The sequence below is a fragment of the Parasphingorhabdus sp. genome (assembly GCF_048269915.1).
Lineage (GTDB): Bacteria > Pseudomonadota > Alphaproteobacteria > Sphingomonadales > Sphingomonadaceae > Parasphingorhabdus.
In genome coordinates, this window is sequence record NZ_JBLWTY010000009.1 from 1 (window position 1) to 56,215 (window position 56,215).

A 56,215-nucleotide genomic window follows, 5' to 3' on the forward strand; every position below is an offset into this window, starting at 1 on the left:
TGACCAAGTTACAAGTTTAATAAGTAAGCTAAAGGGCATATTGTTGCTACAAAATATGACTCGCATTATGCACTCCAATCTAAATTAAAAATGTATTCATCTATCGCTGAGGGTGTTGATAACGTTTCTACGGTGTCTTTAAATTCTCTCGCTTTATAAACCAATAGTTTCTTTCTTTCAGCTATCGCATTACCAAGTTGCTGCATTTCACTCGCGGTCATCTGAACTGTAACATTATCCGTTGTTAACCAAGTCGAGTCTGTTCCTGTGATTATTGCTCCCATGATGTCACTGATTGATTGTTCATCCGTCTGATATGTATAGCCGTTATACTCAATGCCTTCATAGTGAATTCTGTCACGCTCAGCATTAATGAACTTACGTGCTTTTGCCTTTATATCCTCTAAAAAATTAATTTCGCATTGGTCTTTTAAACCTGGCACTTTCCAATCTAAGTCTAATATTGACGGTTTTGTGTCAGTCGTTATCCAATATGATTTGGGAACCACCTCATGTGCACAAAAACTTTCATCAACAATTATTTTTGTAAAGCAACCTTCAACAGCGTGCATCTCCAAATATGAATGCCCGTCATCGTCAGTTAATGTATTGCCTGTGGGTATGCGGATATCATCTCGGCAAAGCAGCTCGTAATTGTACGTTTTACCTTCAAACACGAGCGAGCCTTTGGTCGCAAGTTCACCCTCAAAGTTTGGAAAAAACGTTTTTAACTCGTCTTTAGTCGCAGTTCTAATAGTGAGTGTTAGCTTCATTTTGGTGCCCCCCATGAACGTACTTCTTCAGCCGATGCCGCATAGTGAAGTATTTTTAAGCTCTTTATTTGGTTATTATATCGACCGTCAAATGATAGGGTCTTTTCCGGATCAAACCAGCAATAGTCAGGATAAACTTTCTGAGATAAGAGAACGCCATCACAATAAAGGGTGAACGTGTCGGTAGTTCCGTCAAATGTAAGTGTATAAAAGTGTCTACCAATAGCATATTCGGGTGTCGCATCTGTTAGCCTCTGATCTGTCCCATCACTTTTATCAAAATAGAACTGAAGTTGGTCGCCTACTTTTCTAAATAGAATAGCTGCATTGTCGGTATCAGACCCGAAGGAGAGAATATGAGCTGTTGTTGCGCTTGATATATCGCGGAACTCGGCATTTATACTTATCGTAAACGAGTGGCCCTTTACGGGCAAATTTCCTTTTATTGGGATCGAATGCGAGGTTGCCGCAACGGTTTCTGCTGTATCGCCGGTAACAATGAGTGGTAACAGGGCATCCTTTTGCGTCACCTGTGCGCCCGAAATAATGAAGGATGACACCCCATTTCCGGTATAACTTAAATTCCCTGCATTATCTGTAATTTGCAGACGCATTCCGGTCGGTGGAGTCTCTAATGTAGACGTGAGCTGAATGGAACAGCGATACCAACCATCACCAATGTTTTCAACAACCCCCTGAGAAGACGCTATAACGCCATTACTATCAACCGTGAATTGGGTTTGACTGATATTTCCCGAATGTGTTCTGAGAGTAAAGTATCGTGAACCTTTATTAGCATTTGCTTTGATATAAATAGAAAAGTTGTATTCTTGGCCAACGGGTACAGACACGTTTTCAAGGTTTACAAAATGCTCACCCGCAGTAAGGTCTTCTACAAACTCAGCACAATTTGAACCAAATAAAATACCGCCCGATTTTTGAGTTAAAGAAGCTCGGGTGCCTGGCTTGGTGTAAAGTGCCGTAGAGTTTTTTATATAATTGGTATAACTTTCATGCACCCAGACACCGTTACTACCGATTGCGGGTTCGTTTAATTCTAATTCTTCTAATATGCCGCTTTTATTAATGTTCCACGCCGCCGAAGAGCGGCTGAACTCAACGGATTTTGTTGGCATATCTATTAGTAAGCTACCATCTTGTGCCGCACTTATATCAAGCTTATCGTGCATGCCATATCCATGCTCAATCCTTATCCCATCATTGAAAGTGACAGAGAGCGCGGGAGTGTGATGCGGCAAAATATCAGAAGCTAAACCTAAGGCTGTTTCGATTGCTGTATTAGTCTCCACAGCAGCGTTAAGTGCTGTATTAGCAGCGTTTTCACAAGTATTTTGTATTTCTTTTATTGTCTTTATTTGATGTGATATACCATGACTATCAGTAATTTTGCTTAACTCTTCATCTGAATTAAGCCACTGTCTCAATTCATCTAAAAATAATTGCTTTTGGTTAAACTGAACTGATATTTGACCAGCTATGCGGGTAAGGATAGTACCGGACGTATTGCGGATAATCGCATAATTTTCACCGCTAAAAGTACTTCCCTCAAAAGCACGGTCCAATGTAATGCTTGTATCACTATTTACTGCCGTTACTTCATACCACGTTTTAGTGTCAAGTGTAAAAATGTCTCCAATTGCAATAGAGATAACATCATTTTGCCAGTTTGTGCCAACACCAGTTACTGATTGACTACCGGCTGTTACATTTACCGTTCCAACGCGATACCACGCGCCTGCGCTTGCTGTCATATTACTGCCCCTTCTGCTGACCCATCATTGCACTATCAGCTTGATTCTTCTGCCCCAGCTGGTTCTCAAAAGCTTGTAAGTGCATAGTGCTCTTGTTTGGATCTGCCGCATATTCTGCGTCTTTCATGTAAGAGCGATATAAAATCCATTCGATGATCGCGTTAACATAAATATCATCGAGCGCTATAACTTCACTTGCGTTATGTGCTGTCATCCCAATAGAAGCCGGCGCTTTTGAATAGGCCAATGTCAACAGAACGCCAGCTGCAACACCTGGATAAACGTAAAACGTCTTTGGCACTCGCTCGTCATAGATATAAAGCTGCACTTCGGTCGCGTCTGTACCTGCATACCAATTTTCGTGATTATCATCGAGCACTTGACGGTTATATGGGCCGCGAATAGCCTTGCCTGTCGCATTTCGAGTAATGTCGATTAATCGCAACGCATCTGCTGGTAGCGCTTGTTTTGTGCCTTCAACACACGCGAAATCATCAATATCAATGCTGTATGAATCTGGACGACGCAACACGATTGCTCGCTGCGCATCATTCAAGTAATTCAACAGCTCTTCTTCAGGCCAGCGAACAAAGCCCGGATCGTTAAGTAATTTGTTTACTCGCGTAGTAATTTCTTTTGATGTAACAATAGCCATTAGTAAAACTCTCTAGGTTTAGTTGGTCGTTGCTCGTCCAGTGCATTGATTGCTTCGCGGTAGGCAAGGCGATAACCGTCCACGAAATTGCGCTTGTAGTATTCGGACAAGCTGATATCAGTCCATTGTGTATTAGGCATTTTCATAAGTGTTGATGCGGCACCATCGGCAAGGCAATCAGCATACTTGCTGATAAGCGTGTCATTTGCGTTAAAATCATCAGGCAGTGAAAATAGCGGTGTAATGTAATAAAACACACGAAAAGCAGGCGTATTTGTTGTTAAATGAACTTTACCACCAACTGATACGTTGTAATCAATACCGCGCTCTAGCTCATGGCCCTGTGCATCTAAAACAAAATTAACGCCGCCAAACGAATGATCACCATCAATGGCTAGTGTTGCAGCGTCACCTTGATTGAATTGTTGTGAACGGGCCAAATACAAAGACTCTGCACAAAACTTTTGATATGCACGCTTAAGGTGATCAAGCGCAAACTTTTCAAGAACGCCACCGCAACGCTCTCTTACAAGTGGGATCAAGGTAAACAGCTGAGCCATGATTATTCCTCGTTACCTTCTTCGCTTGTTAAAGCACGGAAAGCATCACGAACATTTTTGCGATAGTCATTTACTGGCTTTTTAGGGCCTTCTACTTCTAACTCATGCGCAACAACAAATGTATCAAGTTGTTTAGAGCTGTACTTGCCTAGATCAACTTCTTCACCATCAACAATAACAACCATATTTGCGTCAGCTTCTGCGCGCTTAGCCGCTTCTTCTGCTGCTTTGCGAGCTTCTTCTTCTGCTTCTGCTTTTGCTTCAAGCTTTTTCTTTATCTCGTCAACTTCACTCTCTTTTACCCACACTTCGGGAAAATCAAGAAATCGACTTGCAATATCCGACTCTACAGATACAGGCTCGAAACGTTTGAACTTTAATCGCGTACCGCAAACCGTGTCTTTTTTTTCGGCTTTTGGACCGATATAAACAATGCTAATTTTTTCAGCCATGATAATAACCTTAATAAAAAGCCCTGATATTTCAGGGCTTTAATTGTCTTTAGTGATTGTATTTAATGTGAGTTGTGTATTAGTAACCTTTAAATCGGTACTCTAACTGCACAATCACTTCACCTGTTGCGGCACCTGTGCCTGTGTTTTCGATTACTAAATCGCTTGGCCCAGTATCACCAATATAAACAGGCTTAACAGGTGTCATATCAGTACCTGCAGCAACTGTATCTACAACTGACAATTCAGTTTCCGTGCCTTTCGCATCAACAAGCTTTGTGGTTAGCTCTGTGTTTGCGCCAAGCGCGCCATTGATAACGCGAACGCCTGTTACTTGCGTGCCAATTGGCAGCTGATCTGCTGCGATGACTGTTGAACCAGCTGCTAACGCTGCAAGTGATAGCGTCATTACATGCAAAGACAAATTGCCTTGCGCACCTTTATAAAATGTTTCTTTCATGATCTTGTTCACTTATTCAAGTTAAAAATAAAGCGGACCATAGTCCGCTAAAGTTGATTAAGATAACGATACAGCTGTATCAAGTACCATTGTGCCGTAGTCATTGACTCGACCGTTACGGTCAGCAAAGCGCACCTTCTTACAACCATTCATCCACACAATTGCCGTTTCATTAGCGTTGTCGTGGTCTGTTTTCTTCGTGCTCATGTGGAAGTGAGTACCAGACTCAGCTTTACCGTAAGCATTAGCAAGCGCTTGACCACCAAGTAAAATAGCGCGATCAATGTCAGTGCCCGCTGTTACTTGTTTGGTTGTCGCTAACTTGTCATTGTTTGAAACAGTGACAGTATCACCTGCATAGAAACGCACCGGTTTACGATATTGGCGAACTAGAACGTTACGCCACATGATCACATCGCCTTTAAACACCGGGTGATTGAAGCCGCGACCGCGAGCCATAGCGCGAGCCATAAGCTCTTGCATTTTCTTCTCTGTCGCACTCGCCCATAAGTCACGCCATTGGCGCGGGGTTACGAACAAGAGGAAGAAAGGAGACTCGTTTGCCATTTCATCTTTTTCAAACTCAATGTGCTTCATTGGGTTTTGCTGTTCTTCTAAGATCAGCGCAATATCATCCAGCTTTTCAATTGTCATAATGTCGGCTGAATCGATACCTTCAAACGTTGACGCATCACCACCAAAGATATGGCGGTCATACGTTGGCGCTTGAATGTCGTTAACCATGATTTCGTTAAATTCTTCGTGATCTTCCAGCGGAACAATAATATCGCTAGGATTGAAAGAGCCACGCGCACCTGCCAGGTGATACATTGCCACTTCGTCTTTTAGGTCATTGTAGTAATTACCTAAAAGTGTTTTAGCTGTGCTTAGCAAGTCGTGCTTGGTACGCTTCTGGCTCATTTTGCCGCCAGAATCAACCATCTTACGGCCTTGATCAATGCGCAACTCAAACACTGTCTTGCTTAAGCTTTCGCCTCGGCCTTCCAGTTTCTTGTCGCCCATTGTCGGTAGGCCGTTAAGGTTGTGGAATAAATCCATTTCAACCGTATCGCCGGCTTGTGACTCTAAATCACGGATCATGACAATTGGCGCGCCTTTTTCGGTTTGCTTCTTGCCGTGATTGGCATCTTTCTTGGCTGATTGTGGAGCGGCACCGGTCAACATATTTACAAATGTATTTTGACGGCGGGTGTGCGTGAATAGAGCTGCGCCAAACGCTTTTGCAGCTTGTGCTCTAGTGATCGTACTCATTGTTTAATTTCCTAATATAGAAATTCCGACGCTTCGGATAGCAAGTCCGCGATCTGCGCTTCTGTCATATTTGACATTTCATCAGTCATCGTTGCAGCGTCCTTATCGAGCAAACCTGCGTTTGCGCTTAAGTCGCTTGCTTGTGATCCTAAGTCAGTCGGAGAATTGGGGATTGCAGCAGTTGGCACATCGCTTGGCTTCGGCTTATATTGTTCGCCAAACGCTGATTGCACGCGCTTTTCTACTTCTGCAAAGCGCTCTGCTACTGATTTGTTTTTAAACGATGGGTCATTTGCCAGTTTTTCGTCGATAACCTGGGCCATTTCCCACTTATCGGCATCGCTATCGCGCCAAGACTTTAAATGCTGTGAGCTTTCAAACGCTGTTGTTAACTCATTGCCTGCATTTGCTGGCGCTTGTGCTTGTTGCTGGCTGGCGTTGTGGCTTCGTACTTGCTCAGCAAGCGCGCTTACCATTTCGCCTAGTTCTGGATATTCCTCTTTGATACGCTCCATGAGCTCAGGATCTTCAAGCATTTGCTTAGGTAATTTGCGTGCGTCAATACCCGCATCTTTTAACTGACTACTGTGTAATTCAGCTAATTGCTTGGTTTCTTCGTACTTGCTTTCAAGCTCTGCTTTTTCGTCGGCTAATCGCTGGCGTTCCGCTTCCGCATCTGCCGCACGTTTACGCGCCTGCGCTAAAACATCATAAGGCAAGCTGTGTTGCCCGTTCTTGCTTTTAACATCAGTCGCTTCAACGTAATACTTGCCGTCGATTTCAACATAGCCCTCTGGCGTATCACCTTTTTGCTCGCTCGCTTCGGTTGACGATTCCGGTTTTACGTCTGTTTCAGCTTGCGCTTTGCTTTCGTCCTGCTCGGCTGCTTTAGTGTCTACTACAGGCTCGCTTTTTTCGCTGCCATCTTCACCACCAAAAAGCGTATCACCATCAATATCTACTTCGGCCAATGCCGCTTCGATTTCTTCTGGTGTGCCGTTTTCTAAAATATCGTCGAGATTATCCACTTATGACTCCATCACTATTTGACACATAGCTGCGAAAATTAAAGTTGTAGGCTGTACGCTGCCTTTGCGAGTTGTTGTGCATCGCACAAAAAAGCCGCCTTGGGTTTCCCTAAAGCGGCTTGATTTCTGCGTAGTACATACTTAATTGGATTTATTACCGGTAAGGTTTGCGTAACCTCACATCAACACTTCCCCAGCTGATTGCATGCACTGGTTTGCGTTGCTTAACACTTTGAATTAACGGTTCTGGCTTAAACAGTTCTTTGCTGTGACCGTCTGCTGGTTTAAATGCTGATAACGCATACTTAAGAAACAAGTTCTTGATGAATTTCAATGTCATCGTCCACTTCCTTCATCTCTGCGTGAATGGCTTGGCTTACAACGCTGTGAAATAGCGCATCTTTAACCTGCTGCTTTTCTGGTAAATGGTGAAAAGGCTTCAAGCATTCATGGGTTTTATTTTTAATTGATCGCTTAGGCCCGTACTTCCATCCAGCAACAATCATTTTTGCCGTCCAAGCGTCATGCCATGCTGATACGCTAGCCCCCTCATTGAGAATATAAAAAGCCACTTGCTCTATTGTGCTGTCTTTATCTTGCTGATCTAGCTGCTCCCAAGGCTTTGCGCTTTCTCGGATAACTAACAAATATGCGCGGTTCGTTTCATGGCACATTTTCGCAATAGCGGTGATCTGCTCTAAATGCTCTGCCGGTATATGTTCGATGCTTTCTAATTGTGCTGTTTCTGACATTGTTAAACCTGTATTGCGTCTAGTTGCTGTTGTAAGTTTGTTTGAATAGATGACTTGAGCGCTGCGACTTCTGCACGTTTCTTTTGTACCTCAGCAATAATATTTTGCGTTTCGGCTTGGATCTTCTCGTCTTTCACGCTCTCAGTTTCAGCTTTCTTCTGAATTTCATTGATGCGCGCTTCAAGCTGTTTGTTTTCAAGTACGATTTTTTGTACTTTCTGCTGAATTTCTTGCTGCTGTAGCTGCTCCACTGCCTGTTGCTTTTCTGCTTGTGCTTGCGCCTGTGCTAATTCTTCCTCGCTCATATCTTCTTTGGCTTTTGGAATGTTTAACGATTGGCGTAGGCTTGAAAGAAATTCCTCTTTGTTTGGCAGATCCATTAGCTCTACAAGCATTGGTAAAGTTGCCGCTTGCGCTTCTGGTGGTAACTGGCTAATGGTGTTAGTTAGCAATGTAGCCTGCTGCTGTCTGTATGTAGGCGTAGCTTTCACTGGTGCCAGTGCCATGTGACCGCGCCAGCGTGCTACATCATTGTTGCGCTTGCCGTCCATGTTTGGCTCATTGATCACAATTGCTCGGCGCTTTGCTTTATCTTCACGATTGACAGTAACTTCAACATTATTCTGTGGCTTAAGATCTTCAATGATATAAGCAAGTAATAACTCGCCTACTTTGTTTCGTGAGTAATGGAAATTATCGTTTATTTCAGCAAGTGTTGTTGTACCTTGCTCTACCAAGTTGGCAATAGCTACACCACTTGTTGCGTTACTGTCTTGGCCCAACATAGAGTTATACACGCCAGCACAATCTTGTATCAGCTTCATATCATGCTGCATCAAGTTAAACTGTTGCGCTGCTATGCCTACGTCGTTTTGAATACTTAGCGCATCACTGGCCTTGCCTTTGTTTTTACGATCAGGGTTCAGCGGTATATGGCCGTCTGGCTTTTCGATTTCTTCTTTTAATCGGCTATTTGATAACTGTGTTGCATCGTCATCAGCAATCACGCGCCTTGCTTGTAACAAGTAATTCAAGCGTATTACTCGCGCATTAATACCGTCTTGCGCAGGTATCATGCGACTAACTAAACCGTAAGGTTCGCCGCTTGCATCTTTTTGGTAGCCGATGAATGGAACAAGGTTAAACATGCCGCCTGGTGCTTCGCTTGGTCTGTCAATAATACGATGTGGACCAATAAACCATGCCTCGCGTACATTAGGGAACGCCGCATATTCAAGCTGTACTTTGCCACTTTGTACTGCTGCTACATGCGCTGTGTTGTTTTTATCAAACTCAATAACGCGACCATCAGGCAATCTAATGATGTGAGCACGTTTCCATACTTTGTAGTAAATAACTTGCAGCAATACACGCTTGCGGGTTGTATCTAACCATTCGCTTGTCGCTCTGTTCCACCCTTGCGCATCACTCCATGCTGATTGTAAGTCGTGGCTTTCAGTGTGTTCTTCGTCTAGCGTGCGTAAAAAATCTTCCCAATGATTAACAGAGTGCTTTAATATCTCTTTGTGCTCAGGGAATGTTGCAATCGCTTCGTCTAAATCAAGCCATTTGCGACGCATGATCCAGCGTGCATCGCTCCTATCTGCTTCAACTGAATGAAAGTCCCACCAAACCTCACGACGATGAATAAACTTAATACGATATGGCGCAGCAAAAGGAATAGGGTTCTTTGTTACTTCTACCCAACCAATGCCCGCTTTTAATTGGCTTGCATACGCATCAGAACAAGCACGATCGCCATTCGCCAAACGCCAATAGTCTTTAAACTTCTCATTAAGCGCTTTTGCTAGTTCTTCGCCTTGCTCGTCATCAGCTGAAACCATCAAGTCAGAACGTGATCGCGCTTCAAGCCCAAGTACACCGTCAATAGTTGGACCAATCATGTTGTGAACAATGTCTGGCTGGTTTCGCTTGCGCAATACATCTTTTACTGCCGAGCTTAGTTGATCACCGTCATAGTACGCGCACGCTTTAGTAGCAGGTGTTCGCCAGTCCGGTTGTGAGTCAATATCGCCAAGGATCGACAAAAGCTTATCAAGCGTAAAGCCGTCTTTTGTTTTCGCGTAATCAGCCATTAATTATACTGCCATCCAATGATTAGGGTTGTGTGGTGCGGGCTTGTTATCTTTAACAAGTTTCTTAGGCATGCGTACCAGCATTTCTTGCGCAATCATGTAACTCATAACTTGGTCATCAAATCCGCCTGGTTGCGCGCCCATTCGTCCTTTTTTATCGTAAACAAAGGTGTTTAGTTCGTTGGCTGTTCCTCGCCAAACAATGCCGTCTTTGTCGTGAGTAAGTAGTTCATCTAGGCCACTTGTGAGTATTGGCTTTGATTGTGCGCTGGTATGCCAGCCTACTTTTTTAGTTTCTTCGTCCGTATCTTCACGATCTATATGTTCTTCCGTGTAAATCCGGCTAGTCGGGTAAATTTCAACTAACTCTTGAAGTGTTGCGTGACCGTGGTTGTTTCGCTCAATACCAATGAATGCCTTGTTATACATCAGGCCAATATGTTTGTTGATATGAGCAAAGCGCTTAGGATCTATATGACCAAACCAGTGCGCCACTTGTCGGCCGTCTGATTTTGCGCATACATCTAATGAGCTGCGATCGCCATGTTCAAGTCCTTCTGCAACATCGCTTCCGATCGCATATTCTTCGTCATCGTCTGGCAGTTCCCAAACGAGCAAGTAACCTAATGTTGATTGTGCTAGCTTGTCAGCTGCTTTAGATGATAGGTCCACTTTGCCATTCATCTTTTTGAGCTTGCCTGTATAGGGCTCAATCTCATAAACAATAAGAGGCTTTTTGCAACGACCTTCAACACGCATTAAGTCATCACTAGCAAATACTTTGCGGCCTGAAGTCAAAAACGCTTCCATTGGCGTAGATGGGAACTCTTGCTTCATTTTGTCTTTCATCGTGCGCTCCTTGCCGATATACCAGCTTTTTTGCTCGTCGCTTAGCGTAATACCGTTAGCGAGCTCGACGGATGCAAAATACTTATCTTGTGATTTTGTTAGCTTTAAGCCGCCGGTTGGTACAGGTGCGATATATTTTGGATCTTCAAACCATGGGAAAAAATGAAACTTAAAATTTTGCCTGGTTAACGCAATGCCCGACTCAAGCAACTCCATTGCCTCGCATGACATATCGAAAAAGTTACCTGCTGCACCCTCTGCTGTAGACTCAACGAATATCAATGAGCCATCGTGCACAGCGTTAAATGAGCCGCTTTTAACTTCCTCTGCCCGTAATGGGTATTGAGCACATATCTTGCCGTATTCTGATACGTGTAACACCTGAAGCGTACCGGAGCGAAACGATACCGCGACACGTACCCAGCTATCATTGTTAAACCAGATGCCAGTGCCCGTTTTACTTTTAATCGAGCGCTTACCTGTTTTTAGCCAACTTGGTAGCCGTTCGTATGGGTAAAGTATCTTGGATGAAAATATCGCGCTTGCTTCGTCTTTACCTTGAGCAATAACGCCACACTGCCTGTTATCGTTAAACATAGCGTGATCAAGAATAAAAACTTGAATAGCTGTACTAAAGCCAAGCTGGCGTGCTTTTAAGATGATGTTTAAAAACCACATCGTCATAAACAACATGGTTTGTGCAAGCCGACAACGAAATAAAACCTCTTGGCCCTTTTCGTTAGCGATAATGTAGAGATTGTTTAGTCGCCACCACCAACAGTCTAAATAAGGCTCACAACGCTCTAAGAGTTCTACATCATCTAAGGTGAAGCGTTCTTCTTCAGTTAACCAGGTGCTTTTAGGGTATTTAGCAAGCTTTGGTTGCATTATTCACTTACCACCTGATCTAAGCCGTCAGTACGACTATCAATGAAGTTATCAAGCTTACTTGTTCCGCCCGCTTCTTTACGTGCTTTGGTCGCTTCGTGCTCTGCAATTTCTGCTTGATGCTTGCCACGCTTGGTAGCATTAACAAGCGCTTTTGTTTGCTGTGATATTCTCGCAGTTTCAACAACTAGCTTGCCGCGCGTTAGTGAATCAGTTTCCAGCGCTGATAGCGTTCTAACAATCGACTCAACACGGCCTACATTTTTATCTAGCGCTTGTTCTGCTTTAAAAAGAGACTCATACATGCGGACTTTTAAGTCAGGATCGTCTAAATCAGGATCGTCGAGCGTCTTATTTATGCCATCAACTGCTTGCATAACCATGTGTATGCGAGCACGACACAAGTCAAGCTCATGATCCAGCGTTGTCGCTTCGACTAGATTGTTTATCTCGTCCTTGTAATATTTTGTGTAACCGCCATGCCTGTAGTTTGGCGCATCTTTACCAGACGCAACTTTTCGTTTTTGTTTTTTTGGCGTTTGTTTCGGCTTGGTTGGCTTTGGGTCTGCTTGTCGCTTCCGCTCTACAGCGACTCTTGCTCTTATGTGTTTGCGTGCCGTGTTATACGTTAATCCGTGTTTTTCGCAAAACTCAGTAACAGATATGCCAGTTTTAACGTGCTCATCTTGAAATAATGCGTTTAAATCCGACCATTTTGACACTACTGATCACCGCTGTTTACCTTGCACTCAGCTAACGCTTGTTCATCGTCACGCACTAGTTCTCTCATACGTGCCTTGTGGTACTCAGCATCTTCACGGCGCTTTTGAAGCTCAAGCTCGTGCTTTTTGCTCTGATAGCGCCAGTTCATCAGGAATGTAATCACAGTAAATAAAATACCAAGCGCCAGCGCCATGTTGTTAAGTGACAATAAACCGCCGACACCAGTGCCGATACTTGCAGTGTAGCTTGCTGCTGCTGTTGATCTATCCATTATTAACTTCGCTGGCCCATTGTTTAATTCGTTTAATGTTTTCATTGCATTTGTCTATGACATACTCTAAATACTGTGCATACGCTAACAACGTCGCATTACCTGCTATTTGTTTGTGGTCAACGCTACAGTTTGATAGATATTCTTCCGGCGGTGCTAGGTACACGTACTCTGTCTGTACCACCGTCCTTGTCACACTCACTGGCTCTTGCGTACTTGAGCAAGCGAACAGCATCACAAGGAACGCTATCATTAGCCCATGTTTTAATTGCTTCATCGCTCGACTCTCGTAGTTTGTTAATTTCAGTTTGAGTTTTGTGCAAGCTGCTAGTTAAAGAGCTTACTTCCAACTGATAAGCATTATTTAAGCGCGATAATGTATTGCGCTCGCTTATCAACTTGGCATTTTGTTTTTCGGTAAGTTTGACGCTTTGAGCTAAAAACTCGGCTTGCATCGTGAGATTGTCTATCTCTAGGCTTTTTGTTGTTATTTTTTTGTTTGCTTCTTTTAATTCGCTTTCAATAATAACAATCTGATATGTTGCGTAAGCGAGTGCCGCTAATAGAGCGACGATAGTCACCCTTTCAATGCTGCTGAACAGTTTTAACATTAGTAACTCCATCCAGGCACATTGCGCGCTCTTTTTCTCTGCGAGTGATTAAGCCTGGTAACTTTTGACCTTTGGCATAAATCCATCGCGCCAACTCATTACAAGCGCCAATGCGATCACCGCGATTTAGCTTGCTTAGCAATGTGCTGCTTCGGAAATTGCCAGGACCAATATTGTAATGAAATGACAAGTAAGCAATGTGCTCACCTTGGCTCAGATTTACGTTTACCACGCTCATTAACTGCGAGTTGTGCTTAGCTAAGTCACCTGCGAGTAAATTTAAACACTCGTCCTCTGTGTACTCTTTGCCAACGACTGCTGTTTGTGTGTGTCCGTAACAAGTGGTTGCAATGCCAACAGGATCAACATAGCCGGTTAACTCTTGGCCCTCAAATGTAGCAACTGTTACACCAGCTGCCGCAAGAACCGCAGTTAAACCCAGCGCTGTTAGTTTGCTAGCTTTCATCACTCAACCTTTCGCCCACAAAAAAGCCCGACCAAATGATCGGGCAAAACGGAACAACACATTTTAAGCAAAAAAATCCGCTCAGTCATAAACTAAGCGGATTTCTTCAACATGGAAAATACTATATCAGGATTGGGGGGTTTGCAAGTTATCCATGGCTTGTAGTTTTGCTGTCCCAAATTGAGCCAGTCCCACCCATTCCCCAGTCACACAATAAAAATTCAAACTCAACAGTCTGTAAACGGCCAGTATTTTCATTCATTATTTCAACTTTAAATAACATAGCTTCCCTTAAACAGTATCTGCAACACTTCCTCGATGCATTCTCACTGAGCTAATTACAACACCCTCAAATTGATAATCGTCATATTCTGTTATTTTGACAGGTCCGTATTCGTCATTGGCAGATAGCAACAGATTGTTTTTCAAGTCTGCAATTTTACATACAAACAGCCCATTAAGCGCGGCCACGATAACATCGCCTTGTTTTACTGTTAAACCGCGCTCAATTACTAACAAGTCTCCATCAAAAATGCCTACCCCTTCCATAGATCGGCCGCTTGCTATTCCGTAAAAGGTTGCATCTTTGTTCTTTTCTATTAAACCGCCTACGCCGTTAGGCAAATCTACGTAGTTATTAGCTTTGTTAAAGTTACTTTCCATCATTATCCAACAAATCAAGCTTGTTTAATTCACTTTGCTACAAATTTAGATGTTTAGCAGTCACCTAAACTTACATCAAAGCGTTCTGAAATCACACGGAAAATATAAAATAAAATGGATCAAAGGAGTTAAAAGATCAAATTTTCCCTGATCCCATCTCTAAAAATAGACCGTTTCAACTTGTTAGCTTATAAAAATCAACAGCTTAAACAAGGTCGGTACATTTATTTTTACTGCCGAATAGACCAAAAAAAGCGCGAAAACATTAAATTATCGCGCTAAATCGGTCTTTTTGGTGGTCAATTGGTCGGTTTTCGTTTTCAGATTAATAGATAGACCGTTATTTTTGATCTATATCTTCGTCTAGCTGAATAATGAGCTCTTTTATCTTGGTGCTTAACACAGAGTTATCGCCTTTACTTTCAATGACTGCTACTTTTAGATGGCAAACCATTTCTGCAAATGCTGATCTTCTTATTTCAGCATGATCACTCATATACTAATTGCAGAACGCATCAAGCACTGCTTCAATTTCTGATAGTGCCGATTCAGCGTTATGTCGTTTCAAAATATGTAAAATGCCGTATTCATCTACTAGCTTTGCTTCTGTCATACTAACTCCCACTTAAAAGTGTGCGGCCCTGTCATTACCCTTTTAAAAGTTAACCTAGTTATAGCTAGCTTAGATATATCTTCATTAGGGTTAAATGGCTCTAATTGATTCGGTTCGTAATCTACCTCGTAAAAGTCAGGTTGTTCATCAGTCCAATGCTTAGGGAGTTTGTCTTTTATCGCCTTAAGCTCTTCGTTACTTAAAATTATATTGCTCATGCTTATCCCTCTTGACCTGAATGCTATTAAGAGCCATTTAACCCTAATGAAGATACATCTATGCCGTATTTTTGATCTCTACGCTCTCTAATGTCCATGTGTTAACGCCAAAAATATTACGTCTAACAAAAGTCACCGTGCTCTGTTGCATATATGTTGTTTTAACATTGGCGTTCTTACTGTTGACTGACGGCTCCAAAACGTTATGCAGTATTATTTGAATAGAGTCATAACTAAACGTATCAGGATCCGGCAATCGATTAACTGCGTTTGCCAATTCCGCTGCTGTTATCATGCTGCGTTGTCGTCCTCTGCCATTTTTTCGTGAATATTTTTAAATATGTCTCGCTCCCACTCGCTTATTAGCCTTAAAAGCTCCTTGGTCACTTCATCATGAGCACAGCTGTAGCTTTTGTGGTTGATACCGATTATTTGGCACCGGCTTCTTTTTGATATTGGTTTGCGTCCTCTGCCATGGCAATGTGTGCAAATTTCTGGATTTATACTTGTTGCTTTCTCGCCTGGCGCTAACCCACTGCCATCACATTCACCACATACCGGCTGTACGTGCTCATACACTGCTGACATTACCAGGCCGTTTAATGTGTCAGGCTTTATCTTGTACTGCCGTATCTTGATAAAAAGCGTTGCATGCATAGTTAAAGAACGTACTACACGCTTTAGCCTTGTTTCTTCACCAACATATCTAAAGTAGGCCCAGCTAGTCTGACAAGGCGGTAAGCCCGCTAGTGCATGTGCTGCCGCTCTCCAGTCGATAACGTCTTGACCGCTGCCGCCAAACGTACCAGTTAGATTAAGTGTTTTAGTTGTTAGTTTTGCTAGTAGTTTGATCGGCTGCATTCTATTTACCCCCAAAGCGCAATCATTGCTGCGTCACGTTTATCTTCGTTTGTGCGGCCTTTCCAGCCTGTGATCTTGTTGAAATAATTGCCGTCATTTTTAGCTTGGCGTTTTATTGGCCCCTTTAGCGGTCTTACTTTGATTACTTTGTAGTTGTGGCTTTCTAGCAGTTCGCATATAAGTCGGGCCACAGCTTTACAGCCGCCAACGTCTTGGCATATTTTTTCGCGTATCGCTCGTTTGTTCTTAGCCTTCTCGCCAAACAGCGGTTTTATCATGTTTGGATCTTCGACTTTTACGATAATTGTGTCTTTTGGTCCTGCTGCGTCTAAATACTCGATTAAATCAAAAAGCTTTACCGTTGCTAGGTCGATAATCTGTTTATTAACTACTATGGCTATGCCGCTTTTATCTGTGTCTGGATCTATGCCTATTGTTATATTCATTATGCTGCAGCCTTGTGTTTTTCCGTTTTGCTTATTCTCTCCTTAGCAATGTCAAAGTAATTCTTGTCTAGTTCAATGCCTATGAACTTTCTACCTAGTTTTTTTGCTGCAACGCCTGTGGTACCGCTACCCATTGTAAAATCTAAAACTACATCCCCTTTATTACTGTAAGTTTTTACAAGCCATTCCATTAAAGCTAGCGGCTTTTGTGTCGGGTGAAGATTTGATTTTCGCTTATCGCTTGAGAACTTTTGGATGCTTCTAGGGTAGCGTGATGTACTATCGTAATTTGTTTTTTTAAACCCTTTACCGTAACACTCACTGTTCACACTACTTATTTTAGCTGTTCTACGAGGGTGCCCCTCTGTTTTTTGTGGGTTGTATGTCGGTAACTTGTCGTAAAAAACAAGTATTGACTCATGGTTTCTTAGCGGCATTTTTTTAGCGTTAAAAAATCCGGTACCATTCGGTTTGTCCCATACTAAATCATACTTAAATAGCTTTATGTTGCTGCAAATTAAAATGCTAGTAAAAGGTTGTGCAGCCGTAAAAACAATTGCTGACCTTTCTTTTGCAACTCTGCTTACTTGTTGCCACATTTTTGAAAGATCCAATACTGAATCCCATTTACACATTGTGGTACCGTAAGGTGGATCGACTAGAATTAAGTCCACGCTGTTGTCATCGAGTTTGCCTAACTCTTCCAAACAATCTCCATTGATCAAATTCATCATTGGTTCACCTCAATCAATCCTTCTTCCAGCAAGATGACTTGCGTTCTTAGCATGCCCTCGTATGCGTTTAGCCGAATTAAACGCTGATCGCCTAATGATGTCCGTCCGTCTATTGCGTCATGGCAATTTGAGCAAGCATAAGTCGCATGAATATCATCACATTTTTGCGATATGCCCGAACCGCGACCAACATGGGCCAATACCGTTGTTGACGGATCAAAGTTACATACGCCTGGTATGCGAACTTGACACTCTTGGCCCTTGGCGCTTTCGCGTATTTTCTTACTAAAAACTGGTTTTCTTTTTATAAAGCTCATGTTGTTCTCGTTATCCAAGTGCTATTAGTTGATGTGCTGCATGTTCTGCTTCTTCTGGATCATCGAATGTTTTTGATAAAACAAAATTCCAGCAAACAGTGAACGCCTTTTTGTAAAACTCTCTAAATTCTTCGTCGCTCATTGAGTTGAAGTTAATAGATTTAGTTACCCGTTTAGCTCCTTTAGGTGTCATAACTAAATCAAACAAGCCAGCTTCTTCTTTTATCCATTCGTGCAGTGCTTCCTTGCTTTTGTGTGGCACTTCTACTGTGCTAGCACGCTTGGTTTTAAGGTTAGATAGATACGCATTGAAAAATGTTTTAAGGCCGCTTGTCTCTGCGCCTTGTAACTCTGCGTATCGAATAACGCTAGTTAACACCGCTTTTTCACTGCTTCCTATCAAGCCGCCAGTTGGTTGCCAATAGTCAAGCGTTAAAGCGATAAGTCCGGCCCAATAGCGACGATGATAGCCAAGAGCGCGATCGCTCAATCTAACAGCGTTCACTTTATAACCTCGGCCCGGTCGCCAATTACTCAGAGTGTCAAAGTCAGCTTGTGTTGCTGCTTCCATCAATCCGTCTTGGCGTTTAACTAACGTTAATTCGGCTGGCATTTTAAGCGGCCTTTTCTTTTTGCGGCTGCGTTTCAGCTTCTTGCTTTTGAACTTCCTCTCTGTGAGCAAGTTTTAAAACCTCTGCCGTTGCTGATAGCAATGCGTCGCGCAAGTCTCGCGGCAAGTTATAGCGCTCTGTGATCACGGTTGTAGATTTGACTAACAACTCTGTAGCCTTGTTAATATTGGGCTGTACGCCATCTTGAATAGCTTTAGCCGCATGACTTTTTGCCGCTGATAAGAAACCGTCGCTGATCAGTTCGCCAGTTGGTGATAGTTGCTGTAATGTGCTTTTCTTAGTTGCTGACATTGGTTTTTTCCTCTTTGTTTAAAATTTCAATTTCACAGCCGCCGTGTAAATTAAATTTACGGCCAGTTTTTATGCTTAAGACTTCTGTGCAAACGTACAAGTCAAAGCTTGGTGATTTGTATAAAGCGCTTTTCTTGTACGCTTTACCGTTTCGCTTCAATATAAATTCAGTGCCATCCTCAATATCACGTAACTTCATGCTCTCACCGCCTTGAATATTTGCTCTAACGAGTCATTGAGCGAGTAACCTTGCGTTGGCGGCACCTTGCTTGATGCAAAATTGCCTGGTGTTGCTTTTACGTTTTCAATACGTCGAGCTGCTTGTCTGTTTTGGCTGTGTGTTTTATTGCGCTGTGCGTGCTTGGCCTTAGCCGCTTCTTTCTGATCCTTGACGTATTGCGCAACACTAGGCACTCCAACCTGCTTTGCAGCCTCGGCCATAACTCTGTTACCTGCTGCCGTAGCTAAATTGATTTGTCTCGGTGTTGGATTGCGAACACCGTCTAACATCGCTGCTTTAGCTTTTCGTGCATCGTTAACCACTGACCAGTAGCTATCCCCTAAAATCTCTTTTAGTGCTCGAATAAATTGCTTTTGGTCTTGTTCGTAGGATTTCATTGCTCTATCCCACGTACTTTAGGTAAGCCGGCGGCGCGTTATGCTCAATCTTTAACGGTATCGGACTTAATTCATTTTTGCCGTAAAGATCAGCAAGGATTGTGTACTGTTCCTTAGCCATTTTTTGCCATGCGCTATCAGCAATGTTGGCTCTAGCTGCAGCGATTTTTTGGTTTAACCAGTAAACTAAAGGCTCAGACCATTCTTTGTCCTTTCCGTAGTTTTTAATTCGCTGCTCGTTTATCTCAGCCATACACTGCGCAAGTGTTGGCATGCCGCGAGATTGCAAGCATAAGATTTTGAACTCGATAGGATTAGGCGCGTACCGCTCACTTGTCGAAAGTAAACGGGCCATTTCAAGCGCTGCACGAACATGCTTAGCAATGATCCCCATACCGTACAGCTGTTTGGCATATTCGTTTGCAAACATCACCAGGTTTCCGCGCCAGTTAAAATCGCTGTTTGGGTAGTATGCTTTAAGCGATGGCAACACCTCGTCGCTGATCAGTTTTACAAGAACGTCATTGGCTTGTCGTTTGTCGGTCTGGTTTATTTTTGATATTTGAGTATTCATCAAAGAACCTCGTCATCGTGTGGTGTTGGTATGTGCGCGACTGATTGCTGAAGCGCTGCCAGCTGATCGCCAACGTTCCCGTTTTGCCGCTGGCTGAAATGGCTTGGCGCATAGTTATTTTGATTTGAATTCGCTATCCAGTTGTATTTGAAACCCTGCCAATTTCTAGTTATGCACTCAGACAAACAATCATCAACGCTAATGCCGTTATCAAAAGCTATTGTGAGTTGGTTACCAAAAGTGTTTATCACTGTCTGGCTTAGTGGCGCCTTCTTTGCTTTTCGCATTGCAACCCAATCATCAAAAATTTGTTGTGATGGCATTTGTGGCCACAGAGAAAAATCAAATAATTCGAGCGGGCTTTTTTTGGTACTTTTTTTATTATTATCTTTTGTATTAGTTTCTTTTCTTATGTGGCAGTCATTTTCGACTAGTTTTTTAGTCGTTTTTGACGAGTCTGCTAGTCGTTTTTGACTAGTTTTAGAGTCGTTTTTAACTAGTCGTTTTTGACTAGTTTTTAGTTGTTTCTGACTAGTCTCAATTTCAACCCAGTCACTCACAACAGGATTCACACCTGTACTTTTACCATCGCGAACCAGCACTTTTTTTGACACCAAACCTTTTATAATTTTTCCAATGTTTGTACTGTCAATACCAGTCAAATTACTAAGCTGAGTATTCGTGATCCAATCTACTTTTTTCTGCCAACGAAACGTTTTACCAATAACAGCAAAAATTATTTGATACTCACGCGCACTTAGCTTCACTGGCGGATTAGCAAGCGTGTCCGTTAGTTTTTGCGCAAGCCTGTCGTAGCCGTTTTCAATATCAGCTTTCACATACCCACCATCTTTATGCTCATGCCGTACCACTTGATTGCATGTTGGTTCATCCTGCGATACAGGGAACTTGTAAATTTCTGCTAAATTAGCCATAATTACTCCTGTTATTACTGAACCCGCTTTAGCCGACCAAAGCTATTTGAAGCGGGTTTTGTTTTATCTGCGAGTTGCGTAGTTTCGGCTGTGCAACTCGCGCATTTCTGCGCAACCAATACACAAGTTGGTATTCACTGCTTGCTGTCTTTCTTCTGGTATTTCGTTGCCGCACTCTATACATTCTTCGGAAGGTTCAACCGTATTCCCTTTTATGTTTTCAAGTGCTCGCGACTGTTCGCGCTCAATTTCTATTTGTGCGTTATCTGCTGCGTCCATTAAGCTGCTCTCAATGCTGTTCTTGTTGGTGGTGTTGGTGGTGTGTCTCGGACTGTTTGCTCAAGCTCTGCGTTTAATTGCAGTGTGACTTCAAGTATTTTGCGAATTGACGCTTGTACTTTTTTAAAGTCATCCTTGGTGATCATTCCGTCATCGCGTGCCGTTTTTAACTCTTTTGCAAAGTCGCCAACAGCAATTTGAAGCGAAAGAATTTGATCGGACAACTCGTCATCCGACAAACCTGCAGGATCGGGCAAAGAAATAAGCGCTTTACCTAAGCTAAAGGCCCACGCTTGCAGGCAACGATGATCACGGGTGAGGTGCGTAATAGCGATAACCTCTCTAAAGCCTAAAATGTGCGTATCGCAAGCATCATCTAACTTACTTCTAAGCACTGTAGGGTTAGCACCCATGCTGCGTGCTAGCTCGGCAATGTTGTAATCAGCCTTAAAGCTTTCGGCGGCGGCCATAGGGCATCGTGCGCTAGGTGGTGCGTCACACGTACCTTTCTTTGATAAAAGCATTTATATTATTCCCTAGGCTGCTGACTTTGATTGATCTTTCTTATAAAGAGACAGGTCCACTTTGAGCGCGCCCTTTGTGATTAGTTGAAATTCTAATGCTCTGCCTTTAGGAATGATTTCCCCCCACCGAGAGACACCAGCATGAGTAATTCCCAACTTCTCAGCTGTTTTTACAACTCCGCCAAAATGGTCAATTACAGTTTGCTTATACATAGCCAAGATCCGTTAATGTTACTTTAGTAACAAGATAATAGATCATAGTAACTTTAATTACAAACCCTTTTAAGTTAGGTAACTTTTATGACAGTGATTAAATCAGAAAACTCATGTAACATTGGTTACATGAAAATAAATGAACGAATTAAGCTGTTGCGTAAATCCGCAAAGCTATCACAAGAAAAAGTTGCCGAACTGTGTGGCGTAACACGAGTAACGATCACGCATTATGAAAGCGGAAAGAACAGTCCGTCAGGAAAGAATTTACTAAACCTTGCCAAAGCCTTAAATACCACTCCTGCCTATATTATCAATGGCATTTCAGAGGTTAAATCAAGTGAAGTTAGCGAAGTTGGATGTTTAGAGCAGTGGGATGGCTCTACACCTTTACATGATGATGAAGTAGAGGTTCCATTTTTCAAGGAGGTTGAATTGGCGGCTGGATCAGGATCGTTGGTTACAAAAGAGAACTCAACTTTTAAATTGAGATTTTCAAGGACAACTCTGCGTCGGTACAATGTTGATCCAAGTGCTGCCGCGTGCGTTACTGTTAGCGGTGACAGCATGAGCCCTATACTACCTGACAAGTCCACAGTAGGAATAAACACTGCGTCTAAAACAATTAAAGATGGATTTATGTATGCTTTAGATCATGATGGATTTTTGCGGATAAAAGTCGTACACAGATTGCCTGGCGGCGGCTTAAGGCTAAGAAGCTTCAACAGAGATGACTTTCCAGATGAAGATTATAACCAAGAAGAAGCAAAAAAAATCAAAGTTCTAGGTTCTGTTTTTTGGTATTCTGTTCTTCTGCCGCAATAGTAATAATAAAATTATTTCTTTTGCGGTTACTCTCTATGGCAAGCGCTAGAAAGCAACTTTGCTGAGGCATCCGATTTTGCATTGCCTAAGTTCTTTACAATGCACAGAGTTGCCGTTTTTGGTATAAAAAATATATAAACAAATTAAGCCAATTAAAAAAGCAAAAACCTAAAATAGCTTTATGTATTCATGCCGCCTGCTTTTCATTGCTCTTCCCCAATGTCGCAAAAAAATGTAATGTCATCTACAAATTCATAAAATAATGCTTTATCTTTCACTGATACTATTCCCAGCCACATTTCATAAATCTCAAAACCTAAAGCGTAAAGCTTGCTTCCTGTTTTTTCTTCTATATTCATTCTTGCTGTTGAAAACTGATTCAAATATTCCAGCTTGGCATGATGCGGTAAATTAACGAAGTCGTCAGGTGTAGGGAATGTCTGCTGAAAGATAGTGTCAGCCATATATATAGCTTTCCCTATGGTTATTTGAACGTGATCGTCAGAGTTGTAAATTTCATCTAAAACAAGTTTTAATCTCGCCCTAAATAAATCCCTATTATTTTTTTCTTTTTTCTTAAAAAAACTAAACATTTCAAGTCCTTTTTGAGCTTTCTTTTCATAGTAGATAAAGCAATATAAAAAATAAATGTAATTTTAGTTACATTTCTCATTGACTCACGATGTAATTTAAATTACCTTTGATGTAACTTTAATAACAGTCGTGAGTATCAACATGGACAGCAACACTAACCAACTTAAACAGTCTGTTGAATTGGCATTGCACCGCTTAATTTCAGCATCACTTACTTTCGCACTAGCTAAGCACACAGCTTGCGTGAATATTTCACCAGCTAATGATGTGGTTTCAATATTCATAAAAGACGAGTCAAACGAGACTGTTGCCTTAGAAACCATCTTGCTAAATGCGAAAGATTCAGCTCAAAAAATCAATGCAGTAACTGACGAGCTTAATCAGCTTAACTGCCCTCTCGATCTAGTGAGCTAAGACCATGGACGCTAAGCAAATATTCCAACGACTAGCCGACCCTTTCGAGCCTGAGCATTTAGAGTGGCGCGTACAAGCCAGTGGCATTTCATTTCAAGGCAAGCCTTGGGTTCGTGCCATTGCTTATGTTGATAACCGCGCCATTCAAGCGCGACTTGATGAAGTTCTAGGCCCAATGAATTGGCGCAACGAATACGAAAAAACAGAAAGCGGCTATTTATGTGGTTTATCTATTCGTGTTGATAACGAGTGGATCACTAAGTACGACGGCGCTGAGTTTACATCGATTGAAAAACTAAAAGGCGCGTTGTCTGGCTCAATGAAGCGTGCGGCTGTTCATTTTGGCATAGGCCGTTACTTGTACGCGCTAGAAGCTGATTATGTGAATGTAATCACCAAAAACGAAGCGGGAGCGGACGCTAAAAACGACGGGCATTATGTGCGTGTTTATAAAGATAACCGCAATAAGCGCAAACAAGACTCTATTGAGTGTTATTGGTTCCCACCTGTTTTGCCTGCATGGGCTTTACCAAGAGCTGACTTTCAACCTTACCTTGACGCTATTGGTTCTGCTAACTCACTCGACGAACTTAAAACAGCATACACGGTTGCGTATCGAGCAGCCGAAGCGCTCAACAGAATCGACTTAAGGGACCAGGCTACAGCAATCAAAGACAAAACTAAGCCAGGGCTGGAAAAGCAACAAGAAGAAACCACTGTCAGCAAAAACAAGCAGTTTTTGTCGTGGCTTAACACGCGAATTGGCGATCTTGTTACAAGCGCCGAGAACGAATCAATTTTAAACCTTAACCATAAAAAATTGCTTCAAGAGGTTAAGGGCCATTGTAGAGCTAACAAAATTGACGCAACCAATTTTGTTAGCCAGGTAAACGAAGCGCATCAACAAGCACTAATCAACCTAAGAAACTAAATGGAGCATAGCACCATGACTACATCAAAGCAAAGCACTGCAACAAACCTAGTAGAAGTTGTTTTTCAGCAGGACCTAACAAAGCAAGGTTTAGCAGATTTACGCAAGAAGTACCCTAAATCATTCACGTTAAACATGAAAGATGATGGCGACTTTAAAGAAGCTCGTAAAATCCGCACTGAACGTAACAAGCTAACCAAGGCAATCAATGATCGTCGTATTAGCTTTACAAGCGAGCTAAAAGGCCACGGCGACGATTTAATTTCTAAAGTTAACGAGATTTATGATCCTATCGTCATCGCATTTGAAGAAGAAGATAAGCACCGCAAAGAAGAAGCGGCCAGAATCAAAGCTGAGCATGACGCAATGCTTGAAAAGCAACGATTGGAAATTGCCGACATTAAAGGCTTTATTCAGCAATGCAAAGGTAAAGACTCACAATACATTGCTGACGCACTAGAATCTGTGGATTTAATTGAAACAGACGTTTTCCATAAGGACGTTATTCACGAAGCTATCGACACTAAAAAAGAAGTGATCGACACGCTTAATGAAATGTATCAAACAGCAAAAGCGAATGAAAAAGTTGAAGCTGAACGCGAAGAGCTACGCGCACAACAAGCGCAACTCGAAAAAGAGCGCACCATTGAAAACCGCATTAACAACCTGCGCAACAATCCAATGGAATATTTAGGCAAACCAAGCCAAATGATCCAAGACCGCATTACTCAACTTGAGAACTACGCGCCAAGCGCTAATGATTTTGGTCAACGTTTAGATGAAGTTATCCAGCTTCAAGCACAGGTAATTCAGCAATTGCGCATGATGCTTACACAAGCCAAGCTGGTTGAAGCCGCGCAAGTTCAAACACAAGCAGAACATGCTCCACAAGAAACCACTCACGAAGCAGCGCCGACCTACGAAAACGAGCCAGCTAGCGATACGCAAACAACGGCTATTCATACTGAGCTAGACGAAAATACTCCGTTACTTGGCAGCACTATTCACTCTGACGTTTTTGAAAGCTCGAAAGAAATCACTGGCTATCAACCGTTGCAAGTATGGCCTAGTGATCAAGAGCGTGCAGAGAGCGACGTATTAGACAGTGTATGTGATCAGCTAGAAGTAGCGGAAAGTCACATTCTTTTCTTAGAAGCAGAATTAAACAAAGCGCTAGCAGCTTAATTCATTCTCCAACCACGGCAGCGCCTTCGGGCGCGCCTTTATCAAAGGTATCAACATGGGTTCAGTAACAAGAATAGCGCAGCACAGAATGAACGAGCACTTACGCACAAAAGACATTGTGATCGGCGCTGCATGCGTAAAAGCATCAAAAGTCGATGGTGTGGAAGTGTGGATTTTACCTGGCTGCAAAGCCACTCGTAATCGAGCAGAAGCGGTAAGTGTATGTAAGAAAATGCACGCGTTGATCTTAGAGTTTGGCGGTATCAAACCAACAGAAAAAGCTAGCCGAGCGGCTTAAACAATAAGGAATAAAAATGAGTAACGAAACAAAAGAAGAATTTACACCAACAATCGATCCAAGTAGTACAACAGTACAAGAAATGTTCGGTCGTATTTTAAATGAAAAAATTCAAGCCGGAGCGCTTGAAGTAGCCATCAGCAAAAAGGTCGATTCTCTTATAGAGTCAACCGCAGATGATGTTTTTCGTAGTTACAGCGATTTAGGCAAAGCTCTAAGAGAAAAAATGACCAAGGCCATCATGCCTCAGTTAGAAAGTATAGGTGACTTGCCGACGTATCACGACTTTGTAATAAACCGTTTAAAAGTTGCAGCACAAGGTTTTTATGACTCAAGACTCACCGAGGTTCTTGATAAAGAATTTGCAGAAATATTGGCGGAAGTACCAGAAAGCATAACGCTTTCTTACATCGTTAATTCGCTACTTGAAGAAGCACAAGAAGATAATGAAGCAGAAGGAGAAATAACCCTAATTATAAACGACGCCAATTACTCATGGTCTGAGCCGGGTAACTCGCTATCAATCTACATTGATAAACAAGAACACCAAAGTGAACATGATTGCTCGTTTTATCTGTACTTAAGCAAAGATAAAGAGACGGGTAAATACGATATTTTAAGAGTTAAAGTTGATGATAAAAAGCCAGGTGAAACTCTATCAATGGGCCGCTTATATCGAATGGAAAAAATATTATTTAACGTGTATGCAATGAAAGGCCAAATAGAGCTTGATCGAGGACTTGATCCCGATGACTACGATACTTCTTGGAGTCACTACTAATGCACGATTACATGGCATTAATTGGTAATTCTTCTCGTGCTTGTGATGCGAGAAAGAAAAAAGACTTTTTAAAAATGGCGATAGTAAACGGCGCTCGCGTAGTTGCTGTTGCTGTAGTTGTAATTTTAACGACAAAGTAAGGTGACGAAAATGGCACAAATCAAAACAGACGTAGATGCGTTTTTCTCTGAACTTGAAGCAGGCGCTTTTAAAGCAAAGCTACAACACATGCTAAGCGAAGTGGCTTTAGGGCAAGTTATTCACGGCGGAAAAAACCGCAAAGGAAAAGTAAATATTGAACTTTCATTTCAACAGGTCGGTGACAACAACCAGGTAATGCTATCAAGCAAGGTGTCATTTACAGCATTAACAAAGCGTGGGGCAAAAGCGGAGACAGCTACCAATGAAACACCTTTTTATGTTGGCAAAGGTGGTGTTCTAACAATTGAGCAGCCGAAAGAAGAATACAACGGCCAATTTTCACTGGTTCAACAGTAATCAGCAATCAATTTCAAAACAAACCAAAAGGTAATTAAGTTATGTCATTAGACAAATCAGCTATTCAACTAATCCAAGAGTCTGCAAATATTCCGTCGCTATTAATGCAAATTAATGCAACAAAAGTCCCTGTTGCTTTAGTACCTGACAGTTTCAGTGTAAAGGATCTAGAGAAGTACATGCCATTTAGAGCAAGCTATCGCTTGAATTTTAACACGGCCCTGCCATCCGACTTCTTTGATTACGCGCAAGAGTACGATAACGATAACGCAAAGTGCTTTATTGATCCCGAAAGCATGAGCGCGTCATTAATATTCGACCTCGGCAACGAAGATCAGCCAGAGCATCAAAATCACACAGCGAATTTGAACTTGAAAAGAACAGAAGCTTACCGAGCGTTGTTAAGCATAGCTGGCGCAAAGTTAAGCCAGAAAGAAGCCGGTGATTTTATAGAAGATTGGGCCGACCATCTAAATATTACAAGTACGGCTGGTGAAGTTATGACACCAGCTCAAGCCAGCAAAAAACTGCGTGACTTAACAATCGAAGCAGCAAGAAGTATCAATTCTAAAGTTGATGACTTTGGCTACCAAGCCAGCGCGCTAGATAGTGTCGAAGCAAAAAACAGTGACGCATTGCCAAGCTTCATTGACTTTAAATGTATTCCCTACCAAGGCTTAGGCGAAACAACTTTCCAGCTACGTTTATCAATACTTACAGGCGGTGACAAGCCTCTCGTTTCCCTGCGCGTTATCAAACTCGAATCCAAAAAAGAGGATATGGCAAACGAGTTTAAGGCATTGGTTGTTGATGGCTTCAAAGATAACCTGCTTCAAACATTCATTGGCACTATTTAAACCTTTATTTTAACTGGCCCTTATGCGAGGGCCATAACAGGAGAATAACAATGGCTCGCGGAGTTAACAAAGTAATCTTGGTTGGCAATTTGGGACAAGATCCAGAAGTACGTTATATGCCTAATGGCAATGGCGTGGCAAATATCAGTTTGGCTACAACTGATAGTTGGAAGGATAAAAATACAGGTCAATTGCAAGAGCGCACAGAATGGCATCGCGTCATTTTGTTCGGGAAACTTGCTGAAGTAGCTGGTGAATACTTGCGTAAAGGTTCACAGGTTTACATTGAAGGCCGCTTGCAAACTCGCAAATGGACCGACCAATCAGGCCAAGAAAAATACACAACAGAAGTCGTTGTTGATATGGGCGGACAGATGCAAATGCTAGGCGCTCGCGGCGGAGATCAGCAACAAGGCGGCTACAACAACCAGCAACAAGGCGGCTACAACAACCAGCAACAAGGCGGTTATAACAACCAACAGCAAGGTGGTTACAACAATCAACGCCAGCAATCAGCACCAAGGCAAGGTCAACAGAACTCACAGCGCAATCAACAAAACAATAGACAGCAAGGCAGTTATAACAACCAGCAACAAGGTGGGCCACAAAACCCAATGGAGCCACCGGTAGATTTTTACGATGATGATATCCCGTTCGCGCCAATCGGCTTGCAGTACCCTGCTCTATTGATGTGTATGTAAGGAAGGCCCCATGTTTGAACAATTTAAAGGCCAAAAATTTAACCTTATTTACTCTGATCCCGCTTGGTCTTTCAGCAACAAAAAGACAGGCGGAAGCATGAAAAGCGGAGCTGAGCATCATTATAAATCGACTATGACGGTTAACGAGCTGAAGGCAATGCCTATAGATGACATTGCAGCCGACGATTGCATATTGGTTATGTGGTATGTCGGTGCAATGCCACAAGAAGCCTTAGACGTTGTGAAAGCATGGGGTTTCACGCTTAAAAATATGAATGGCTTCGTATGGAACAAACTTACTGTAAATAACATCCCATTTTTTGGTATGGGCTTTTGGACCCGCGGTGGAAGTGAGTCAGCCATTATCGCAATTAAAGGCAAGCCTAAAGTTGCTAGCCACTCAGTTAGAGCCGTAGGTCACTTCGATCCAGAAAGCTTAGACGAAGTTTTGAAGCACACAATATTTAGCGGTGCTTTTAAGGTGGGACAGCATAGCGAAAAGCCAAACGAGTTTAGAGAGGCATGCGTAGAGCTCGCAGGTGATGTGCCTCGTATAGAGTTGTTTTCTCGTAAGCGTGTTAAAGGCTGGTCTGTTTGGGGTAATGAAGTGGGCAAATTAAATATGAAGGCGAAAGCGGCATGAACGGATTAACACCTATTTGTGATTACTGCGGTGACTTTTCAAAAAAAGTGACAGGTAAAGAAATTTACCCTCATCGTAAAGATCTTTATCAAATGACTTTTTATAGCTGCAACTGTCAGCCTGGCGGCGCTTATGTTGGCTGCCACGGCACATCAGAAAAACCTCTAGGCAGGCTTGCAAATAAAGAACTGCGCCAAGCGAAAAGCGCAGCTCATAGAGCCTTTGATCAACTATGGCGCCATAAACTAATGAAACGCCAAGAGGCTTACAAATGGCTGGGTACTCAAATGAATAAGGCAGGACCGGACTGCCACATTGGTATGTTTGATGTTTCGGAATGCCGGAAAGTTGTTGAGCTAAGTAAAGCAAAACTTATAGAGCTAACAAATGAAACCACAAGTTAAACGCCGAGCGCATAACTGGTTTGCGCTCAATAACAAAGAGGGTTTATCAATGGCAAAGAATGAGTATAAATGCCGAGTTGATGGCGTACTAGGCAAAGTAGGAAAAGCTTTTGCCCTGTGCGGCAAAGCTGGTGTTAATAGCAAGTGTGCAGCGCATGGCAATTTTAAATGCGAACACAAAATGAAGGTAGTAAAGCAAAAGGTGAAACCATGAAAAAACGACCAACTTGCAAACAGTACCTAACGCACTTATTCCAACAAATGCGGATAGCAATGCCTGATAAGCCAGGTGAAGCAGCCAAGCATTTTCACCTGTTTATGAATGATGTAATGACCGAGCCAAAGATACGCATTTATTACAGCACTGTGAAAGGCCGCACTTATTACGATATGGAAATACCAAACAAAGACGAAGGTTTTGCTGAGCGTTTAAATACAGTGGCAGGACATATAAACAGTGCCATCTATTTGGCTGCAAACCCGATTGATAACAAGAAAACAGCATAGGTGATTTATGAGTAAGATTAAAATAGAAGATATCGAAAAAGTTATTATTCATTGGTCTGAGTCGTATTTAATTAACGACATTCTTGGATGTGATGATAATGATGATATTGAAAAAGAAATATCAGTTGTTGATCTTGAGAAGTTAATAACTGATGCAGCAAACGATATTTCATCAGGTTACGATAAAACATCAATGACCATCACCATGAAAGACGGGCTTGTGTGGGCCGATAATTCAAAATTCCATATAACAAAAGGCGACACTCTTTATTCGCTATTAAATAAAGGTCAATAGGCAACTAATGAGTAACTACACATGCAGAAAGTGCAAAGCCAAGCTAAAGGCCAATGAAGCATACGAATATCGCGGCGCGTTTTCCTGTGAAGATCATTTTGATGAAGTTATTGAAATGCGCGATTTTGAACGCAACGAGATAATTCAAGAAGAACACAATAAAACCAAAGTCTTTGAAGGTCTTGATCTGACTGATAGCGCTATTGGCAATGCCAATAAAAAGCTATTAAAACCAAACATTGAAATTGCTAGTAAAGAAAGTCAGCGATTAAAAAATTATGAGAGAGGTGATTTATGAAGCTAGGTCAAATAAGAAAGGTAACGTTTTCAACTTTTCGCGGCGCACTATCTGGCAATGGTGGGTTTTACGAATACGATCAGGACGTAACTAGAAATTGCCGAATTGTTATATCTAGGTTTGGTAATCTTAAATGGCAAATAGTGAAGCGTAAAAATCAGCACTTATGGGATTGGGCTTTAGATACCGATCAAGAGGTTTTAGATAGCCTTGAGTTAAATGAAGTTGAAATTTTAAATTGATAGGTGATTTATGAACAAAGCAAAACTAATGAAAGCCCGTAAGTGGGCTGAACAACATTTTTCGCCTGAGTCTATGCCTAATCAGCGATGCTTGCGCAATTGGGTAATTGAAGGCACAGTGAAAGGCGAACTAATTGGCCCTGGTCAACATGCCTATATTTATGATGATCAAGTACCGGGATCAATCAGCAAGGCACATTCAATAGCACTTGATTTAGCGGCGAACAGTTAAATGGCACCAAGGAAACGAAATAACAATAACAGGGATCTCCCTCCCTACTTATACTTTGAAAGCGGTAAAGGCTACCGCTTAACGCTTACTAATGGTGAGCGCAAAGTTATCAGTAAGAATAGAACGGAAGCTATAATAATAGCAACTGAGTACAACCGCTTAAAACGTGCTTCAATGCTTGATGTGATTTTGTCTAGTGATAGTAAGTCGTCACCGCTTGCTGAGCACTGCGATGCGATCCTTGAACGCATGATCACAGATAAAGAGCCAGGCAAAAGCCTACTTTCAACATGGAATAATGATATGGCGCGCGTTAAAGGTTTCTTTAACATGCCTGGCAACCAGATTGATCTTGGCACAGTAACCGACTATATGGACGAATTTCACGGCAAGGCCAGCAACAATGTATATAATCGCAAGTTAGGATTTTTGGAATTAGTATTTGACTATGCTAAAGACATTGGAGAAATGAAAGAAAATCCAGCCAAGCTTAAAATTAAACGGCCAAAAGAAGCTAAAAAGCGTAAGGCGCTTGATGTTAAGTCTTTTACATTGATCCGTGAAGCTGCCCCGCTGTGGCTTAAAACCGCAATGGATTTAACACTGCAAACAACACATGCAGTTTTAGAAATATCACGAATCGAGTACAAGATAAAAAAAGCCGAGCAAGGCCGATGTGGTTGTATATGGTATGACGAACCAACTATCGTTGCTGGTGACGTTATTTATGGTGAAATAGCAATTCACCGCCAAAAAACCCATAAGGCCGAAGCCTCGCATGTAGTTATACCAATAGGCCAAACAATTAAAGACATTATCGACGCCAGTCGAGATAATATAGCTTCACCTTATGTTGTTCATAAGCTGCCTAAGAGCAGGTCCAACCCAATGAGCAAAGAGGTAAAACATATCACTCAAATTGTTAGTCACAACATAAGTAGAGAATTTTCAAATGTTCGAGATCAGCTTGGTTTGTTTTCTAATTTGCCAAAAGAAGAACGTCCAACTTACCATGAAATCAGAGGCATGGCCGCTCGCTTAATTGAAGCGCAAGGCATCAGCCCTCAAGAAAGAATGGGTCATTCAGATAGCAAGTCTACAAAGATTTATACAAGCTTTGGAAAGGGCATTGAGTGGGTTCAAGTGCCTCACATCAAAGTTCAGATCTAACAGTGTTTATAGATAAAAAGCCTGTGGTAAAATAGATCCTAAGTTATTGATTTAATTAAATGCGTTAAATGCGTTTTTTGCACTTTATACACTGTTTAAAAATACAGTTAAATCAATATAAATGCTTTAAATACAATGAATTAGTTAATTTCAGCTTGTTAACATGGGGTGTCAGGGGTCGCAGGTTCAAATCCTGCTATGCCGACCATTTTAACCCTTTAAAATCAACGCCTTACAACACAATAAGAATAACCATCAAAAACGCTGTGGTAAAATAGTGGTAATATTGTGGTAAAACTCTTTTCTAAATTCCCATCAAGATCACGTTCTAAAAGCTAGTAAGTGCGAACAGCAATAAAAAACACGTAGACTTAAGCCAATCGCTCAGCTAACTTTAAAAAACTTAATTACAAGTGAGTTAATAATGCACATTGCCTTGATGCTTCTCGGTATGATCACCGGTCTATCTGTTGGAACAAACTTAACCTGGTTTTTGGGGTTGCCTATTATGGCTGGTAGCTTGCTTTTTCTGCAGGTAGGTACGTCGCAGTGGAGAGAAAGACAGGAAGCTTTTTTGTTATTCATTGGACTGGTTTGCGGTGCTATTTTGCTTGTAGTTAATATTCTTACTTAAAAGTAAGTTATTTTACCTTATGTTGATGCTATGCCCATGCAATCAAAGGCCCTGTTTATCAGGGCCTTTTTATTATCACCACTCGCCAAGACTGTAAGCGATATATGCCTTATGGAAAATAGCGTTCTTCTTGCGCTGTATATTGTCTAGTTGCTCGCGCTTCTGGCTGGATGACAAGTTATTATTGTCATTTACTGCCTTTTGCATCTTATTCAATTTAGATATGCCACGCTGAATCTTAGCCAACTTAGCTCTCGATCTTAGCTTTTCCCCGTCATTTTCAATAAGCTCTTTTATGCGCGATGTATCACCAAGTTCTTGCGCTCGCTTGTAACTGCCGTATGCCTGGTTTGCAGTATCAAGCGCTTCGTAAAACTCATTGGCGAACTTAGTGCTGCTCTTTGGCCCGCTACCTTGATAAAAAGATTTTATAACAGGGTATCGGCTGACCGGTGTTTCTGCTGACTCAATCCCCATCGCTTGACGGGCAACAATATCGCTTGCACCTAAAACGTATGCGCCTAGCGTGCCGGTATAACCTTTGATTAAGTGTTCGACTTTTTTAGGCGATACACCAAACGCTTGCGCAATAGCTTTTGCTGTGTCGCTAGTGTATGCGCTGTAGCGGTCCTCAGCTTGTTTGTTTTGATCTGCCATTCCTTCAATCGGTGCCCATTTGAAGAAAGACTTGTTCATTACAACTTCTGTAGCAGGTAGCATAAATTGTGGAATAGGATTCATAGACATAGTTGACGTTATTGCGTGAACAACTGCGCGCCCTAAGTCCTTTTCGTTTTGTGTACCTGTACCAAAGTGAAATAGGCGTTCCGGCATGGTGCCAAATATCACGCCAAGCTCAAACGGCTTAGGAATACGGTAATGATCTTCACCTGCAAATACATGCCAGTTCATATCCTTATCCCAATCTGGCAATTCTTGATAGCGCTCGTCATCGTCATTCATTGCAGCTAAAGCGAGACTAAAAGCTGCTAACTTAATGCCTTTGCCTGCAAGGTTAGCGCTGAGAATGCGCAACAGTTGGTCGTCACCATTAGCTTTTGATGCTCGAACGAGCTTGCTCATACCCTGCAAGCGAGCGTTAAAGAATGGCAGCATATCAACAAAGAACGCGATAGTCTCAAAGTTCCCTTTCAAGCTGTAATCCATAAGATCTTTAGCTTCAAATGCCGCTTGGCGCTTGCTCTTTCCTGCCTTTAACGCTGCTTCGTATGTGCTTAATCGGTTTGCGTTTTCAAATTTGTCACTTACATTTCTATATTTTTCGAGTAGCGACGCGCCACTGTCAACAATAGATCTCATGTAACTGTCAACTTGATTATTGCTCAAGCCTTTACTTCTTAACGCTCTACGCATCTGCTGCGCCCCGGCTTCTGGATCTGAGCCGTGAACATACCCGCCCTGGAACGCTGCGCCGCTAAATATTAGATCGCGGTAGGCTTCATCTTCTTTAAACGCTTTTTTAAGTCCTTTAAAGCTATCAGTGCCTAATTTGAAGTCATCCTTATTTATCATCCATGCGTGAGCCGCATCACGAACAAAGTTTCTAAATATAAAGTCTGGCGACAAAGTTACACCGGCGGTCAAAAATCGCTTAGCACTTCTGCCTAGCTTTCTAAATAAATTCTGACTGCCATTACTATTTATTTGTATTAGAGAGCGTAAAAGCGCTGGGTCACTCACAACATAAGCCTGCGCCTTACCACCGTTCATTACCTTTACTTTGCCAAGCTTGTTTAAGTCATGCTGGCTAAGCGCTGCAATATCTTCGCCGTTTTCTGACTTCATAAAGTCAGTGCCATCGAGATTGTTAACTACTTCAAGCATCGCTTTGTTTTTTAATGAAGCATCAATTAGCGTGCTTTGCCTAGTGATAATATTCTCTAGCAAGTCTTTAGTAGACATTCCGCCGCCTTTCAGTGCCTTAATTTGCGCTGACTGTCCGGCTATGCCATTTCTTGTGTGAGGCTCTATAATGGCCCGTTTAATATCATCCATTTCTGGATCTGTTTCGCCCATATCGCGGAAAAATGGCACATAATATTCTTCATCAAATGCTGCACGCTGCTGCTTGTTTAATAATCCTGCCTGCTCAGCCAGATCAAGAATAGCTGAATTTACCTTGTTATATTCTTTCCTTACTTCCTCAAATAGCTTTTCTTTACCTTTGCCAAGCGCTTTTAACTCGGCAATATCAGCATCGGTTAAGTTGTTTTCTCGGCCATCTTCTTTTAGCTTTTCAGCTCTGTGTGCGCCCATCCATGCGAGCCAATTATTAAGATCATCACCTAGCATGCCAAACACTTCTAATAACCCTTTGGTGTTTTCTTTACGTGCAACGATCCCGTTTTTCCATTGTGGTGCGCCATAGTTATATACACCATGAAGCACATCAGCCAAGCCGGATGCAAGACGAGCGCTTACATAACCTTGTTTATTTATATCGGTAATACCTGCCTTTTCTTCTGCCTGCTTAATGCCCGCCAGGCCATCGAAAATACCTTCGTTAAGTCTGTTCCAAAAACTAGAGTCTTTAGCAGTTTCATAAACGCTATTTAATTTACCTTTGATGATATCCGCCACTGATTCTTTAGCCTGCTCAACAAGCCCTAATTTTTCTTTAGCGGTGCGGGTATCTTCTTCGGCGGTTCGACTGAACTTTTTACCTGGTTGACTGTAAGCTAAGCCACTTCTCTGTTGAATTTTTGGCTCTCTCTGCGCTTTAAACCCTTTCACTATACTTTCGAGCATATCACGCATTGCAGTAACTTCGTCATCTTCACGGTACATGATGCCAGCTTTATCCAGCTGCGCTTTTATCCAGCGTTTTAATGCTTGCCACCAGTATTTAAGCTCGCCTTTGCTTGGTTCGTTTTCTACAAAGCGTGCAAAAATCTCCTCTGCTTTAACGTCATCGCTCATATCCCAATAATCAGTGTTTGCGTCTTTCCAGTATTTCTCGAACGCTTTACGGCCTTTGGTTTTTTTGATGCGATTAATAAACTCTTGCTTGGCTTCTTTACCTATAACAGTATCAAGACCACCATGCGCAATAGTTTCATGCGCCAGTGTTTGTTTTAAGTCTGTTACGCTATCAATATTTTCAGCAATAACATAAACAGTATTGGATATTTCGCTATAAGCGCCCTTAACTGTTGCGCCATCCAAGCTCATGCGCCACATTTGCTCTGCTTCGGCAGTAGTGGCTAATATACGAACCTTAATTCCATTTGCGCCGTTTAAGTTTTCGATAAATCCATCAGCTATTTTTTGCGCCTGTTCTGCGTTTACGCCTTTTGCTTTACCTTTTGTATTAGATTTTGAGAACTTAATATCTTGACTGAACGACTTAGGTGCTTTCGGTTCGGCGTTGCCGCCAGCCTTTACCCAATCATCACGGTAAGAACCTTGACCTTGTATTGTTACGAGCTTCGTTAACTGGTTCACAACAGCTTTCAATCTGCGCTTATTAAATCTCGCGGTCATAGAAGCGCTTGAGCCGTAAAAATCAGTGCCCATAGCATCAATTAAGTCTTGGTCAAATTTAACCGACTTAACGATGCTAAGTTTATTCGCCTTAGGAATAGTGATAGACCAATCATTTTCGCCAACCGGTTTTATAGAAACGGATTTAGTCGTGTCTAGTAATCCCGAGCCTTCAAGTTTGGCGCGAGCGGCGTTTAAAAACTTAGCTAGGGTATCGCCATCACGCATTGAGAATGTTTTAGACGATCCCGCTGCTGAAAACTCTTTACCTTCGTAATTTTTCGGTAAAAGTATGCCTTGGTGCGTTTTTCCTTCTTTATCAGTAAATGTTGCGATTCTGCCCTTTACTTCTTTTGAGCCCATTATTAGATTGCCGGTTGCGATGTATCTAACTTCGCGGCGTTCTGTATCTCTTAGCGGGTCAAACTTAAATTCATTGCGTATCTCTTGCTCGCTTCCTTTCGATATTTTGTAAGCGTGTATTTCATCGCCTTTAAGCTGGCTTAATGGCAAGCTGATTTGCCTTGAACCGCTGTTTAACATTAGGCTTATTTTTAACTTACCTGGCGTATATGGGTTGCCCTTTCCTTTTTTGTGCGAGTCTTTGATACCAACAACAACTGCGTTTACTTTTTCTTCTGGCAATTGAATTGCAAAGTGGCTACCCACTTGATATTCATTTAATGCCAACTCCATTGCTCTTTTTTGTTCCGCAAACGTTTGTGCTTGGCTTTCTAAGCCCATCACCCTTACTTCTAGATCTGGAACAGCGTCCTTGTCGTTGAGCTTTGCTTTTTCAAGCTCAGCCCTAGCGGTTGATAATTTCGACTCAATATCGTTTATGTATTTAGTATCACCACTTTTAGATGAAATAATTTTATCTTTTAACTTTGCAGGATCGCCGGCTTTAGCAATTGCTTTTATAACTTCATCTGCCGTAGGCGGCTTGCCCTGGTACTTGGCATCGACTTGGTGAAGGAACGTATTTCCACCGAATATCGTTTCAGGGTTTTTACCCTCGTAAATCACCTTTGAATCAATAATACGCGCATCAAGGTCTAGCATTTGCGGTGATAAATCGTTTTGACCTGTACTATCAAGATAATCAATTAAATCTTTATACTCGGCCTCAATATCCGCATAAATAGCCTCTTGTTTGCTAACAGGTAGCAGTGCCATTCTTCCTGTCGCTTTCTCGTAAAGACCTGGAATCGCGCCTTCTGACGCTGGCTGTGGAATGCCCAAGCTAGATGCTACTGAACCGTTATCTTTTAGATACTCGGTCATTACCTTGTCACCGTACTTATTCATCATATCAACTGAATTAAGGCTTACGTCTGAATCGGTATTTGCACTGGTATTAGCATTAAGCGATTTAAGCTTTTGTGAAGTCTTAGCCGCCGGCCTTTTTTCTGCAGGTATTGAAAGAGTTGGGAACTCATAAAACGGCTTTTCAACTTGGCCCGTTCGGTTTATACGGCCAAGCATTTGCATAAGTATATTAATATCAGCCATTGGCTGCATGACGATCATGGCACGTTTACGTGTATCGCTGAACTTTTCAGCAGCATGAATACTTAACCCTGTAGAGCCGGCCACATTTAGGACCAACGAATCTAACTCGCCATTATTAAATTTATCTACAGTGCCGCGCTTGTCTTTTTGCTCGGCTGTTGTGATCACATCAAGTACAGGCTCACCGCTACTATAATCAATTCTATATTTACGCCCTGTTATCTCGCTTGTTTTTATTCCTGCATTTTCTAGCTTGTTTCTTACATAATCAATTGGCGATATAGGCATATCAGATATATCTAAATTATTTATGATGCTTTCGGCTTCGTGGTAAAGGCTTTGCACGTATGGATCTAAATAACTAAGTGGAACATCGACTGATTTGCTATCACCTGATTTGTCTTTTACAGATACGCGGCGTGTGCGTTCTAACGCTCTTAACATTACATCACGATAATCAGCGTCAATAACATCGCCAGGCTCTAGGCCGTTATCAGCTACAAATTCAGATAGGAATGATCCCATTGTATTTTGAAGGGCAATAACCGGCTTTTGATTTGCTTTGTGCATTTCAATCGCTCGATCTGCCACTGTATCAACTTTAAGCCCCATTAATAGTTGAGATATAAAGTTGTGACCTATACTTGTGAAATTAGTGTGATTGAAAGAAGCATCTGCTTTATTACCCGCGCCGCTGGCGCTCATGCCTTCCTCTTGTAGTTTCTGGTTTATAGCGTCTACAGACAGATCATGAAACGCTTTATCTGCGCTAACAATGGCGCGTAAACCGGTGGTTACTTTGTCTGATATATCCGCGTGCTTGGCTTTGTTTGTTTCGTCCAGCGTAGTTTTTATTTCAATACCTTCAAAGCTACGTTCTCTGCGATATAGCTGCCCTGTCTCAGCGAGCATCCCCGCAATGATAGTTTGCAATGCTTCACCGCCTGCCGATGCTGCTTCGATCAAATCTTCTGGCTTATCTACTGAGTCCATTAAATCTGTGCGATAAAAGACAGGTAAGTTGTCTGGTCTTTTTGCGTAAGTTGCAGACAAATAAGCAACAGGTGAATTTTCGATTGCTCCGTACAAGAAGCCAGCTCTCGTTGTTCTAGTTCTCCCTTTAGTCTTTTTAACTCGTTCCCCGGCTGCGTTATGTGCTTCATCCATAACAAAGTAAGCGTTATCTTTAAGCGCTTCTATTAATGCTCTCTGGCGGTTGCCGTCTAGCTGGCTATAAGTTATAAACAGCATGTTATTATCATCTGGCAACTTACCAGTATTGATAATCTCGTCTATCAAAGCTACGTGCTTTGCCCTTGATTGCGTTTTGAATATCTTTTGATCGCCGCTCTTGATGAAGGCATCTTGATTGACTATTAGCGGTGCTGCGTTATCTGTTCCAATATCTAGCAGATCATCATACATATCAGTAAAAAGGTTATCTTTTACAGTAATAAAGATGGGTGTTTTGCCTGAACGCATAGCGTAACGGATTATACCTGCGGCTTGACGGCCTTTACCTACACCGGTTTGGTCCGCAATGATAATGCCTTTGTTTTTCTTCTCAGCGTTGTAAATGGCTGCGGCCACAGTGTCTATTTGCAGACCCATAAACGAATTGTAAAGCTCGTCTTTTGTCTTATAGCCAAGCTTGTCCATTACATAGTTATCAATTGTGCCTACCGCACCTTCAATAGCTCTAAGTGAATTTTTAGATGCTTCTGCCATATTTACAGGCGTTAATACGGCCTCGTTAGAACCTCCGCTTTGCGTAGTGTATGGGGCTTGATAATTTGAGCCTGTAGCTACAGACTCGCGTCCATCATTTCGATCAGTGCCGGTGCTGTCATTTCTTGGTACTCGCTCACTTCCATTTGTGACGGTTTGATCGACTCCACTTGGCTTAGTATTGTTCCCACTAGCTCCGTTTGCATTATTTGCATTGCTATCGAGCTTGGTGCCTCCATTACCGCGTCCACCTCTTGAGCCATCATTGACGACTGTATCGCGCGTACCGCTCCCTGTTCGTCCTCCGCTATTAGTTCCTGAAATCGAGCTTGTATTCTCCCCTCTAACTGACGGGGTGAAAATTGTGTCGATGCTGCCACTGTTAGCGCTTGTATCGCTGTCTCTGTCAATAGGTCGCCTTGCGGCTGCCATAGCTTCGTTGTATCTTTCATATAGTTCATCCCACGAATTTACGCGCTCTATACTGCCCGATTTAGGGCTAAATTTATTACTTTCTTGTCTGCCATTTACAGTTATAACACGTACTGGCCAGCCTGCGCCTTGTCGTGAATATAAATCGCCTGACACTTCAAAGTGATCCGCCACATTATAGTTTGAATAAAGCCAATTGAAAAACACGCGATCAGCTGCGCCAATAACGCCTGGCTCTTTGCTTGCACCAATAATTATAGAAGCTTTGCCGTTATCGTCTATAGCCTCAAGCGCTTTTGCTGCTATCAAGTGATCAATTGATTTTATTTTATAGCCATCATATTCAACAACTTGGTCAAGCTTGCCAAAAGGCGGGTTCATTATTGCAGAGTCAACTTTTTCATCTGGCACAAAGTTAGTCGCGTCTTTTTGTGTGACTTTGTAACCTTGGGCGCGCAATTGTTTTACTCTTAAATCGTTCAGCTCATTTACTATGGCATTATCTTGGCTAGCACCAATAAGCAACATGCCGTTGCCGGCTGTTGGCTCATAAACCGTTGTGTCCTCTTGTATTCCAGCCAGATTAGAAGATAGGTAAGCAAGCGGTGCCGGCGTACTATACGCCTGATTTTTCATACTGGTACTTGAGCGGACCGTTAAATTAGGCTGGTTTTTGTATAGAGAAACTAGCTTTTCGTAAGTGTCTTTTGGGTTTGCTCCCTCTCTTACAATCGCCTGCGCTTCTTTAACTAATGCAAGTTCAACAATTTCTTGCGCTTCTTTCATTTGCGCGTCAGTTACTTCGCCAGTGCTAATATCGTGATACTGAGACACTAAATTTTTAAGCGCTCTATTGTCATTAATGCTAGCTAAATTATCTTGAATAAGCCCTTCAAGACTATCCTTGCTCACGCTTTCATTAGCAACCGACTCGCCCGTAACTGATTTTATCCATGCTTCAACTTCGCCGCGTCTTGAAGGAGGGAACATCCAACCTTGTTGCTGCCTATGCCATATACCGCCTAGACCTTTTTTACCTAATTCATCTTTATGTGGCTTTGTATCTCCTTTAACTATGAATGAGCTTTTGTAGGCATCAATATAAAGAGAAGGTTTGTTTTCAGTGCTTTCGTTAGTCGCTTCTTCGGCCTTGCTTTCGTTAGTGCTTACTTCTTCCGATAAAATAGCATCAACGTCTAGGGCTCTAATTTCTCTCGGTGCATCCATGGTATCGGCAACTTCATCAGTTACATTGTATCGTACTGGATCAGCTGATATTGAAGCGTAAGCAGATTTTAGGTAGGGCTTTAATTGGTTCTGCTCAATGCCGTTTGCTTTAGCTAGCTTTGTTAATTGCTTAGCCCACTTAGCAAACTTAACAATACCTTTTGCCGCGAGTACCGCGCCAATTTTTGACACAATAAATGCTATTTTCGGATCAATGCCTGAGTTTAGGCGGCCTTTCTGCTCGTTAAACGCTTCTTTAAGCTCGCCAAATAGGTCTTGCAACTCATCGTTAAGCTTTTCTTCTGCCGCATCCAGCTTGCTTTCTGGCTTCTGCTTTGTCTCTGGTTTAGGCTTGCTTGATGGTTGCTTGACGGTTGCTTGATTGCTGTTGTAGTTATCTAACGCACTAACGGTATCAGCACCACCGCCTGCAAGCGCTGCTACATTAAATGTATCTGTATCACCTGGGCCTTTTTGTATTCTTACAGCTCGCGAGTTTTTTCTAGGCTTAGCGAATACAGTTCCAATTTTATTCCCACGATGATCGATTACTGTGTCGTTTTCTTGAAGGTTTGCAAACGCTTCAACTCGTTCTTTTACTGTTTTTAAATCTTTAAAGTTTACAACGTTAGGTTCTTGATCAAATAAAGGTGACTCACTATCTCCAAACATATCAGGGCCGCCACCTTGATCTGCGGATTCCGGCTTGCTTGATGTTACTCCGGCGTTTTCTCCGCCGCTTCTGCTGCCTTGGCTAGCATCTGACGCCATGCCTTGTGTCTGGCTGGACTGTTGCGCTTCTGTTGCGCTTCTGCCACCCATGTTTCTGCTGGTGTCTTGTTTGTCTTGCGTGAATCGTTGTTGTGCATTGCTTAAGACCTCGCTCATGCTTGGTAATGGTTGCGTTTCGCCAGTAAATATATCGGCCTGCTCAGCATTAATGAGAGCTGCGTCAATATCGTCTGCGATACTGTTTATTATAGCGCTCATTTTCTTGGCGCTTCGTATGTTTTTACTTAGCAGCTTAGCTAAGGCTTCCGCTTCTTCGTCCCGATCTGTAAATGCGTCTTGCTGGCTGATCATATCGTCTATTGATAAATTATCTCTGCGCGATTTAATGATCATGTTCGCTGCGCTGCTAACAGTTTCCGCTAGCTCTTGGCCGAAAGCGTTACCAACACTTACGCCGTCGGCAGGGCCTTTTAACGCTGCGACTTTCGAGGCACCGTTAACTAGCGCATTAATTAAGTTTGCACTCTCTTTTGTGGTAGCTTCACTGCTTGCTGATAAAAGATCCGGCGAGTCATACGCTTTAGCAAAGATAGCATTATTCACTCTTGCTGCAAATTGACTGTTCCATGTTCCATCGCTCTGTCTGTATTTTGCAGCTTCATTATTGCCTAATTTATTAGCAAACGAATTAAGAAATGCTTTATTGTCACTGCTTAAGATGTTGCCGTTTTCTGGTACGTTTAGCAGTTTTAATTCATCGTCAGTAAATAAAGACGCATCTGTTAAGGCAAGCTCTGTGGGGCTTCTTTCTATACCTGCTTGCCTATTGCTATCAACGGTAAAGTTTACAAGCTCGTCTTGAGATAACTCAGTCAGCCGCTCTCTTGTTAAAATAGGCGCTTCCATTGCTTCAATATCTTGCTTGTTTAAACCAAACTGCTCAGCATTATCAATCAAGAATTGCTTATACTTTTCTGCCTTTCCGTTTTTGTATGCTTGACGTATAGCCAATACACGACCATTGCCAGATTTAACAATAGGCGCGCCGCGATCTGTTTCTTGCGAATCACCTAATCTGCTCGGTTCTATTTTGTTTGCTATCTCGCTTATTTGCGCAAGCGATGATACTCGTGTTCTATCTCTTGGTTGTAAGTGTTGTGGATAGTTAGGGTTTGAGTTTCCGGCGCTATCATTTGATGTGACAAGACTTTGATCGTTAGCGTCAAAAATTGCAAACTCTGTTTCAATCTGCTTTCCTGTCGGAGTAAAAGTCGTTGATCGCTTGCCTTTAGGCTGGGCTAGGTTAGCGGCTGGTTTTTCGTTTGCTTTTTCAATGCTTTCAGATTGTTGTGGCATGCTACCTTCATTTGTGAGGGTGGCATCTGTTTGCTGATTTTCCACACTTAAATCCGGACCAGTATTAGGTGCGGATTTAAATGAGCTATCTTTAGTGGTCCAACCAAAGCCATTATCAAAAGGTATTGCTTTTGTTTTTTGTCCGGCTCTGCGTGCGGCACGCGCTTCTTTGCTTAATAGCGCATCGCGTTTTGTTTTAAAAGGCAAGCCGTTTCTTGCCACGTTAACGCCGCTTTGATCACCTGCAAAAACAATGTCTTTGTGTGGCAACAAGTTTTCTGCGTCTTTGCCAGCTTGTTTTATTTGCTCTTGAGCTCGCTGCTGTGGTCGCCCATCTTCGCCAAAAATAATGTCTTTTTGTTCTATTCCTTTGGCTTGCGCGTCAATCTCGGCTTGTGCCTGCTCTCGCATTTGACGGTTTTTTGTTTGCTCAGTTGTTGGCAGCTTGCCTTGCTCTGGCACTGTAAAACCATCAATAGGCCCTTTTTCTACGCCTGGCGCTTGCGCCTGTTGTTCGGGGCCTAATAGCTCTCCCTCATGGGTGTACTTAATAGGGCTAAATCTATCGTCCGGTGTAGGCGATTTATCAAATGCTGCTGCTTTTACTCGCTCGTCAACGCTTGGCGCGCCATTACCTTGATTTAGTGCGCGTAATGACTCTTGCGCCGGGCTTGTGAGCATATCACCAAACTGACCGGCGGCCTTATCAGTTTCCGCAAAGCCTGCCTTCCTCGCTGCTGTTGGCGAGTCATAATCAACGCCTTGATCATGCTGTAATGCGTCGTCCTGCTGGAATTGCGGCGTTACATTGTCGTCTGGTATGGCTTGTTCCGGCTCAATGTCTGCTATGTCGCTGTATTCTGCGAACATATCTCGCATTGTTCTTGCGACTGCTACGTTGGCTTCTTCTTCTGTAAATCCTTTTTTGATAGCAGCATTGTATTGCTGTTCTCGTATGGCTTCCTTTGCTTCGGCTTCATCCATGCCCGAGTTGACCATGTCTGCATAGCCAGACTTTAGAACTTCTGCTGATTGCTTTTGGTAACTGTCTAGCTTTTCATTTTTCGGCTTATTGTTATTATCCTGGGACTTATTGACAATGCCGCCCGCGCCGCCCGCAAGGCCACCAAATGCGCCGCCTGCTAAGCCCTCGTTTAATCCTGCTGCTACAACGCCTTTCATTGGGTCGCGGTTGTCAATCGGCTGTATAGCTTCGTTAATGCCGTATTGCTGTACGCCAGCCTGCAAGGATTCTGTTGCACCCTCTGTGGCAAAGCCCTTTAAGGCGCTTCCCAATGCACCGTTTTTCGCTATTCTGGCACCGGTTAACGCCTTTCCAATTACCGGATCGCCAATTGCGCTTGCTGCAAAATTTGTAACTAACACCTTGGGATCTGTTCTTACGTCTTGAGCTACACGTCTAGCAATTTCGTCTTTTGCTAAATCCCACTTTTCAGCGCCGCTAAGGCTTGGATTTTTTGAGTGGATATCCCTTAGTACATCTACAAACATTGGTGAATCAGCAAGCACATCATCAGGCATATTTTGTATTTCCTGCCTTGCTTGCTCCATGCCCTGACCAGTGCCAGCCGCGCCGCCTGTAGCACCCATGCCTATAGCGTCTGCGGCCTTGCTTCCTTTTTTGCCTAAGCTCGCCACCTTTGTTACTGCTCTTGCTGCTCCGCCGCCCGGGACCGCTGTGCTTGCAAACTGGCCTGCAACATTGGCCATTGTTAAGATCCACGTATCAATGTCCTTCATGCCCTCGCCAATAGCTATATCGCCATTAGCATCTTCGGTTATGAATTGTTTGTTTAGTGACTCCCTGCCGCTTTCTGACATTGTTTTTTGCTGTTCGTCAGACCAATCATAAAGTGATTTAGCTACCCCCTCTGCACCAACAAAATCAAATATACCGCCCATACCGCTAAGCGCACCAGCTTGGAATGAGTCTACGGCATCACCTGCAAGTCCATCGTTAAGGGTAGCGTTTTGCTTTTCCTTTTCAATTGCTGGGACTGATTCTACAGGTGTTTTTTCAAAATAATTATAGGCCATTTCGTTCTCTTTATTTTTTCTCAGAAGGTTTCTTGGTTAGCCAATCTAGCGTAGGTGTAATAGCTTTATCGCCTATGTACTCGCCAATATCGCCAAGTGTGCCAGGCAATGAGCCAACAGTTTGGCCGGTCTGCGTTAATACGCTGTCTAGGTGAGACATATCTGAATAATCAATTCGCTTTGCTTCATTTTTATACATGCCGCCGAGTCCATCTCTAAACCCATTGATAAAGCCGGGTTCCGCCAATCCATTATCTGGCTGTCTTGGGCCCGCTGATGAAGGGCTTGCTGATCCATTTAAAATTGAGTTTGCAAGACTTTCTTTTTTTGCTTTTGCTTTTTCCGCACCGTCATTATTGCCGCTTGATGAACCTGTTTTTGGGTTCTTTTCTTTTGGCGCATCTTTGCTCTTAATTCCGTAAGCTTTATTAAGCTGTTCTATTCTTTGTAGATATATGTTTTTAACTCTCTCTACAGCTTGCTGCCTTTCATCATCGCTTGCGCCCAGGCTGCTATCAGACTGTATTTTTGCAAATGCCTTGGTCATATCATCTTGAATTGCACTAAGCTTTTTTTGATAGTTCGCTTTAGACAATTCGCCTCTGCTGCCAAAGCTAACGCCCATTTGTGAACCCATCTTGTCCCAATATTCTGGCCTTTCCATCATATCTGCCATTGTCGCTGCTGAGTTGACAGTTCCAACAAGCTCTTTAGGTGTAAAAGTCAATACAGGATCATCGCTCTGCGACGTGCGCCCTTTAGTCATCGGCTTTTGTTCTTTTGCGCCGTTTTCATACGTCACTTGTAAAAGAAGTGCCACGCTGCCATCCTTGCGTTCTGTTGGAACAAAGCCTGCAAAATTAACGTCAGCGATTTTTGAGCCAACGGCTTCATCATACTGACCTACTGACGCGCTTATTTTCTCTTTAAATGCTGTATTGAAAAGGTTTACGAATGTGGGGTCGTTTACTTTTGATAGCTGGCCTGTTTTAATTGCTTCGCCCAGCATGCCATGCAGTTGCTTAACGTTTGCGCGTAAATCGGGGTCTGTATATCGCCTTGGATCTTTTGTTGGGTTTCGCTTAAACACTTCTTCTAATTCTTCTGGTATTTCCCCGTATTCACGAAAAGCTTGCCAACCTAGCGCTATACCACCTTGATCTTTTTTCCAAGTATCTTGTTGAATTTGGTAATTTTGCTGCCATTCACGTTGTTCGTTGGCATCTTCCCTTGTTTGTTTTCGGTATGCTTTGTTGTCCGCTGCTTGCTGGTTGCGAAAAGCGACATCCTCTGCTCGATCAGCTCGACGTTGTTTGTCAATATCAGCTAATCGAACCTGCTCTTGCTGATAGCGCTCCTCGTTGCGCTGATCTAAGTCAGTTAAACGTTGCTCGTTAAACTTGCGAGCTTGATGCCGCTCCATCATGTTGAAGCCTTTTAATGCTCCGTCTACAAATGCGCCTGCCATAATGCCCCCTTATAAAGAACCTGCAGCAAAACCAATTACAGCACCAATAGCAGTGCCCCAGCCTGGCATTATCTGTGTGCCAATCATTGCACCGGTTGCAGTGCCGCTCATTTGCGAATTTTTTTTCGCCTGATCAGCTTGGTCATTTGCTATTTCTCGGTTTTGCTCCATATCTGAGAGCGTTTTGAGTGACTGAGTTGATTTGGCCTTAGTGCTTTGGCCTGCGTTCATAATTGAGTAAGACATTAGACGTTTCCTATATCTGCAAGCGTGCTTGTAGCGCCACCTTGACCGGTTAGTATTTTGTTTTGCAGATCATCAACTGAACTGCGCGTTTCATTATTCACAGATGCCGTTGTGAGGCTTTTGAGCAGGTTGTTATTGTTATTATCTTGCTTGCTGTTTGATGGGCTAACACCAAAACGTGCTAGCTGCCGATCCTCGCTTTCTTTAGCAATCTTGAAGTTGCTATCAATGTTCTGCTGATTTCGTTCAAGCTGTTCTGTTAATAGCGAATCATCCGTTGCTAACGAAAATAATTTTTCTTGCACAGGGAGGTAGCGCTTTTTGTAATCTTCGAATTGTTGGCGAGTTAAATCTGCTAACGCATCTTGATAGCGACCTGTGCGTATTTGGCTTGAATCGACGGCATAAAGATCAAATGGGTCATCTGTTGTTGCTGGTGTATCTGCCATGATGTTATCTCCTAAGTTGTTCTCGTTGCGTTGATATTGCTATCGTCGAGCAAGCTACTGTTGGTAGTTGCGTTATAGGTGATTGTGTTGGCATTGTTTGCGTCTACAGCAGGCTGGTTCTTATAATAACTAGCCCCAGCACCCGCTATCGCACCAGCTGCGCCAAGTAAGTTGTCACTTTGCTGTTGTGAGATGCTTGCATCATTGAAGGCTTTACGCTGTGAGCTTTGTGCAATGTCAGTTAATGTTGCTGTCGCTTCTTGAGATTGTCCTTGGCCCATTGCCATTACATTGCTCATTTTGTCTATATAGCGTTCTTGGCCTGCTACCTGTGATCGTGCTGTGGTGTCACTTGATACAACTGATTGCTTGTCGCTTAAGTCGCTTAAAGTGCCTTTAAATTTACCTGAATTTGGATTAACACCACTCGCAGCTAAATTCGTGGCGGTATTTGTTCTTGCATTAGTGAATGCTTTTTGGCTGCCAAGGTTTGCACTTTCAGCAATATCTGAATAAACAGTGTCATCGTTCGCTTCTTTAGCGTCATCAATAACCATGTTTTCAAATGGGACTATGCTATCTTGGTAATAGGCCCATTCTTCTGCATAGACTTTTGCGAGCTCTTTCTCGTACTCAGTCTCTTTTATATCCCCGCCTGATTTACTCATGCTTTACAAACCTCTAAAAAATGCCGCCAGACAACTAAACCGTCACGCACACAAAATCGACGCCAACCATAAGCCGGTGCGACTTTATTAAAACCTTTGCGTGCTGTTGAAAACTCTATGAAGGATGCCCGGCCACACTTGGCAAGGCGAATGATGTGGTAGAGATACCGGTTGATTGCATCGCCCCCATGACAGGAAGCAACGCACACTTGGATATACTCATGTTTCATTTGTGAGCGCGGCCTCAAAACAACGAAGCCATCGGGTGCCACAAACAAAAAAGCCCACTCATTTGAGCAGGCTTTATCTATTTCATTGAACAAGTTGGGTTCGTTCGCCGTGTTACCTATTCGCGTTATTGGCTCTTTAAGCCGGTCACGGTGGTTGGCCCATGACACACACTGCAGATACGATTTGTCCATTATGTAAAAATACTAACCTATATTGGGGGGTTTTGCCATTAACTAATCGTTGATCCATCTTTGAAGGTTTGACAGATAATACTTTGCGCCGGAGCGTTAACGGTCTGCGTTCCTTCCGTTGATGTCTTCTTGATTTTCAATGTTACTGTTCTACTAGAGTTCGCTGGTATTGTTGCCGCTAATGTTTTGGTTACCGCAGTTCGCGTTCCATCATCACCACTAAATGCATGCGTGTATGAATCTTGTGCGCCGCTGAAGCCTGATACATATAACAATACCTCAGCTTCTGGTGCCGCACTAAAACCATGGCTACCAATTATCTTAATTCCACTTACTGTAACACTTCGGGCAAATGGCAAGCTTGCTATCGTAAAACTGATCACCGTGTATTCTTGGCTATGAGTTGTAGCGTTAACATTAGATGATGTCTTAACCCTTAGATCAGTTACATCACCTTCTATGTTAGCAGCGTAAACAGTTCCATAGAAACTGGCATTATTACCAAACAAAGTGTTGATATAAGCCTGATCTATTTGAGCACTGCCAATCGCACCATTTGCAATATATGTACTAACATTTGAGCTCAGGATTTTACTAAGTCCTGCAAACGGACCTAGTACGGGTTTCCCCGTTATTTCGTCATAGTCAAGGTAGCCTGTTAGCTCATTGAAAGAGAGTGAGTTTTTTGCAGCTAGAGTTCCAAGTGTGGGCTTCCCTCCTAACTCACTGTAATTTAGTGAGTTTTTACTCGCAAATGTCCCTAGACCTGTCACTTTAGATGATGGTATAGCCCCTGTAGACGACATAACTACATTGCCACTACTATCTTTTATAGTGACTGATTCAAGAGTTGCGCTTTTAGCTAGCATATTACCATTAGGATCAATCGAGAAATTGTTACTTCTTGCTCCCGTACTTGGATTATAGTTTATAGATGGAGAGCTTAACTGAGAGCCTACAACTACACGGTTTGATAGCAACTCATCGGTAACTAAGCTTTGAATAAATGCTTGGTCAATTACTGCCGTATTTATAACTGTTTTGCCGTCAGAAACAGCAAATACAGGAGTTAAGTTAGTAGGATCTTGATCTGTTATAACAGCAAACTTCGCGCCCTTCACAGCAAATATAGGTTCCACACCATCATTTACAAGGCCAATACTAGACTGCAAGCCGTTAACATTCGTTTTAACTCCCCAAAGCGATGAAAAAACACCTTCGTTTGTCGCGACTGTTTGACTAAGTGTTTGCAGGCTAGCGCCAACGCTTGAACCGTTAGTATCTTCAATTTGTGATTTTAACGTTGTTGTTGCAGTGCTAATAGCGTTGTTTGCTGCTGTTTTTGTGTAGTAGTTGTTATATAAATCCGCGCCTATGCTGCTACCAGCCTGATCTTCTATGGTGCTTTTTAATTGCGTTGTCGCATTGCTTATAGCACTATCTGCAGCAGTTTTTGTGTAATAATTGGTTTGTAAGTCCGACACCAACAAATCGATATCACTATCAAAACTAGACTGAAGAGCATTGATTGCTGAGCTTATGGCGCCATCTGTAGCAACTTTCGTGTAATAATCAGACACCAGCATTGCTTGGTTACTATCGATGTTAGATTTTAAAACTTCTGATGCTTCGCTTATTGCTGCATCCACTTCCACTGTGGTTGAATAGTTAACCTGCAAGTCTGATTCAAGATCATCAATAGTCGAATTTAAAAGCGTTTTAGCTTCGCTAATTGCAGCGTTCGTTTCTGCCTTTGTTAAGTAGTTAACAAATAAATCAGCACCTATGCTGTCTCCGCTTGGGTCCTCGATTACGTTTTTCAATTGCGTTGTTGCTGAGCTAATAGCGCTATCAGCTGCAGCTTTCGTGTAGTAGTTCGTTTGTAGGTTTGCTCCTACGCTAGTACCTTCGGGATTTTCAATAATGGCCCTTAGCGCAGTATCGGCACTTGCAATGGCTTCGTTAACGTCTGCGCTTGTAAAATAGTTATTTATTAAATCAGCTTTAACATCGCCAACACTGCTATCAAGTTTCAATATGTCCTGTGCTGTTGCCTGCGTTTTGGTGGCAAATGCTGTTTGAAGTTGATATAAGCCAGCCTTGCTATCATCTAATTCCGTATTTAGCGCGAAAATAGACTCAGCTAATGCTTGCTGTTCATTAGCGAGCACTTGTTGATTTAAAATTAAATCTGCTTCTACTAGTGTCCTCCTCTCTTGCCCTAAGTCATTCGCTAACGCATTTTCGATTATTGCTTCTGCGTTGGGCTGGTATTCCGCCCGTAACTGTTGGCTTGCCTTAGAGAGGGCTTGCTCAGTATCAACTTTTGTTTGGTAGTCATTAAAAAGCGTAGCGCCTACGCTATTACCTTCCAGATCTTCTATTTCACTTTTTAACGCAGTGGTTGCTTGGCTAATGGCTGTGTTTATTTCTGCCGTAGTTGAATAATTAACTTGTAAGTCTGCGTTTATTTCGTCCTTAACGCCCTGATCACCATCTTCAATGTCTTGAGTCAGTGAAGAGCTTAGCGCGGTTGTCGCATTTGTTATAGCACTGTTGGTTTGTGACTTAGTGAAAAAGTTTTCATATAAATCAGCACTTACATCATCAATACTTGACTGTAAATGTGTTGTTGCATCAGCTATCGCCTGATCAGTTGTTGTCTTGGTGTAATAGTTGACTTGTAAATCAGCGCTTATTTCATCAATAACACCCTGATCACCATCAGCAACTAATTGGCTAAGAGTTGAATTTAATGCAGTGGTTGCGTCGCTTATCGCACTGTCAGTCGCTACCTTTGTGTAGTATGAATTATACAAAGTAGCGCCGACACTTTCACCATTAGGATTTTCAATGGTGGCTTTTAGTAATTGATCAGCATGCGAGATTGCATTGTCAGTTTCAGTCTTAGTGTAATAGTTTTGGTCTAAGCCTGCGTTGATTTGCCCTATATCACTTTCAACATCAGACCGTAATGCGGTTACCGCTGAACTTATAGCGCTGTCTGATTGCGTTTTAGTGTAGAAGTTTTGATAAATGTCAGCGCTTGCATCATTTATACTTGATTGCAGTCGAGTTTCTGCTTGGCTGATAGCTTCTTCTGTGTCAACTTTGGTAAGGTAATTGACCTCTAAGAAGGCTCTGTTTTCGGTTATTTCACTACGTAATTGGAACGTGTTTTGTGCATTAGCTGTTAGGCTGTCTGAGAATGATTTAGTTAACTCTGTTATGCGAGCACTACTGTCATTGAACTGTGACTCAATAACTGTTAATGACTCAGCTAAAGCTCTAGCTTCGTCAGTAGTGACCTGTTGTTGCTGTAGAATGTTGGCCGTTATTATCTGTTGTTTGCTATTTGCTTCATCATTAGCTAGAGCGTTATCGATAACAGCTTGGGCCAGAGGGTCAAAACGGCTGTTCAACTCGAATATTGAACGCGATATAGCTTCTTCTGTATCAGCCTTTGTGAAGTAATCAGCAAAGAGCGTTGCCCCAAGGCTATTGCCTGCTGGATCTTCAATTTCTGTTTTGAGTAATTGCGATGATACCGCTATCGCTTGGTTAGTCTGTGTTTGTGTAAAATAGTCATTCGTTAACGCTGCACTTACCTCGTCGTCAATTTGTGACTTTAACAGTGTCGTCGCTTGGCTTATAGCACTGTCAGTCTCAGAAATTGTATAAAACTGTGTATTTAAAGTAGCTTGTATACTGCTCTCAGTTTCTTGCCCTGCTATTTCAATGGCTGATTCAAGATTTGTGGTCAACTGGCTTAGGGCGCTATCTGTGTCAGTTTTGGTGTAGTAATTTGTTTGAAGTGTAGCGCCCAAGCTATCACCGTTTGGGTCTTCAATCAGTGCTTTGAGTTGAACGCCATAAGCAGAAATAGCAGTGTCAATCTCAACACTAGTATAATAATCGCTGTTAATAAGGGCACCTAAGCTATCTCCACTTGGGTTCTCTATTTCAGCTTTTAGCTGCTCTGTAGCAAACGCAATAACTTGGTCAGTGGTAGCCTTTGTATAATACGTATTAGATATATCACCACTTAATGATGTGCCATGCTCTTCTATCTCAACTCGTATCGTTTCGGCTGCTGCGGCAATCGCTTCGTTTGCTTCTGTTTTCGTTAAAAACTCAGCCTCAATTATGGCGTTTACACCATCCAGTGATGATTGAAATTCGATAAACTTAATAGCATTGTTTTGCCAGTTTTCATCATTAATCAACGCAGCATCTATTAATTGTCTAGCTAGATCCTCGTTGCTAATTTCTATTGACTCGACCCTTTGCTTTGCTTCCTCGGCATTAGCCTTTGCACTATCAGTTGCACTATTTAGTTCAGTAATAGAGTTATTGATATTTGGAATTGTAGTTAATTCAATATTGCTTATGTCAGTTCTTAACTCAGGAATATCAATCAAAAACTGATCGATATTGGTGCGTAACTCAGCAATATCAATTTCAAATTGGTCAATATCAACTTTTAATCCAGGTATTTCCTCTAAAACTATACTGTCTATTAAGTTTTCAATATCAGGGATAGAGTCTATGGCTGAAGTAAGGAAATCGCCTAGATGTGACTTTTCAATCAAGCCGCCAATTTCATCCAAAATCATAGCTGCTGATTCTTGTGTTACCACTTTCAAGCCAGCTGCGCCCTGTGTCGGCCCTTTCATATCTGCGACATTTACAAAGCGAACCCAATAATAATACTCAGCCCCCATACTAACTGAATCACTAAATACATCGGCTACTTCTGTCGCAATAAGTACAGCACTGCTAAATGAGTCGGTTTCACTTCGCCAAATTTCAGCATAAGCATGGCCGCGATATGTTGGGCTATCCCAAGTAAGTGCGATGAAAGTAAAACCACCAGTACCAGAAAGGTTAACGGGCTTATGAGGACGCTCTACGCCTCCGACTGTAATAGGTAAGCCACCTCCATTAGTATTCCCACTTGTAGCACTTTGCCGAAGAGCCGCTATTTTCATTTGGTCAAGATTTACTAGGTCTTTAACTAATAAAGCTCTGTTTTGTCCATCGCCACGCTGCCCGGTAAGTAACTCTATATTTTCAGCTAAAGCGCTTTGCGTTTGTTTTCCGTTTTGTCTGCCAATGCCAGGAAAATCACTTCTTTTTAGATTCTTTGCCATTAAGCCACAACCTCACGCATCGTCGTTGCAATTGATACACTGTGTATTATTCCGCTGCCGTACACTTCAAACGCCCACGAATCGCCGCGTGTTGGGGGGAGCCTAAATGCAGCGCTAGGAATTTTACCGGGCTCAAGGTGCAGCACTTCTATTTCGTCAGCAAAAATACGTAAACCTGATTGGTTAACGTTAACGCCTTTAACCATGCCACAAGCAAAGCTTATGTCTTGTGCTTCAAAGTCCTTAGACCGCCACTGATAACTCATAACAGAGGGACTAGACTCCCATTTGCTTAGGTTACCGCCTTGGCATGTATATAACGCATCATCAACTAAGCTGTTAAAGCCACAGTCTGCGGTTGCTGTAAAATGCCGAAAGTCACCTGTGTTTGGATCGAATATAAAACCTTTGTCTAAATTTTCTCCGTAGAACGCGAGGTAGCGCCCTTCTTGGTGATATGCTTCTATTGTTTGAGGAGCGTACTCCTGCCATTGTTCGCGAGTAATTATTTGATTGGTCAGCATGCTAAGGCCGCTTGTTGACAATGAAATTAAACCATCTGGACTTGCATATATCAGCGAGCCATTAACAATGACTGCTGATCGCCCACTTACGCACGCTTGATTAAATTCCAATTTTTGACCAGCCATTGCACTAGGCGTGATACCACTGAACAAGTACGGGTAACCTTTAGTGAGTACCGCCAATGTATTGCCAAGCGCAGCAACTGTTACAATGTCATGCTCTGTAGTCTGCTGATAATCACTCGGCCATGCATAAGGCAAGTACGCCTCACTAAAGCAAACTGTGCTACCAAAAAAACCAGCAAGTATGCCATTAGCCATTGACGTTAATCCAATCATATCTTCGTGTGGCATTTCATAGTCGTAGGTATCAAGTGACGCGCCTAATTCATCTCCTTGAATATCATCAGTGAAAGCGTTTTGAGAGATTGGTATTTCAGCCACAAATAAATAATCAGCTGAGCCGCCTCCGGTTGCCGTTCTATAAATACGTCTATGTGTTATGTTTGATGCGTTCACGTTCGGCGGAGAAAATACCAGCGTTACATAGGTGCTATCTTCATCTGGATATTTAATTTCAACCCTTTGTGATGCTTCACCAGGTGGTCCTTCCTCACCTGCTGCAGTGACAAATGTATGAGTGTAATACCTTGTTTCATCATCGTTAGGATCAATGCTTGCACCATCTGCGTTTTCGTCAACGCCCTCAGTTACAGAAGCTATAATTGGCACTTCTGGCGCTTGCAAGCCTAACCGGTAAGATGCTGCAGGCATATTTGAACCGCTGAATATTTCATTATTTGTTACTTTCGGGTATCCATCACCAGTAAAATACACACGTTGCCACGGATCATCAGCGATAGGACTTGGTACTGCATGAACGTGCTTATCCCACGCGAACCAGTATTCATGTAAGTATTGGTAAATTGTCTTTGCTGTTTGAAGTACCGCAATACCGGTCAAAGCTGGGCTTTTTAGTGGTGACAGATTGCCATTATCAAAATGACAACCATATGCGATAGATGCAGATTCATTTGGAAGTAAACGAGGATCGAATTTAGGCCGTTCACCGGCAAAGGTTTTAACAGTGATCGCAGGCATAAGTTGGTCTTAATTTATTATTGAAGGGAGGTGTCTTTGTAAGTTTTATCTTTTCTAACTGTCTAACTAAAAGTTCATAAGAGTTGTCTTTTGACCGTACTTAATTCAAAAACTATAAATTAAAGGCAGGTACGGCTTTAAAAGTTAAATAACCATTATTCATTTTCAAAACTCAATTCAAAACATCTTTGCGGCGTAAATCGCCCAAGGTAGTCGACATTAACAAACTCTAAACAGTATGCGACAAGCTCAGAACAAAACCATTTCTGGGAGTCATTCCATGCACCAAAATAATGACCAAAAGCGCCACCAAAGTCATAGTCACAACCTAATAAATCTTTTGCATTATTAGCTTTGCCATTCATTATGCGAATTTCATGGTTTGGATAATCTATTTGAACCTTACTTAATGGTTCTTTTATTACCCCTTTAGATGCCTTGGCGTGTATAACATAATCAATGCCTTGCTCGGTTATGACGACACCGCAATGATGCCACTGTGACCAAGTTACAAGTTTAATAAGTAAGCTAAAGGGCATATTGTTGCTACAAAATATGACTCGCATTATGCACTCCA

The 56,215-nt window shown here is 42.4% G+C and carries 60 protein-coding genes; 19 read left to right on the plus strand and 41 right to left on the minus strand.

Going from position 1 to position 56,215, the window contains the following annotated elements:
- Window positions 1–65 precede the first annotated feature (65 nt).
- From ACN0WX_RS14395 to ACN0WX_RS14545, 31 genes are all read right to left on the minus strand, one after another.
- Window positions 66–773: a DUF4376 domain-containing protein gene (locus ACN0WX_RS14395; protein ID WP_417623041.1), complete on the minus strand. Its 708-nt coding sequence runs from the start codon at window positions 771–773 to the stop codon at window positions 66–68.
- The gene (locus ACN0WX_RS14400; protein WP_417623042.1) at window positions 770–2,545 is read right to left on the minus strand and encodes a phage head spike fiber domain-containing protein; all 1,776 of its coding nucleotides are present in this window, start codon (window positions 2,543–2,545) and stop codon (window positions 770–772) included. The genes ACN0WX_RS14395 and ACN0WX_RS14400 overlap by 4 nt, the downstream gene beginning before the upstream one ends.
- Window position 2,546: 1 nt before the next feature.
- A complete protein-coding gene (locus ACN0WX_RS14405; RefSeq protein WP_417623043.1) occupies window positions 2,547–3,200 on the minus strand; it encodes a DUF6682 family protein in 654 nt (217 codons plus the stop codon).
- Window positions 3,200–3,760, minus strand: a complete 561-nt coding sequence (locus ACN0WX_RS14410; protein ID WP_417623044.1) for a hypothetical protein — start codon at window positions 3,758–3,760, stop codon at window positions 3,200–3,202. The genes ACN0WX_RS14405 and ACN0WX_RS14410 overlap by 1 nt, the downstream gene beginning before the upstream one ends.
- 2 nt (window positions 3,761–3,762) lie before the next feature.
- Window positions 3,763–4,212 (minus strand): hypothetical protein, encoded by a 450-nt coding sequence (locus tag ACN0WX_RS14415; protein WP_417623045.1) that lies wholly within the window; start codon window positions 4,210–4,212, stop codon window positions 3,763–3,765.
- 79 nt (window positions 4,213–4,291) lie between these two features.
- Window positions 4,292–4,672, minus strand: a complete 381-nt coding sequence (locus tag ACN0WX_RS14420) for a hypothetical protein (RefSeq protein WP_417623046.1) — start codon at window positions 4,670–4,672, stop codon at window positions 4,292–4,294.
- 57 nt (window positions 4,673–4,729) lie between these two features.
- Window positions 4,730–5,944: a N4-gp56 family major capsid protein gene (locus ACN0WX_RS14425; RefSeq protein WP_417623047.1), complete on the minus strand. Its 1,215-nt coding sequence runs from the start codon at window positions 5,942–5,944 to the stop codon at window positions 4,730–4,732.
- Between the two features lie 11 nt (window positions 5,945–5,955).
- On the minus strand, window positions 5,956–6,972 hold the full coding sequence (locus ACN0WX_RS14430) for a hypothetical protein (protein WP_417623048.1): 1,017 nt from the start codon (window positions 6,970–6,972) through the stop codon (window positions 5,956–5,958).
- 305 nt (window positions 6,973–7,277) lie between these two features.
- On the minus strand, window positions 7,278–7,724 hold the full coding sequence (locus ACN0WX_RS14435; protein WP_417623049.1) for a RyR domain-containing protein: 447 nt from the start codon (window positions 7,722–7,724) through the stop codon (window positions 7,278–7,280).
- A gap of 2 nt (window positions 7,725–7,726) precedes the next feature.
- The gene (locus tag ACN0WX_RS14440) at window positions 7,727–9,820 is read right to left on the minus strand and encodes a hypothetical protein (protein WP_417623050.1); all 2,094 of its coding nucleotides are present in this window, start codon (window positions 9,818–9,820) and stop codon (window positions 7,727–7,729) included.
- A 3-nt stretch (window positions 9,821–9,823) separates the two neighbouring features.
- Window positions 9,824–11,557: a hypothetical protein gene (locus ACN0WX_RS14445; protein WP_417623051.1), complete on the minus strand. Its 1,734-nt coding sequence runs from the start codon at window positions 11,555–11,557 to the stop codon at window positions 9,824–9,826.
- On the minus strand, window positions 11,557–12,279 hold the full coding sequence (locus tag ACN0WX_RS14450) for a hypothetical protein (protein ID WP_250660227.1): 723 nt from the start codon (window positions 12,277–12,279) through the stop codon (window positions 11,557–11,559). The genes ACN0WX_RS14445 and ACN0WX_RS14450 overlap by 1 nt, the downstream gene beginning before the upstream one ends.
- The gene (locus ACN0WX_RS14455; protein WP_417623052.1) at window positions 12,279–12,596 is read right to left on the minus strand and encodes an HP1 family phage holin; all 318 of its coding nucleotides are present in this window, start codon (window positions 12,594–12,596) and stop codon (window positions 12,279–12,281) included. Before ACN0WX_RS14455 ends, ACN0WX_RS14450 begins: the two co-directional genes overlap by 1 nt.
- Before the next feature lie 80 nt (window positions 12,597–12,676).
- Window positions 12,677–13,162, minus strand: coding sequence for a hypothetical protein (locus ACN0WX_RS14460; protein WP_417623053.1), 486 nt, complete (start codon window positions 13,160–13,162; stop codon window positions 12,677–12,679).
- Window positions 13,137–13,628 (minus strand): lysozyme, encoded by a 492-nt coding sequence (locus ACN0WX_RS14465; RefSeq protein ID WP_417623054.1) that lies wholly within the window; start codon window positions 13,626–13,628, stop codon window positions 13,137–13,139. Before ACN0WX_RS14465 ends, ACN0WX_RS14460 begins: the two co-directional genes overlap by 26 nt.
- A 291-nt stretch (window positions 13,629–13,919) precedes the next feature.
- The gene (locus tag ACN0WX_RS14470; protein WP_417623055.1) at window positions 13,920–14,294 is read right to left on the minus strand and encodes a LexA family protein; all 375 of its coding nucleotides are present in this window, start codon (window positions 14,292–14,294) and stop codon (window positions 13,920–13,922) included.
- A 337-nt stretch (window positions 14,295–14,631) separates the two neighbouring features.
- Window positions 14,632–14,787 carry a hypothetical protein gene (locus ACN0WX_RS14475; protein ID WP_417623056.1) on the minus strand — a complete coding sequence of 52 codons (156 nt, stop codon included), beginning with the start codon at window positions 14,785–14,787 and terminating at the stop codon, window positions 14,632–14,634.
- Between the two features lie 113 nt (window positions 14,788–14,900).
- Entirely contained in the window at window positions 14,901–15,122 is a 222-nt protein-coding gene (locus ACN0WX_RS14480) for a hypothetical protein (protein WP_417623057.1), read from the minus strand.
- A gap of 291 nt (window positions 15,123–15,413) precedes the next feature.
- Window positions 15,414–15,983 (minus strand): hypothetical protein, encoded by a 570-nt coding sequence (locus tag ACN0WX_RS14485; RefSeq protein WP_417623058.1) that lies wholly within the window; start codon window positions 15,981–15,983, stop codon window positions 15,414–15,416.
- A gap of 5 nt (window positions 15,984–15,988) precedes the next feature.
- The gene (locus tag ACN0WX_RS14490) at window positions 15,989–16,429 is read right to left on the minus strand and encodes a hypothetical protein (protein WP_417623059.1); all 441 of its coding nucleotides are present in this window, start codon (window positions 16,427–16,429) and stop codon (window positions 15,989–15,991) included.
- A complete protein-coding gene (locus tag ACN0WX_RS14495) occupies window positions 16,429–17,163 on the minus strand; it encodes a DNA-methyltransferase (RefSeq protein ID WP_417623060.1) in 735 nt (244 codons plus the stop codon). The genes ACN0WX_RS14490 and ACN0WX_RS14495 overlap by 1 nt, the downstream gene beginning before the upstream one ends.
- Entirely contained in the window at window positions 17,160–17,480 is a 321-nt protein-coding gene (locus ACN0WX_RS14500; protein ID WP_417623061.1) for a DUF1364 domain-containing protein, read from the minus strand. The genes ACN0WX_RS14495 and ACN0WX_RS14500 overlap by 4 nt, the downstream gene beginning before the upstream one ends.
- Window positions 17,481–17,490: 10 nt before the next feature.
- Window positions 17,491–18,093: a DUF1367 family protein gene (locus ACN0WX_RS14505; RefSeq protein ID WP_417623062.1), complete on the minus strand. Its 603-nt coding sequence runs from the start codon at window positions 18,091–18,093 to the stop codon at window positions 17,491–17,493.
- A gap of 1 nt (window position 18,094) precedes the next feature.
- Complete coding sequence (locus ACN0WX_RS14510; protein WP_417623063.1) at window positions 18,095–18,403, minus strand: hypothetical protein; 309 nt, start codon at window positions 18,401–18,403, stop codon at window positions 18,095–18,097.
- On the minus strand, window positions 18,390–18,602 hold the full coding sequence (locus ACN0WX_RS14515; protein WP_417623064.1) for a hypothetical protein: 213 nt from the start codon (window positions 18,600–18,602) through the stop codon (window positions 18,390–18,392). The genes ACN0WX_RS14510 and ACN0WX_RS14515 overlap by 14 nt, the downstream gene beginning before the upstream one ends.
- Window positions 18,599–19,021 (minus strand): hypothetical protein, encoded by a 423-nt coding sequence (locus ACN0WX_RS14520; RefSeq protein ID WP_417623065.1) that lies wholly within the window; start codon window positions 19,019–19,021, stop codon window positions 18,599–18,601. The genes ACN0WX_RS14515 and ACN0WX_RS14520 overlap by 4 nt, the downstream gene beginning before the upstream one ends.
- A gap of 4 nt (window positions 19,022–19,025) precedes the next feature.
- Entirely contained in the window at window positions 19,026–19,595 is a 570-nt protein-coding gene (locus ACN0WX_RS14525; protein WP_250660213.1) for a hypothetical protein, read from the minus strand.
- Window positions 19,595–20,530, minus strand: a complete 936-nt coding sequence (locus tag ACN0WX_RS14530) for a replication protein (RefSeq protein WP_250660212.1) — start codon at window positions 20,528–20,530, stop codon at window positions 19,595–19,597. The genes ACN0WX_RS14525 and ACN0WX_RS14530 overlap by 1 nt, the downstream gene beginning before the upstream one ends.
- Before the next feature lie 63 nt (window positions 20,531–20,593).
- The gene (locus ACN0WX_RS14535; RefSeq protein ID WP_417623066.1) at window positions 20,594–20,809 is read right to left on the minus strand and encodes a TraR/DksA C4-type zinc finger protein; all 216 of its coding nucleotides are present in this window, start codon (window positions 20,807–20,809) and stop codon (window positions 20,594–20,596) included.
- On the minus strand, window positions 20,809–21,279 hold the full coding sequence (locus tag ACN0WX_RS14540; protein ID WP_417623067.1) for a phage regulatory CII family protein: 471 nt from the start codon (window positions 21,277–21,279) through the stop codon (window positions 20,809–20,811). The genes ACN0WX_RS14535 and ACN0WX_RS14540 overlap by 1 nt, the downstream gene beginning before the upstream one ends.
- 66 nt (window positions 21,280–21,345) lie before the next feature.
- Window positions 21,346–21,546: a Cro/CI family transcriptional regulator gene (locus ACN0WX_RS14545; RefSeq protein ID WP_417623068.1), complete on the minus strand. Its 201-nt coding sequence runs from the start codon at window positions 21,544–21,546 to the stop codon at window positions 21,346–21,348.
- A gap of 87 nt (window positions 21,547–21,633) precedes the next feature.
- On the opposite strand from ACN0WX_RS14545, the gene ACN0WX_RS14550 reads away from it, so the two are divergent.
- The gene (locus ACN0WX_RS14550; RefSeq protein ID WP_417623069.1) at window positions 21,634–22,371 is read left to right on the plus strand and encodes an XRE family transcriptional regulator; all 738 of its coding nucleotides are present in this window, start codon (window positions 21,634–21,636) and stop codon (window positions 22,369–22,371) included.
- Window positions 22,372–22,574: 203 nt separating this feature from the next.
- On the opposite strand, the gene ACN0WX_RS14555 is transcribed toward ACN0WX_RS14550, so the two are convergent.
- Window positions 22,575–22,964, minus strand: coding sequence for a hypothetical protein (locus ACN0WX_RS14555; protein ID WP_417623070.1), 390 nt, complete (start codon window positions 22,962–22,964; stop codon window positions 22,575–22,577).
- Between the two features lie 142 nt (window positions 22,965–23,106).
- On the opposite strand from ACN0WX_RS14555, the gene ACN0WX_RS14560 reads away from it, so the two are divergent.
- From ACN0WX_RS14560 to ACN0WX_RS14645, 18 genes are read left to right on the plus strand one after another with little or no spacing between them, the layout of a single operon-like run.
- Complete coding sequence (locus ACN0WX_RS14560; RefSeq protein ID WP_417623071.1) at window positions 23,107–23,379, plus strand: hypothetical protein; 273 nt, start codon at window positions 23,107–23,109, stop codon at window positions 23,377–23,379.
- Window positions 23,380–23,383: 4 nt separating this feature from the next.
- Window positions 23,384–24,310, plus strand: a complete 927-nt coding sequence (locus ACN0WX_RS14565) for a Rad52/Rad22 family DNA repair protein (RefSeq protein WP_417623072.1) — start codon at window positions 23,384–23,386, stop codon at window positions 24,308–24,310.
- Window positions 24,311–24,325: 15 nt separating this feature from the next.
- Window positions 24,326–25,495 carry a hypothetical protein gene (locus ACN0WX_RS14570; RefSeq protein ID WP_417623073.1) on the plus strand — a complete coding sequence of 390 codons (1,170 nt, stop codon included), beginning with the start codon at window positions 24,326–24,328 and terminating at the stop codon, window positions 25,493–25,495.
- Window positions 25,496–25,550: 55 nt separating this feature from the next.
- Entirely contained in the window at window positions 25,551–25,793 is a 243-nt protein-coding gene (locus tag ACN0WX_RS14575) for a hypothetical protein (RefSeq protein ID WP_417623074.1), read from the plus strand.
- Window positions 25,794–25,809: 16 nt separating this feature from the next.
- Entirely contained in the window at window positions 25,810–26,574 is a 765-nt protein-coding gene (locus tag ACN0WX_RS14580) for a hypothetical protein (protein WP_250660202.1), read from the plus strand.
- An 11-nt stretch (window positions 26,575–26,585) separates the two neighbouring features.
- Window positions 26,586–26,714 carry a hypothetical protein gene (locus tag ACN0WX_RS14585; protein WP_417623075.1) on the plus strand — a complete coding sequence of 43 codons (129 nt, stop codon included), beginning with the start codon at window positions 26,586–26,588 and terminating at the stop codon, window positions 26,712–26,714.
- A 10-nt stretch (window positions 26,715–26,724) separates the two neighbouring features.
- Window positions 26,725–27,072, plus strand: coding sequence for a hypothetical protein (locus tag ACN0WX_RS14590; RefSeq protein ID WP_250660200.1), 348 nt, complete (start codon window positions 26,725–26,727; stop codon window positions 27,070–27,072).
- Between the two features lie 41 nt (window positions 27,073–27,113).
- Window positions 27,114–27,929: a DUF2303 family protein gene (locus ACN0WX_RS14595; protein ID WP_417623076.1), complete on the plus strand. Its 816-nt coding sequence runs from the start codon at window positions 27,114–27,116 to the stop codon at window positions 27,927–27,929.
- Window positions 27,930–27,979: 50 nt separating this feature from the next.
- Window positions 27,980–28,630, plus strand: coding sequence for a single-stranded DNA-binding protein (gene ssb / locus ACN0WX_RS14600; protein WP_417623077.1), 651 nt, complete (start codon window positions 27,980–27,982; stop codon window positions 28,628–28,630).
- Between the two features lie 10 nt (window positions 28,631–28,640).
- Window positions 28,641–29,273 carry an MT-A70 family methyltransferase gene (locus tag ACN0WX_RS14605; RefSeq protein WP_417623078.1) on the plus strand — a complete coding sequence of 211 codons (633 nt, stop codon included), beginning with the start codon at window positions 28,641–28,643 and terminating at the stop codon, window positions 29,271–29,273.
- Window positions 29,270–29,677: a zinc-finger-containing protein gene (locus ACN0WX_RS14610; protein ID WP_239977027.1), complete on the plus strand. Its 408-nt coding sequence runs from the start codon at window positions 29,270–29,272 to the stop codon at window positions 29,675–29,677. The genes ACN0WX_RS14605 and ACN0WX_RS14610 overlap by 4 nt, the downstream gene beginning before the upstream one ends.
- On the plus strand, window positions 29,661–29,891 hold the full coding sequence (locus ACN0WX_RS14615; RefSeq protein ID WP_417623079.1) for a hypothetical protein: 231 nt from the start codon (window positions 29,661–29,663) through the stop codon (window positions 29,889–29,891). Before ACN0WX_RS14610 ends, ACN0WX_RS14615 begins: the two co-directional genes overlap by 17 nt.
- The gene (locus tag ACN0WX_RS14620; protein ID WP_417623080.1) at window positions 29,888–30,184 is read left to right on the plus strand and encodes a hypothetical protein; all 297 of its coding nucleotides are present in this window, start codon (window positions 29,888–29,890) and stop codon (window positions 30,182–30,184) included. The genes ACN0WX_RS14615 and ACN0WX_RS14620 overlap by 4 nt, the downstream gene beginning before the upstream one ends.
- Window positions 30,185–30,191: 7 nt before the next feature.
- Complete coding sequence (locus tag ACN0WX_RS14625; RefSeq protein WP_417623081.1) at window positions 30,192–30,479, plus strand: hypothetical protein; 288 nt, start codon at window positions 30,192–30,194, stop codon at window positions 30,477–30,479.
- A gap of 7 nt (window positions 30,480–30,486) precedes the next feature.
- The gene (locus ACN0WX_RS14630; protein WP_417623082.1) at window positions 30,487–30,777 is read left to right on the plus strand and encodes a hypothetical protein; all 291 of its coding nucleotides are present in this window, start codon (window positions 30,487–30,489) and stop codon (window positions 30,775–30,777) included.
- A complete protein-coding gene (locus ACN0WX_RS14635) occupies window positions 30,774–31,019 on the plus strand; it encodes a hypothetical protein (RefSeq protein WP_417623083.1) in 246 nt (81 codons plus the stop codon). The genes ACN0WX_RS14630 and ACN0WX_RS14635 overlap by 4 nt, the downstream gene beginning before the upstream one ends.
- A gap of 10 nt (window positions 31,020–31,029) precedes the next feature.
- On the plus strand, window positions 31,030–31,251 hold the full coding sequence (locus ACN0WX_RS14640) for a hypothetical protein (RefSeq protein WP_417623084.1): 222 nt from the start codon (window positions 31,030–31,032) through the stop codon (window positions 31,249–31,251).
- Entirely contained in the window at window positions 31,252–32,421 is a 1,170-nt protein-coding gene (locus tag ACN0WX_RS14645) for a hypothetical protein (protein WP_417623085.1), read from the plus strand.
- Window positions 32,422–33,130: 709 nt separating this feature from the next.
- On the opposite strand, the gene ACN0WX_RS14650 is transcribed toward ACN0WX_RS14645, so the two are convergent.
- From ACN0WX_RS14650 to ACN0WX_RS14690, 9 genes are all read right to left on the minus strand, one after another.
- Entirely contained in the window at window positions 33,131–45,607 is a 12,477-nt protein-coding gene (locus ACN0WX_RS14650) for an LPD38 domain-containing protein (protein ID WP_417623086.1), read from the minus strand.
- Window positions 45,608–45,617: 10 nt separating this feature from the next.
- Entirely contained in the window at window positions 45,618–47,075 is a 1,458-nt protein-coding gene (locus ACN0WX_RS14655; protein ID WP_417623087.1) for a hypothetical protein, read from the minus strand.
- Between the two features lie 9 nt (window positions 47,076–47,084).
- Complete coding sequence (locus ACN0WX_RS14660; RefSeq protein WP_417623088.1) at window positions 47,085–47,321, minus strand: hypothetical protein; 237 nt, start codon at window positions 47,319–47,321, stop codon at window positions 47,085–47,087.
- Complete coding sequence (locus ACN0WX_RS14665; RefSeq protein ID WP_417623089.1) at window positions 47,321–47,770, minus strand: hypothetical protein; 450 nt, start codon at window positions 47,768–47,770, stop codon at window positions 47,321–47,323. The genes ACN0WX_RS14660 and ACN0WX_RS14665 overlap by 1 nt, the downstream gene beginning before the upstream one ends.
- 11 nt (window positions 47,771–47,781) lie before the next feature.
- Window positions 47,782–48,438: a hypothetical protein gene (locus ACN0WX_RS14670; protein WP_417623090.1), complete on the minus strand. Its 657-nt coding sequence runs from the start codon at window positions 48,436–48,438 to the stop codon at window positions 47,782–47,784.
- Window positions 48,435–48,761: a hypothetical protein gene (locus ACN0WX_RS14675; protein ID WP_156426434.1), complete on the minus strand. Its 327-nt coding sequence runs from the start codon at window positions 48,759–48,761 to the stop codon at window positions 48,435–48,437. Before ACN0WX_RS14675 ends, ACN0WX_RS14670 begins: the two co-directional genes overlap by 4 nt.
- A gap of 137 nt (window positions 48,762–48,898) precedes the next feature.
- The gene (locus ACN0WX_RS14680; RefSeq protein WP_417623091.1) at window positions 48,899–54,013 is read right to left on the minus strand and encodes a hypothetical protein; all 5,115 of its coding nucleotides are present in this window, start codon (window positions 54,011–54,013) and stop codon (window positions 48,899–48,901) included.
- Window positions 54,013–55,638 (minus strand): hypothetical protein, encoded by a 1,626-nt coding sequence (locus ACN0WX_RS14685; protein ID WP_417623092.1) that lies wholly within the window; start codon window positions 55,636–55,638, stop codon window positions 54,013–54,015. The genes ACN0WX_RS14680 and ACN0WX_RS14685 overlap by 1 nt, the downstream gene beginning before the upstream one ends.
- A 155-nt stretch (window positions 55,639–55,793) precedes the next feature.
- Window positions 55,794–56,215 (minus strand): YiiX/YebB-like N1pC/P60 family cysteine hydrolase (locus ACN0WX_RS14690; RefSeq protein WP_417623093.1); only part of this gene is annotated, 422 nt, incomplete at its 5' end.

Coding starts and splice junctions, on each gene's coding strand:
- ACN0WX_RS14395 (WP_417623041.1), bottom strand. CDS start 773: ATGAAGCTAACACTCACTATTAGAACTGCGACTAAAGACGAGTTAAAA.
- ACN0WX_RS14400 (WP_417623042.1), bottom strand. CDS start 2,545: ATGACAGCAAGCGCAGGCGCGTGGTATCGCGTTGGAACGGTAAATGTA.
- ACN0WX_RS14405 (WP_417623043.1), bottom strand. CDS start 3,200: ATGGCTATTGTTACATCAAAAGAAATTACTACGCGAGTAAACAAATTA.
- ACN0WX_RS14410 (WP_417623044.1), bottom strand. CDS start 3,760: ATGGCTCAGCTGTTTACCTTGATCCCACTTGTAAGAGAGCGTTGCGGT.
- ACN0WX_RS14415 (WP_417623045.1), bottom strand. CDS start 4,212: ATGGCTGAAAAAATTAGCATTGTTTATATCGGTCCAAAAGCCGAAAAA.
- ACN0WX_RS14420 (WP_417623046.1), bottom strand. CDS start 4,672: ATGAAAGAAACATTTTATAAAGGTGCGCAAGGCAATTTGTCTTTGCAT.
- ACN0WX_RS14425 (WP_417623047.1), bottom strand. CDS start 5,944: ATGAGTACGATCACTAGAGCACAAGCTGCAAAAGCGTTTGGCGCAGCT.
- ACN0WX_RS14435 (WP_417623049.1), bottom strand. CDS start 7,724: ATGTCAGAAACAGCACAATTAGAAAGCATCGAACATATACCGGCAGAG.
- ACN0WX_RS14440 (WP_417623050.1), bottom strand. CDS start 9,820: ATGGCTGATTACGCGAAAACAAAAGACGGCTTTACGCTTGATAAGCTT.
- ACN0WX_RS14445 (WP_417623051.1), bottom strand. CDS start 11,557: ATGCAACCAAAGCTTGCTAAATACCCTAAAAGCACCTGGTTAACTGAA.
- ACN0WX_RS14455 (WP_417623052.1), bottom strand. CDS start 12,596: ATGAAAACATTAAACGAATTAAACAATGGGCCAGCGAAGTTAATAATG.
- ACN0WX_RS14460 (WP_417623053.1), bottom strand. CDS start 13,162: ATGTTAAAACTGTTCAGCAGCATTGAAAGGGTGACTATCGTCGCTCTA.
- ACN0WX_RS14465 (WP_417623054.1), bottom strand. CDS start 13,628: ATGAAAGCTAGCAAACTAACAGCGCTGGGTTTAACTGCGGTTCTTGCG.
- ACN0WX_RS14470 (WP_417623055.1), bottom strand. CDS start 14,294: ATGATGGAAAGTAACTTTAACAAAGCTAATAACTACGTAGATTTGCCT.
- ACN0WX_RS14475 (WP_417623056.1), bottom strand. CDS start 14,787: ATGAGTGATCATGCTGAAATAAGAAGATCAGCATTTGCAGAAATGGTT.
- ACN0WX_RS14480 (WP_417623057.1), bottom strand. CDS start 15,122: ATGAGCAATATAATTTTAAGTAACGAAGAGCTTAAGGCGATAAAAGAC.
- ACN0WX_RS14485 (WP_417623058.1), bottom strand. CDS start 15,983: ATGCAGCCGATCAAACTACTAGCAAAACTAACAACTAAAACACTTAAT.
- ACN0WX_RS14490 (WP_417623059.1), bottom strand. CDS start 16,429: ATGAATATAACAATAGGCATAGATCCAGACACAGATAAAAGCGGCATA.
- ACN0WX_RS14495 (WP_417623060.1), bottom strand. CDS start 17,163: ATGATGAATTTGATCAATGGAGATTGTTTGGAAGAGTTAGGCAAACTC.
- ACN0WX_RS14500 (WP_417623061.1), bottom strand. CDS start 17,480: ATGAGCTTTATAAAAAGAAAACCAGTTTTTAGTAAGAAAATACGCGAA.
- ACN0WX_RS14505 (WP_417623062.1), bottom strand. CDS start 18,093: ATGCCAGCCGAATTAACGTTAGTTAAACGCCAAGACGGATTGATGGAA.
- ACN0WX_RS14510 (WP_417623063.1), bottom strand. CDS start 18,403: ATGTCAGCAACTAAGAAAAGCACATTACAGCAACTATCACCAACTGGC.
- ACN0WX_RS14515 (WP_417623064.1), bottom strand. CDS start 18,602: ATGAAGTTACGTGATATTGAGGATGGCACTGAATTTATATTGAAGCGA.
- ACN0WX_RS14520 (WP_417623065.1), bottom strand. CDS start 19,021: ATGAAATCCTACGAACAAGACCAAAAGCAATTTATTCGAGCACTAAAA.
- ACN0WX_RS14525 (WP_250660213.1), bottom strand. CDS start 19,595: ATGAATACTCAAATATCAAAAATAAACCAGACCGACAAACGACAAGCC.
- ACN0WX_RS14530 (WP_250660212.1), bottom strand. CDS start 20,530: ATGGCTAATTTAGCAGAAATTTACAAGTTCCCTGTATCGCAGGATGAA.
- ACN0WX_RS14535 (WP_417623066.1), bottom strand. CDS start 20,809: ATGGACGCAGCAGATAACGCACAAATAGAAATTGAGCGCGAACAGTCG.
- ACN0WX_RS14540 (WP_417623067.1), bottom strand. CDS start 21,279: ATGGCCGCCGCCGAAAGCTTTAAGGCTGATTACAACATTGCCGAGCTA.
- ACN0WX_RS14545 (WP_417623068.1), bottom strand. CDS start 21,546: ATGTATAAGCAAACTGTAATTGACCATTTTGGCGGAGTTGTAAAAACA.
- ACN0WX_RS14550 (WP_417623069.1), top strand. CDS start 21,634: ATGACAGTGATTAAATCAGAAAACTCATGTAACATTGGTTACATGAAA.
- ACN0WX_RS14555 (WP_417623070.1), bottom strand. CDS start 22,964: ATGTTTAGTTTTTTTAAGAAAAAAGAAAAAAATAATAGGGATTTATTT.
- ACN0WX_RS14560 (WP_417623071.1), top strand. CDS start 23,107: ATGGACAGCAACACTAACCAACTTAAACAGTCTGTTGAATTGGCATTG.
- ACN0WX_RS14565 (WP_417623072.1), top strand. CDS start 23,384: ATGGACGCTAAGCAAATATTCCAACGACTAGCCGACCCTTTCGAGCCT.
- ACN0WX_RS14570 (WP_417623073.1), top strand. CDS start 24,326: ATGACTACATCAAAGCAAAGCACTGCAACAAACCTAGTAGAAGTTGTT.
- ACN0WX_RS14575 (WP_417623074.1), top strand. CDS start 25,551: ATGGGTTCAGTAACAAGAATAGCGCAGCACAGAATGAACGAGCACTTA.
- ACN0WX_RS14580 (WP_250660202.1), top strand. CDS start 25,810: ATGAGTAACGAAACAAAAGAAGAATTTACACCAACAATCGATCCAAGT.
- ACN0WX_RS14585 (WP_417623075.1), top strand. CDS start 26,586: ATGGCATTAATTGGTAATTCTTCTCGTGCTTGTGATGCGAGAAAGAAA.
- ACN0WX_RS14590 (WP_250660200.1), top strand. CDS start 26,725: ATGGCACAAATCAAAACAGACGTAGATGCGTTTTTCTCTGAACTTGAA.
- ACN0WX_RS14595 (WP_417623076.1), top strand. CDS start 27,114: ATGTCATTAGACAAATCAGCTATTCAACTAATCCAAGAGTCTGCAAAT.
- ssb (WP_417623077.1), top strand. CDS start 27,980: ATGGCTCGCGGAGTTAACAAAGTAATCTTGGTTGGCAATTTGGGACAA.
- ACN0WX_RS14605 (WP_417623078.1), top strand. CDS start 28,641: ATGTTTGAACAATTTAAAGGCCAAAAATTTAACCTTATTTACTCTGAT.
- ACN0WX_RS14610 (WP_239977027.1), top strand. CDS start 29,270: ATGAACGGATTAACACCTATTTGTGATTACTGCGGTGACTTTTCAAAA.
- ACN0WX_RS14615 (WP_417623079.1), top strand. CDS start 29,661: ATGAAACCACAAGTTAAACGCCGAGCGCATAACTGGTTTGCGCTCAAT.
- ACN0WX_RS14620 (WP_417623080.1), top strand. CDS start 29,888: ATGAAAAAACGACCAACTTGCAAACAGTACCTAACGCACTTATTCCAA.
- ACN0WX_RS14625 (WP_417623081.1), top strand. CDS start 30,192: ATGAGTAAGATTAAAATAGAAGATATCGAAAAAGTTATTATTCATTGG.
- ACN0WX_RS14630 (WP_417623082.1), top strand. CDS start 30,487: ATGAGTAACTACACATGCAGAAAGTGCAAAGCCAAGCTAAAGGCCAAT.
- ACN0WX_RS14635 (WP_417623083.1), top strand. CDS start 30,774: ATGAAGCTAGGTCAAATAAGAAAGGTAACGTTTTCAACTTTTCGCGGC.
- ACN0WX_RS14640 (WP_417623084.1), top strand. CDS start 31,030: ATGAACAAAGCAAAACTAATGAAAGCCCGTAAGTGGGCTGAACAACAT.
- ACN0WX_RS14645 (WP_417623085.1), top strand. CDS start 31,252: ATGGCACCAAGGAAACGAAATAACAATAACAGGGATCTCCCTCCCTAC.
- ACN0WX_RS14650 (WP_417623086.1), bottom strand. CDS start 45,607: ATGGCCTATAATTATTTTGAAAAAACACCTGTAGAATCAGTCCCAGCA.
- ACN0WX_RS14655 (WP_417623087.1), bottom strand. CDS start 47,075: ATGGCAGGCGCATTTGTAGACGGAGCATTAAAAGGCTTCAACATGATG.
- ACN0WX_RS14660 (WP_417623088.1), bottom strand. CDS start 47,321: ATGTCTTACTCAATTATGAACGCAGGCCAAAGCACTAAGGCCAAATCA.
- ACN0WX_RS14665 (WP_417623089.1), bottom strand. CDS start 47,770: ATGGCAGATACACCAGCAACAACAGATGACCCATTTGATCTTTATGCC.
- ACN0WX_RS14670 (WP_417623090.1), bottom strand. CDS start 48,438: ATGAGTAAATCAGGCGGGGATATAAAAGAGACTGAGTACGAGAAAGAG.
- ACN0WX_RS14680 (WP_417623091.1), bottom strand. CDS start 54,013: ATGGCAAAGAATCTAAAAAGAAGTGATTTTCCTGGCATTGGCAGACAA.
- ACN0WX_RS14685 (WP_417623092.1), bottom strand. CDS start 55,638: ATGCCTGCGATCACTGTTAAAACCTTTGCCGGTGAACGGCCTAAATTC.